Source organism: Nonomuraea montanisoli (genome assembly GCF_013363975.1).
In the GTDB taxonomy this organism is placed as follows: domain Bacteria; phylum Actinomycetota; class Actinomycetes; order Streptosporangiales; family Streptosporangiaceae; genus Nonomuraea; species Nonomuraea montanisoli.
Genome location: NZ_JABWGN010000023.1, coordinates 1 through 56,173 on the forward strand (window position 1 = coordinate 1; position 56,173 = coordinate 56,173).

At 73.5% G+C, this 56,173-nt stretch carries 45 protein-coding genes, 4 tRNA genes, 1 pseudogene and 1 riboswitch (1 of these 51 cut by a window edge); of the genes and pseudogenes, 22 read left to right on the forward strand and 28 right to left on the reverse strand.

Annotation, left to right across the window (positions count from 1 at the left end; translation table 11 throughout):
- Together HTZ77_RS41045 and HTZ77_RS48570 are read right to left on the reverse strand one after the other, a co-directional pair.
- Positions 1-2,043: M4 family metallopeptidase (locus tag HTZ77_RS41045; RefSeq protein WP_328809065.1), on the reverse strand; the 2,043-nt coding region annotated here is incomplete at its 3' end.
- 259 nt (positions 2,044-2,302) lie between these two features.
- Complete coding sequence (locus tag HTZ77_RS48570; protein WP_175595203.1) at positions 2,303-2,833, reverse strand: CGNR zinc finger domain-containing protein; 531 nt, start codon at positions 2,831-2,833, stop codon at positions 2,303-2,305.
- 87 nt (positions 2,834-2,920) lie between these two features.
- On the opposite strand from HTZ77_RS48570, the gene HTZ77_RS41055 reads away from it, so the two are divergent.
- On the forward strand, positions 2,921-3,799 hold the full coding sequence (locus HTZ77_RS41055) for a DMT family transporter (RefSeq protein WP_235995937.1): 879 nt from the start codon (positions 2,921-2,923) through the stop codon (positions 3,797-3,799).
- 21 nt (positions 3,800-3,820) lie between these two features.
- Here the strand turns inward: HTZ77_RS41055 and HTZ77_RS41060 are convergent, their stop codons facing one another.
- The 7 genes from HTZ77_RS41060 to HTZ77_RS41090 form a co-directional block, all read right to left on the reverse strand.
- Positions 3,821-4,969 carry a mechanosensitive ion channel family protein gene (locus HTZ77_RS41060; RefSeq protein ID WP_175595204.1) on the reverse strand — a complete coding sequence of 383 codons (1,149 nt, stop codon included), beginning with the start codon at positions 4,967-4,969 and terminating at the stop codon, positions 3,821-3,823.
- A 31-nt stretch (positions 4,970-5,000) separates the two neighbouring features.
- The gene (locus tag HTZ77_RS41065; RefSeq protein ID WP_175595205.1) at positions 5,001-5,996 is read right to left on the reverse strand and encodes a ribonucleotide-diphosphate reductase subunit beta; all 996 of its coding nucleotides are present in this window, start codon (positions 5,994-5,996) and stop codon (positions 5,001-5,003) included.
- 51 nt (positions 5,997-6,047) lie between these two features.
- A complete protein-coding gene (locus tag HTZ77_RS41070) occupies positions 6,048-8,276 on the reverse strand; it encodes a ribonucleoside-diphosphate reductase subunit alpha (RefSeq protein WP_328809066.1) in 2,229 nt (742 codons plus the stop codon).
- 117 nt (positions 8,277-8,393) lie between these two features.
- Positions 8,394-8,605, reverse strand: a riboswitch (cobalamin riboswitch).
- Positions 8,606-8,609: 4 nt separating this feature from the next.
- Positions 8,610-9,569 carry a Bug family tripartite tricarboxylate transporter substrate binding protein gene (locus tag HTZ77_RS41075; protein ID WP_175595206.1) on the reverse strand — a complete coding sequence of 320 codons (960 nt, stop codon included), beginning with the start codon at positions 9,567-9,569 and terminating at the stop codon, positions 8,610-8,612.
- A 79-nt stretch (positions 9,570-9,648) separates the two neighbouring features.
- Complete coding sequence (locus tag HTZ77_RS41080) at positions 9,649-10,443, reverse strand: SAM-dependent methyltransferase (protein WP_175595207.1); 795 nt, start codon at positions 10,441-10,443, stop codon at positions 9,649-9,651.
- A 72-nt stretch (positions 10,444-10,515) separates the two neighbouring features.
- Positions 10,516-12,336: a glutamine--fructose-6-phosphate transaminase (isomerizing) gene (gene glmS, locus HTZ77_RS41085; RefSeq protein ID WP_175595208.1), complete on the reverse strand. Its 1,821-nt coding sequence runs from the start codon at positions 12,334-12,336 to the stop codon at positions 10,516-10,518.
- A 123-nt stretch (positions 12,337-12,459) separates the two neighbouring features.
- Positions 12,460-12,729: a hypothetical protein gene (locus tag HTZ77_RS41090; RefSeq protein WP_175595209.1), complete on the reverse strand. Its 270-nt coding sequence runs from the start codon at positions 12,727-12,729 to the stop codon at positions 12,460-12,462.
- 162 nt (positions 12,730-12,891) lie between these two features.
- Between HTZ77_RS41090 and HTZ77_RS47070 the strand changes: the two genes are divergently transcribed.
- The 5 genes from HTZ77_RS47070 (at position 12,892) to HTZ77_RS41115 (ending at position 15,546) form a co-directional block, all read left to right on the forward strand.
- The gene (locus HTZ77_RS47070; protein ID WP_235995939.1) at positions 12,892-15,054 is read left to right on the forward strand and encodes an N-acetylmuramoyl-L-alanine amidase; all 2,163 of its coding nucleotides are present in this window, start codon (positions 12,892-12,894) and stop codon (positions 15,052-15,054) included.
- 118 nt (positions 15,055-15,172) lie between these two features.
- Positions 15,173-15,244 (forward strand) — tRNA-Gly (locus HTZ77_RS41100).
- A gap of 16 nt (positions 15,245-15,260) precedes the next feature.
- Positions 15,261-15,331: transfer RNA gene (locus HTZ77_RS41105), tRNA-Cys, on the forward strand.
- Positions 15,332-15,383: 52 nt separating this feature from the next.
- Positions 15,384-15,455, forward strand: a tRNA-Gly gene (locus HTZ77_RS41110).
- Positions 15,456-15,474: 19 nt separating this feature from the next.
- Positions 15,475-15,546 (forward strand) — tRNA-Val (locus tag HTZ77_RS41115).
- A gap of 79 nt (positions 15,547-15,625) precedes the next feature.
- Here HTZ77_RS41115 and HTZ77_RS41120 read toward each other — a convergent pair.
- A complete protein-coding gene (locus HTZ77_RS41120) occupies positions 15,626-16,249 on the reverse strand; it encodes a Pr6Pr family membrane protein (RefSeq protein WP_175595210.1) in 624 nt (207 codons plus the stop codon).
- 18 nt (positions 16,250-16,267) lie between these two features.
- On the opposite strand from HTZ77_RS41120, the gene HTZ77_RS47900 reads away from it, so the two are divergent.
- From HTZ77_RS47900 to HTZ77_RS41135, 4 genes are all read left to right on the forward strand, one after another.
- Positions 16,268-16,393, forward strand: coding sequence for a hypothetical protein (locus HTZ77_RS47900; protein ID WP_268960261.1), 126 nt, complete (start codon positions 16,268-16,270; stop codon positions 16,391-16,393).
- Positions 16,390-17,682: a hydroxyacid-oxoacid transhydrogenase gene (locus tag HTZ77_RS41125; RefSeq protein ID WP_175595211.1), complete on the forward strand. Its 1,293-nt coding sequence runs from the start codon at positions 16,390-16,392 to the stop codon at positions 17,680-17,682. The genes HTZ77_RS47900 and HTZ77_RS41125 overlap by 4 nt, the downstream gene beginning before the upstream one ends.
- A gap of 370 nt (positions 17,683-18,052) precedes the next feature.
- Positions 18,053-18,922 (forward strand): MEDS domain-containing protein, encoded by an 870-nt coding sequence (locus HTZ77_RS41130; RefSeq protein ID WP_175595212.1) that lies wholly within the window; start codon positions 18,053-18,055, stop codon positions 18,920-18,922.
- On the forward strand, positions 18,912-19,736 hold the full coding sequence (locus HTZ77_RS41135; protein WP_175595213.1) for an ATP-binding protein: 825 nt from the start codon (positions 18,912-18,914) through the stop codon (positions 19,734-19,736). The genes HTZ77_RS41130 and HTZ77_RS41135 overlap by 11 nt, the downstream gene beginning before the upstream one ends.
- 64 nt (positions 19,737-19,800) lie before the next feature.
- Here the strand turns inward: HTZ77_RS41135 and HTZ77_RS41140 are convergent, their stop codons facing one another.
- From HTZ77_RS41140 to HTZ77_RS41165, 6 genes are all read right to left on the reverse strand, one after another.
- On the reverse strand, positions 19,801-21,486 hold the full coding sequence (locus HTZ77_RS41140; RefSeq protein ID WP_175595214.1) for a glycosyl hydrolase family 18 protein: 1,686 nt from the start codon (positions 21,484-21,486) through the stop codon (positions 19,801-19,803).
- A 136-nt stretch (positions 21,487-21,622) separates the two neighbouring features.
- Positions 21,623-22,006: a hypothetical protein gene (locus tag HTZ77_RS41145; protein ID WP_175595215.1), complete on the reverse strand. Its 384-nt coding sequence runs from the start codon at positions 22,004-22,006 to the stop codon at positions 21,623-21,625.
- Complete coding sequence (locus tag HTZ77_RS41150) at positions 22,003-25,452, reverse strand: WXG100-like domain-containing protein (RefSeq protein ID WP_175595216.1); 3,450 nt, start codon at positions 25,450-25,452, stop codon at positions 22,003-22,005. The genes HTZ77_RS41145 and HTZ77_RS41150 overlap by 4 nt, the downstream gene beginning before the upstream one ends.
- A 3-nt stretch (positions 25,453-25,455) precedes the next feature.
- Positions 25,456-25,758: a type VII secretion target gene (locus tag HTZ77_RS41155; protein ID WP_175595217.1), complete on the reverse strand. Its 303-nt coding sequence runs from the start codon at positions 25,756-25,758 to the stop codon at positions 25,456-25,458.
- Entirely contained in the window at positions 25,755-26,162 is a 408-nt protein-coding gene (locus HTZ77_RS41160) for a YbaB/EbfC family nucleoid-associated protein (RefSeq protein ID WP_175595218.1), read from the reverse strand. The genes HTZ77_RS41155 and HTZ77_RS41160 overlap by 4 nt, the downstream gene beginning before the upstream one ends.
- Positions 26,163-26,249: 87 nt before the next feature.
- A complete protein-coding gene (locus HTZ77_RS41165; RefSeq protein ID WP_175595219.1) occupies positions 26,250-28,016 on the reverse strand; it encodes a thiamine pyrophosphate-dependent enzyme in 1,767 nt (588 codons plus the stop codon).
- A gap of 166 nt (positions 28,017-28,182) precedes the next feature.
- Between HTZ77_RS41165 and HTZ77_RS41170 the strand changes: the two genes are divergently transcribed.
- Positions 28,183-28,761, forward strand: coding sequence for a helix-turn-helix domain-containing protein (locus HTZ77_RS41170; protein WP_175595220.1), 579 nt, complete (start codon positions 28,183-28,185; stop codon positions 28,759-28,761).
- A gap of 254 nt (positions 28,762-29,015) precedes the next feature.
- Positions 29,016-30,437 (forward strand): NAD(P)/FAD-dependent oxidoreductase, encoded by a 1,422-nt coding sequence (locus tag HTZ77_RS41175; RefSeq protein ID WP_175595221.1) that lies wholly within the window; start codon positions 29,016-29,018, stop codon positions 30,435-30,437.
- Here the strand turns inward: HTZ77_RS41175 and HTZ77_RS41180 are convergent.
- Positions 30,401-31,675 carry an MFS transporter gene (locus HTZ77_RS41180; protein WP_175595222.1) on the reverse strand — a complete coding sequence of 425 codons (1,275 nt, stop codon included), beginning with the start codon at positions 31,673-31,675 and terminating at the stop codon, positions 30,401-30,403. The genes HTZ77_RS41175 and HTZ77_RS41180 overlap by 37 nt on opposite strands.
- Before the next feature lie 170 nt (positions 31,676-31,845).
- Here HTZ77_RS41180 and HTZ77_RS41185 point away from each other — a divergent pair, with 170 nt between their 5' ends.
- Positions 31,846-32,958, forward strand: a complete 1,113-nt coding sequence (locus HTZ77_RS41185; protein ID WP_328809067.1) for an ROK family transcriptional regulator — start codon at positions 31,846-31,848, stop codon at positions 32,956-32,958.
- Between the two features lie 54 nt (positions 32,959-33,012).
- Here the strand turns inward: HTZ77_RS41185 and HTZ77_RS41190 are convergent, their stop codons facing one another.
- Together HTZ77_RS41190 and HTZ77_RS41195 are read right to left on the reverse strand one after the other, a co-directional pair.
- A complete protein-coding gene (locus HTZ77_RS41190; protein WP_328809068.1) occupies positions 33,013-34,323 on the reverse strand; it encodes an acyltransferase family protein in 1,311 nt (436 codons plus the stop codon).
- Positions 34,316-35,314 carry an alpha/beta hydrolase gene (locus tag HTZ77_RS41195; protein WP_175595224.1) on the reverse strand — a complete coding sequence of 333 codons (999 nt, stop codon included), beginning with the start codon at positions 35,312-35,314 and terminating at the stop codon, positions 34,316-34,318. Before HTZ77_RS41195 ends, HTZ77_RS41190 begins: the two co-directional genes overlap by 8 nt.
- A 508-nt stretch (positions 35,315-35,822) precedes the next feature.
- Between HTZ77_RS41195 and HTZ77_RS45620 the strand changes: the two genes are divergently transcribed.
- The 4 genes and pseudogenes from HTZ77_RS45620 to HTZ77_RS41220 all read left to right on the forward strand — a co-directional run bounded on the left by HTZ77_RS45620 (position 35,823) and on the right by HTZ77_RS41220 (position 40,749).
- On the forward strand, positions 35,823-37,625 hold the full coding sequence (locus tag HTZ77_RS45620) for an ATP-binding protein (protein WP_205304599.1): 1,803 nt from the start codon (positions 35,823-35,825) through the stop codon (positions 37,623-37,625).
- A 92-nt stretch (positions 37,626-37,717) separates the two neighbouring features.
- Complete coding sequence (locus HTZ77_RS41210) at positions 37,718-38,416, forward strand: response regulator transcription factor (protein WP_328809076.1); 699 nt, start codon at positions 37,718-37,720, stop codon at positions 38,414-38,416.
- A gap of 453 nt (positions 38,417-38,869) precedes the next feature.
- Positions 38,870-39,343, forward strand: a pseudogene (locus HTZ77_RS41215) (ABC transporter ATP-binding protein); the annotation flags it as partial.
- Positions 39,340-40,749 (forward strand): FtsX-like permease family protein, encoded by a 1,410-nt coding sequence (locus HTZ77_RS41220; RefSeq protein WP_175595226.1) that lies wholly within the window; start codon positions 39,340-39,342, stop codon positions 40,747-40,749. The pseudogene HTZ77_RS41215 and the gene HTZ77_RS41220, both read left to right, overlap by 4 nt.
- Before the next feature lie 48 nt (positions 40,750-40,797).
- Here the strand turns inward: HTZ77_RS41220 and HTZ77_RS41225 are convergent, their stop codons facing one another.
- From HTZ77_RS41225 to HTZ77_RS41235, 3 genes are all read right to left on the reverse strand, one after another.
- Entirely contained in the window at positions 40,798-41,583 is a 786-nt protein-coding gene (locus tag HTZ77_RS41225) for a glycerophosphodiester phosphodiesterase family protein (protein WP_235995943.1), read from the reverse strand.
- A 79-nt stretch (positions 41,584-41,662) separates the two neighbouring features.
- On the reverse strand, positions 41,663-42,844 hold the full coding sequence (gene ligD, locus HTZ77_RS41230) for a non-homologous end-joining DNA ligase (protein ID WP_175595227.1): 1,182 nt from the start codon (positions 42,842-42,844) through the stop codon (positions 41,663-41,665).
- Positions 42,845-42,918: 74 nt separating this feature from the next.
- Positions 42,919-43,659, reverse strand: a complete 741-nt coding sequence (locus HTZ77_RS41235; RefSeq protein ID WP_175595228.1) for a crotonase/enoyl-CoA hydratase family protein — start codon at positions 43,657-43,659, stop codon at positions 42,919-42,921.
- A 188-nt stretch (positions 43,660-43,847) separates the two neighbouring features.
- On the opposite strand from HTZ77_RS41235, the gene HTZ77_RS41240 reads away from it, so the two are divergent.
- Positions 43,848-44,552 carry an SIR2 family NAD-dependent protein deacylase gene (locus HTZ77_RS41240; protein WP_175595229.1) on the forward strand — a complete coding sequence of 235 codons (705 nt, stop codon included), beginning with the start codon at positions 43,848-43,850 and terminating at the stop codon, positions 44,550-44,552.
- Positions 44,553-45,064: 512 nt separating this feature from the next.
- Here HTZ77_RS41240 and HTZ77_RS41245 read toward each other — a convergent pair.
- Positions 45,065-46,825: an acyl-CoA dehydrogenase family protein gene (locus HTZ77_RS41245; RefSeq protein ID WP_175595230.1), complete on the reverse strand. Its 1,761-nt coding sequence runs from the start codon at positions 46,823-46,825 to the stop codon at positions 45,065-45,067.
- Positions 46,826-46,873: 48 nt separating this feature from the next.
- Here HTZ77_RS41245 and HTZ77_RS41250 point away from each other — a divergent pair, with 48 nt between their 5' ends.
- Entirely contained in the window at positions 46,874-47,614 is a 741-nt protein-coding gene (locus tag HTZ77_RS41250; protein WP_175595231.1) for a PaaX family transcriptional regulator C-terminal domain-containing protein, read from the forward strand.
- Positions 47,615-47,697: 83 nt separating this feature from the next.
- Here HTZ77_RS41250 and HTZ77_RS41255 read toward each other — a convergent pair whose 3' ends face one another.
- The 3 genes from HTZ77_RS41255 to HTZ77_RS41265 form a co-directional block, all read right to left on the reverse strand.
- A complete protein-coding gene (locus HTZ77_RS41255) occupies positions 47,698-48,735 on the reverse strand; it encodes a hypothetical protein (protein WP_175595232.1) in 1,038 nt (345 codons plus the stop codon).
- 65 nt (positions 48,736-48,800) lie between these two features.
- Entirely contained in the window at positions 48,801-50,210 is a 1,410-nt protein-coding gene (locus tag HTZ77_RS41260; RefSeq protein WP_175595233.1) for a glutamate--cysteine ligase family protein, read from the reverse strand.
- A 35-nt stretch (positions 50,211-50,245) separates the two neighbouring features.
- Entirely contained in the window at positions 50,246-50,959 is a 714-nt protein-coding gene (locus tag HTZ77_RS41265) for an SDR family oxidoreductase (protein WP_175595234.1), read from the reverse strand.
- 102 nt (positions 50,960-51,061) lie between these two features.
- On the opposite strand from HTZ77_RS41265, the gene HTZ77_RS41270 reads away from it, so the two are divergent.
- Positions 51,062-51,928 (forward strand): helix-turn-helix transcriptional regulator, encoded by an 867-nt coding sequence (locus HTZ77_RS41270; RefSeq protein ID WP_175595235.1) that lies wholly within the window; start codon positions 51,062-51,064, stop codon positions 51,926-51,928.
- 42 nt (positions 51,929-51,970) lie between these two features.
- Positions 51,971-53,002 carry a zinc-dependent alcohol dehydrogenase family protein gene (locus HTZ77_RS41275; protein WP_175595236.1) on the forward strand — a complete coding sequence of 344 codons (1,032 nt, stop codon included), beginning with the start codon at positions 51,971-51,973 and terminating at the stop codon, positions 53,000-53,002.
- On the opposite strand, the gene HTZ77_RS41280 is transcribed toward HTZ77_RS41275, so the two are convergent.
- Positions 52,999-53,490: a carboxymuconolactone decarboxylase family protein gene (locus HTZ77_RS41280; RefSeq protein ID WP_175595237.1), complete on the reverse strand. Its 492-nt coding sequence runs from the start codon at positions 53,488-53,490 to the stop codon at positions 52,999-53,001. The two genes, HTZ77_RS41275 and HTZ77_RS41280, sit on opposite strands and share 4 nt — an antisense overlap.
- Positions 53,491-53,795: 305 nt before the next feature.
- Here HTZ77_RS41280 and HTZ77_RS41285 point away from each other — a divergent pair, with 305 nt between their 5' ends.
- Positions 53,796-54,401: a response regulator transcription factor gene (locus HTZ77_RS41285; RefSeq protein ID WP_175595238.1), complete on the forward strand. Its 606-nt coding sequence runs from the start codon at positions 53,796-53,798 to the stop codon at positions 54,399-54,401.
- Positions 54,402-54,433: 32 nt separating this feature from the next.
- On the opposite strand, the gene HTZ77_RS41290 is transcribed toward HTZ77_RS41285, so the two are convergent.
- A protein-coding gene (locus tag HTZ77_RS41290; protein ID WP_175595239.1) for a prolyl oligopeptidase family serine peptidase crosses the window boundary here: on the reverse strand, positions 54,434-56,173 show its 3' portion. 246 nt of this gene lie beyond the right edge of the window; 1,740 of the gene's 1,986 nt are visible here — the last part of the coding sequence; its start codon lies beyond the right edge, outside the window — the gene reads right to left on this strand; it ends in the stop codon at positions 54,434-54,436.

Here is a 56,173-nt window from a genome sequence, read left to right on the forward strand (position 1 = left end):
GCCGCTGGCCGACAGGTTGACGGCCTGGGCGTTGCCGGCGGTGGTCTGGGTGGCGATGGTGGTGGTGGCCGAGGAGCCCGCCTGGACCGTGCCCGACGCCGGGTTGGCCGAGATCGAGAAGTCACGGGTCTGCGTGCTGCCGACCTGGAGGGTGTAGACGGCGCTGTGCGTGGTGGTGCCGGCGCCGTTCACGGTGATCCGGTAGCTGCCCTGGGCCGCCGAGGAGGAGACGGACAGGGTGAGCGTCGAGGAGTTGCCGGAGGTCACCGACGACGGGTTGAAGCTCGCGGTGACGCCGCTCGGCAGGCCGGTGGCGCTCAGGTTGACGGTCTGCGCGCTGCCCGAGGTGGTCTGCGTGCTGACCGTGGTGGTCACCTGCTGGCCCGGCTGCGCGCTGCCCGAGGCCGGGTTGACCGACAGCGAGAAGTCGTTGCCCGGGGTGCCGCAGGCGGGCTCGCCGGACGCGGCGGCCACGGCGATCGCGCTGAAGGACGCCTTGGTGGTGTTGCACTCGACGCTGTTGGCGCCGTAGAGCTCGATCGCCGCCGCGACGGCCGCGGCGCGCACGTTGGTGTAGCGCCAGGACGACGTCTTGCGGTTCAGGGCGCCCATGTAGATCTTGCCGGCCTTCTCGATGCCGAGGCCGGTCACCGAGGCGGGTCCGCCGGAGCAGATGGGGCTGGACGGCTTGCCGCCGCCGGGGTTGCTGCCCTCGGCCAGCAGGTAGAACCAGTGGTTGATGGGGCCGGCCGCGGAGTGCACCTCGGTGTTCGGGATCGAGGTGGACCAGCAGTTGGGGTCGCCGAGCGCCGACGGGTTGTACATGTTGCGGATCGGGCCGTCGCCGACGAGGTCGACCTCCTCGCCGACCAGGTAGTCCGGCGGATCGTTGGGGTTGTTGGCGTAGTGCTCGGTCAGGGCGCCGAAGATGTCGCCGGTGCCCTCGTTGATGCCGCCGTTCTCGTTGCCGGAGCCGGCGCCGCCGGGCGTGGTCTGGAAGATGGCGTGGCCGAACTCGTGCGCCACGACGTCGATGGGCGTGGCCTGGCGGGTGTTGGCCTGGTTGTGGCCGAAGTTGGTGTAGCTGCCGTTCCAGTACGCGTTGACGTCGCTGAGGCCGACGCGGGCGGGGAAGCCGCTGCCGCTGCCGTTGATGCCGTTGCGGCCGAGCCAGTCGCGCAGCATGTCCCACTCGCGCTGGACGGAGTACAGCGCGTCGACGCAGGCGGTCTCCAGGTCGGTGCCCGAGCCGTTGCCCCAGTTGTCGTCGGTGCCGGTGTAGGCGGAGCCGTTCTGGCCGCCGCACTTGATGCCCGGCCGGGTGGTGTCGGTCATGGAGTACGAGCTGCCGGAGCCGCTCGTGTTGATGGTGACCTGGCCGTAGTAGTAGCCGTTGCCGGTGCCCTCGCGCACCTGGTCGTAGGAGTCGGCGATCTCGCCGGTGCGGGCGTCCACGAAGACGTGCTGGATGCTCGGCTTGCCGTCGGCCAGGCCGCCGACGACCGCCTCCCAGGTGAGCCGCGCCTTGCCGCCCCAGGTGAGCACCACCAGGCGCGGGTCGGCGGTGTCGTCCACCCGGGAGAGCTTGGTCTTGGCCACCCGCAGGGCGCGCGCGGCGCCGATGTCGGGCGTGGTGGCCAGGTCGGCCGGGGCGGGCCCGGACTCGGCGACGGTGTCGCGGACGTGGCCGGCGGAGTCGGTGACGACCACGGCGTCGCCGCCGACCATCGGCAGGCCCTTGTAGGTGCGCTCGTAGGAGACGAAGAACATGTCGCCCGCGCCCTTGACGACCTTCAGGCGGCGGTACGCCTCGTCGGTCCCCTTGGCGAGGTTGTCCATGCCGCTGGAGATCGCCTGGTCGGCGACGGCCGCGGCGCGGGACTCGGGGTCGGCGGCGATGCGCGCCTGCCCGCCGGAGCCCTGCTGGGCGGGGGTGGCCCCGGGCGGGGCCGCGTGGGCGGGGAGTGCGGGTAAGGCGGACAGCACCATGGCCGCGGCCGCGGTGAGTCCCGCGGTCGCGGCGGCCAGGCCCTTGCGTTTCACGCTTGTGCTCCTTTCGGCTGTCCCCGGCCGGCCGCCCGGGTGGGCGCGCGCGGGCCCGCGTCGCAGGGGTCACCTGTGAGCACGAGCCGGCCGGGAATCGGGGGGTGTGACGCACGTGCGAAGGATCACTGCGAGCCAGACGGTAGGCGCTCGTAACAAAGCTGGGAATCCGTATGCATATCGGTAGGCATACTGATAATTCCGACTTTGACGCGGTACGAGCGGGGAACGCGCGGACGCCGGGGGCGTCCGCCGGAGCTCAGGACGTGGCGTGGCGGGCGCGGAAGTGGGCCGCCTTGGCGCGGTTGCCGCACTCGCGCATGTCGCACCAGCGCCGGCCGCCGCCGCGCGAGGTGTCCACGTACAGCCGGGTGCACGCCTCGGCGCCGCACTCCTTGATCCGCTCGGCGCTCGGCCCGCCGAGCAGCTCCACGGCCCGCCGGGCGACCGTCGCCAGGACGGCCGTCAGGTCGCCGGCTCGCTCGACCCCGCCTCCGGCGCCGAACAGGACACCGGCGGGCGGCTCGGCGGCGGCCCGGTTGACCAGCTCCCGATCGCCCGGGGCGCCCGCCCCTGTGGCCAGCCGGTAGACGGCCTCACGCAGCTCCTTGGCGGCGGCCAGGCCGGCCGGGGTGACCGCGCACGGCCGGTCCAGGACGCCCGCCTCCACCGCCCAGCGGCCCAGGTCGTCCGGCTCCTCCAGCACGTCGAGCCGGTCGGTCCGGCGGTGCTGGACGGTGCCGGCCAGGTCGAGCGCGAGGTCGCCGCTGACGAAGGTGAAGCGTGTCACACCCACATGATAACCGTCTTGACAGGTTACGGACCCGGCTCCCACAGTGGGATAACCGGTTTGAGGGGTTATTGAGGAGGCGTGGCGATGGCCGTCCCGACGATGGAGACACCGGCCCGCACGAGGACGCCGGTCGTCGTGCCGTCGCTGTTCGTGGCGGCGTGGAGCAGCGCGTTCGTGGCGGGCCTGATCGGTGTGAGCGCCGCGCCGCCGCTGCTGCTGACCTTCGCCCGCTTCGCGCTGGCCGGGCTGCTGCTGGGCGGGTACGCGCTGGCGGTCCGCGCCCCGTGGCCGCGCGGGCGGCGCCTGGCGCACGTGGTGGTGGCCGGCCTGCTGGTCCAGGCGGTGCAGTTCGGGGCCTTCTACTCGGCGCTGGGCCGCGGGATGCCCGCCGCGGTGATCGCGCTCGTGCAGGGGCTGAGCCCCATGGTGGTCGCGCTGCTCGCCGGCCGGGCGCTGGGCGAGCGGATGAGCCCGGTGCGGTGGGCCGGGTTCGGGCTCGGCGCCGCCGGAGTTGGCCTCGCGGTGGCCGACCGGGTGAGCTTCTCCCCCTCCGCGGTGGCACTGTGCGCGATCGGGCTGGTCGGCCTGAGCGTCGGCACCGTGTACCAGAAGCGCTTCGCCTCGGACATGGACGTGCGCACGGGCACGGCGGTGCAGTTCCTGGCCGGGGCGCCCGTGATGGGGCTGGCCGCGCTGCTGCTGGAGACGCCGCGGGTCACCGGCTGGGGCGCGTTCGGCGGCGCGGTGGCCTGGCTCGTGCTGGTCAACTCGATCGGCGCGTTCCTGCTGCTCAACACCATGCTGAGGGACGCGCCGGCGAGCCGGGTGAGCACGATGTTCTTCCTCACGCCCGCCGTGACGGCCGTCATGGCCTGGCTCCTCGCCGGGCAGGCGCTGCATCCCCTCGCGGTGGCGGGCCTGGTCGTGGGCGGCGCCGGCGTGTTCCTCGCCGCCCGGCGCTGACCCGGGAGTCCCGTACCGGCCTCAGAGCTGCTGGGTGGGCGGCTTGGGGTCGGGGAACCCGGACTGGGAGACCGCCTGGCCGGGGTCGAGCTCGGCGCCGAGCTGGGCGGTCCACGGCACGCCGGCGCGGGTCTCCGGCGCCTCGACGCGGAAGCGCGGCAGCGCCTCGGGGAAGTTCTCGCGGACGTAGCGGACGAGGTGCTCGCGGACGTCGCACTTGAGGTCCCAGGCGGAGGGCGAGTCGGCGGCGCTCATCAGGGCGCGCAGCTCGACCAGGCCGTTCGGCAGGATGTCGGTGACCTGGAGGGTCCAGTCCTTCTGGTCCCACAGCGGGTTGGTCTGGATGAAGGTGTACAGCTCCTCGCGCAGCTTCTCCACCGGGACCGACCAGTCCACCCGCAGGAACACCACGGCCACGACCCGGCTGCCGTGCCGGGTCCAGTTCTCGAACGGGTTCTGCGTGAAGTACGAGACGGGCAGCACGAGCCGCCGCTCGTCCCACAGCCGGACCACCACGTACGTGAGCGTCAGCTCCTCGATGCGGCCCCACTCGTTGTCGACCACGACCACGTCGTCGAGGCGCAGGGCGTCGCTGAAGGCGAGCTGGAGGCCCGCCAGCGCGTTGCCGATGGTCGGCTGGGCGGCGATGCCTACCACGGCGCCGGCGATGCCCGCGGACGCGAGCAGCCCGGCGCCCAGCGCCCGCACCTGCGGGAACGAGAACAGCATCGCGCCGACCGCCACCACGATGATGGTCGCGGCGGCGATCCGGCGGACCAGCGCGATCTGCGTCATGATCCGCCGGGCCCGCCGGTTGCGCTCGCCCTCGACCCGTACGAGCCGTTCGAGCACCACGTCGGTCAGCGCGTAGCTGGCCTGGACGATGAGCCAGGTGACGGAGGCGATCGTGACCAGGCCGAGCCCCCGCTCGACGGCCGAGGACAGGTCGCGCTCCTGGGGGGTCATGCCGAACATGCCCGGCCCGAACACGAAGTTGGCCGCCACCACCGCGGCCACGGCGAACGCGGGCCACGTGCAGTGCTCCACCAGGTGCCCGGCGAGCGCCGAGCGGCGCCTGGCGCGGATCAGGAGCCTGCGGACGATCTCCACGACGAGGATCGCCCCCACGACGGAGACGGCCAGAACGGGCCAGTCAGCCGGCGACTGCACGTGTCATGCCCCCAATGTCACTAATGGTCGTCTAAAAACTCTCGTCAAAACTCACATTGCCCTCAACGGCCACCTGATACGCAGAAACCCGGCGTTCAAAGAAGTTCGCCAGCTCCTGCACGTCCTGGAGCTCCATGAAGGCGAAGGGATTGGCGGTGCCGTACCGCGTGGGCAGGCCGAGCCGGGCCAGCCGCTGGTCGGCGACGTACTCAAGGTACTCGCGCATCTGCTCCGCGGTCATCCCCGGCATGCCGTCGCCGCACAGGTCGCGGGCGAAGGCCAGCTCGGCCGCCACGGCCTCCTCCAGCATCGCGGTGACCTGCTTGGCCAGCTCGTCGTCGAACAGCTCGGGCTCCTCGGCGCGCACGGTGTCGACCACGCTGAACGCGAACTCCATGTGCATGGACTCGTCGCGGAACACCCAGTTCGTCCCCGTGGCCAGGCCGCTGAGCAGCCCCCGCGAGCGGAACCAGTAGACGTAGGCGAAGGCTCCGTAGAAGAACAGGCCCTCGATGCAGGCGGCGAAGCAGATCAGGTTGAGCAGGAACTGCCGCCGCTCGGCGGCCGTCTCCAGCCGCTGGAGCCCGTTGATCGAGTCGATCCACCGGAAGCAGAACTCCGCCTTGTCGCGGATCGACGGGATGTGCTCGATCGCCGCGAACGCCTTGACCCGCTCGTCCAGGTCGGGCAGGTACGTGTCGAGCAGCGTCAGGTAGAACTGCACGTGCACCGCCTCCTCGAAGAGCTGCCTGCTCAGGTACAGGCGCGCCTCGGGGGCGTTGACGTGCTGGTAGAGGTTGAGCACGAGGTTGTTGGCGACGATCGAGTCGCCGGTGGCGAAGAAGGCGACCAGCCGGTTGATCAGGTGGCGCTCCTGGGGCGTCATCCTCGCCAGGTCGGCCAGGTCGGTGTGCAGGTCCACCTCCTCGACCGTCCAGGTGTTGCGGATGGCGGCCCGGTAGCGCTCGTAGAAGTCGGGGTAGCGCATGGGGCGCAGCGTCAGGTCCATTCCCGGGTCAAGCAGCATGTCTGGAAATCTCCGTACGTGGGGTGTTCTTCGGGGTGACGGTCGCGCGGCCTACTGGCAGGCTTCGCAGACCTCCGGGTTCTCCAGCGAGCAGGCGATCGCCGCGGCGGCCTCCTCGGCGACCGGGAGCGCGGGGGCGGCGGTTCCGGCGGCCGGCGCGGCAGTGAACGCCGCGGAGCCCGCCACGGTGGTCTGGGCGATACGGGTGGCCGGCCGCGAGCGCAGGTAGTACGTGGTCTTCAGGCCCTTCTTCCAGGCGTAGGCGTACATCGACGAGAGCTTGCCGATGGTCGGGCTGGCCATGAAGAGGTTGAGCGACTGCGACTGGTCGATGTACGGCTGGCGGGCCGCCGCGAGGTCGATCAGGGCCTTCTGCGGCAGCTCCCAGGCGGTCCGGTAGAGGCTCCGGAGGTCGTCCGGGATGCCGGGGACGTCCTGGATCGAGCCGTCGGCCCGCTTGATCGCGTCGCGCATCGCCTGCGTCCACAGGCCGCGGGCCTGGAGGTCGGCCACCAGGTAGCGGTTGACCTGGAGGAACTCGCCGGACAGCGTCTCGCGCTTGAAGACGTTCGACACCTGCGGCTCGATGCACTCGTAGCAGCCGGCGATCGAGGCGATCGTCGCGGTCGGGGCGATGGCGATCATCAGCGAGTTGCGCAGGCCGGTCCTGGCGACCTTCTCGCGCAGCGCGTCCCAGCGCGGCGAGGCCGCGGCGCCGGCGTAGTGGTCGGGGTGCAGCACTCCCCCGGCCGCGCGGGTGTCGGCGTACGAGGGGTGCCGGCCGCGCTCGGCCGCGAGGTCGGCGGAGGTGTCGTAGGCGGCCAGCGCGATCTCCTCCGCGATGCGGGTGGACAGCTCCAGCGCCTGCGGCGAGTCGAACGGCAGGCGCAGCGTGAAGAACACGTCGGCCAGCCCCATCACGCCGAGCCCGATCGGCCGCCAGCGCCGGTTGGCCGCCTCCGCCTCGGGCGTCGGGTAGAAGCCGAGGTCGATGGTGCGGTCGAGGAAGCGCACGGCGGTCCGCACGGTGGCGCGCAGCCGCTCCCAGTCCAGCTCCGCGCCGTCGCGCAGGTGCGCGGCCAGGTTGACCGAGCCGAGGTTGCACACCGCCGTCTCGGCGTCGCTGGTGACCTCCAGGATCTCGGTGCACAGGTTGGACAGGTGGATGACGTTCTCCGGCCGGGCGGTCTGGTTGGAGGCGCGGTTGGCCGCGTCCTTGAACGTCATCCAGCCGTTGCCGGTCTGGGCGAGCGTGCGCATCATCCGCCCGTACAGGGTGCGGGCCGGGATGCGCCGCACCTGGCGGCCCTGCTCCTCGTAGGCCCGGTAGGCCCGCTCGAACGCCTCGCCGTACAGGTCGGTCAGGTCCGGCACGTCCTTCGGGTCGAACAGCGACCACATCTCGTCGGCCTCGACCCGCCGCATGAACTCGTCCGGCACCCAGTTGGCGAGGTTCAGGTTGTGCGTACGGCGGGCGTCCTCGCCGGTGTTGTCGCGCAGTTCCAGGAACTCCTCGATGTCGGCGTGCCACGTCTCCAGGTAGACGCAGGCGGCGCCCTTGCGGCGGCCGCCCTGGTTGACCGCGGCGACGGACGAGTCGAGGGTGCGCAGCCACGGGACGATGCCGTTGGAGTGCCCGTTGGTGCCGCGGATGAGCGAGCCGCGGGAGCGGACCCGGGTCCACGCGATGCCGATGCCCCCGGCGTACTTCGACAGGCGGGCGACCTGGCCGTACCGGTCGTAGATGGCCTCCAGCTCGTCGCGGGGCGAGTCGAGCAGGAAGCACGACGAGAGCTGCGGGCGGCGCGCGCCCGAGTTGAACAGCGTCGGCGAGCTCGGCAGGTACGACAGGGTGCTCATGAGGGCGTACAGCTCGGCCGCCTCGGCGACGGTGGCGGACAGGCCGCAGGCGACGCGCAGCAGGAAGTGCTGCGGGCGCTCCAGCACCGCGCGGGTCTCGGGGTGGCGCAGCAGGTAGCGGTCGTAGACGGTGCGCAGGCCGAAGTACTCGAAGCGGTCGTCGGCGTCGGCCGGCACCAGCGCGTCCAGCTCGGCGGCGTGCGCGGCGACGAACGCCGCCAGCTCGTCCTGCACCAGCCCCGCCGCGTGGGTGGCGGCCACGGACTCGGAGAACGACCTCACCCCGCACGACGCGGTCTCGGCGGCGATCTCCTCGGCCAGCAGCCGGGCGGCGACCCGGGAGTTGGCGGGATCGGTGATCACCCGGGCGGCGGCCTCCTCGATGGCCAGCCGGCGGTCACCCTCAACGATGGTCGTCACGTGCTCTCTCCTCGCGAGCTCACCCCGGTGATGGCGCGCGAGAGCACGGCGGCGCGGGTGGTCCCCGGCCGCGACGGCCCCCGGGCCCTCCCTCGAGGCCCTGGACAGGTCAGCCGGTGGTGCTCCGGCACGCTGGCAGGTCTTCGGGCTCGCGGGCAGGCGCGCGTGACAGCTCACACGCGTGGTTCTACTGGCCGTCGCTTCCCGGATGCGCTCCAGTGCTCTGTGACGGCGGTCGTTCCCGCTCACCGCTGCGGGGCAGCCCCGGAATCGCACCGGGTTCCCTTTTGCTCCGCCCTGACGGGCGAACCAGCGACGAGCAGGATCCTACATCTAGTGCCCGCTGACGCAACTAGGCCCGCATGTTGTGCTGTCCGTGTCGACAAGCCCGAGGTCGCGGAGCACCCCGCGGGTGCGGCCGATCTCGGTGGCGAGCCAGGCGGCGAAGTCGTCCCCGAACAGCGGGAGGGCGCTCCAGCCGCGCCTGCGGCACACCTCGCGCCAGGGCGCCGAGTCGGAGACGGCCTCGCACATCTCCAGGGCGGCGTCGCGCGTGTCGCCGGCCATGCCGTGCGGGCCGACGGCCGCGCTCCAGGCGGCGAAGTCCACCCGTACCCCGCTCTCCAGCAGGCTCGGGGCGTCGATCCCGTCGACGCGGTGGGCGCACGAGACGGCCAGCGCCCGGAAGCGTCCCTTGCGGATGTCGTGGCGCCAGTCGGCCAGGGTCCCGGCGGCGGCCGCCACCTTGCCGCCGAGCAGGGCGGCGGCCACCTCGACGCTGCTCGGGTAGCCGGTGTAGACGACCTCACGGGTGTCGGCGCCGAGCCCCCGCACGACCAGGCCGAACAGCAGGTGGTCGGGCTCGCCCCGCGGGCCGCCGGCGAGCACGGTCTCGCCCGGCCGGGCCAGCAGGTGGGCGCCGAAGTCCTCGAAGTCGCGGAACTTCGAGGCGGCGGGCACGAGCACGACCTCGATCTCCCCGGCGAGCCGGGCCAGCGGGGTGGCGGTGTCGAGGAGCGTGGGCCCGTCGTTGAGCTCGGCCGCGGCCAGCGCGGGCAGGCCGGTGACCGTGATGGGGGTCGCCTGGTCATGCCGCGACACGGCGAACCCGGCGTCCCAGGCGGCGGTGGCCAGCGCGCCGGCCACGCGCGCCCAGCGGTCGCCCTGCGGCACGATGGCGAACCGGCCGCGCACACCGCGGCCGGTGGCGCCTTGCGCCCCGCAGCCGGCGGCGCCCGCGAGCCCGGAGGCCGCCAGGGCGAGCCCGAGTGCGATCACCTGCCGTCGGCGCATGGCGTGCCTCCCCCGGTTCGCGAGGCACGGCCCCGCTACATCAGGTTAGCGAACCATCACGAGGCGTCACACTCTGGGGCTACTCCCCCCGGATGGGGTGCTTCCACCCCACACCCGCCATCAGGTACGAACCCGCACCGGGCTCACCCGCCAGGCGGGGCCGGTCGGGACGCCAGTCCGCCGCGTGCACCAGCCCGGGCTCGACCAGGGCGAAGTCGCCGAAGAACCGCCGGATCGCGGCGGGCGGCCGGTCGGCGCCGCCGCCCCGCGCGATCGGGGCAACCCGGCCCGGCCCGGCCGGGCGGCCGGGCGTCACGGAGTGGGTGATCACCAGGTGGCTGCCCGGCGCGACCGCCTCGCGCAGCCGGGCCACCATCGCGTACGGGCCGTCCGCGTCCGGGATGAAGTGCAGGATCCCCACCAGCAGGACCCCGACCGGACGGCCGAGGTCGAGCACGGCCGAGGCGCGGCGCAGCACCTCGTCCGCGTCGAGCAGGTCGGCCTGGAGGAAGGCCCGGCGGCCCGGGCCGGGCCCTTCTCCGTCGTGCTCGCCCAGGAGCGCCCGCGCGTGCGCCGCCACGACGGGGTCGCGGTCGACGTACACGACCCGGGCGTCCGGGACGATCTCGTGGACGCTGCCCTGGGTGGGCAGCCCGCTGCCGAGGTCGAGGAACTGGCGCACGCCGGCGTCGGCCAGGTGGCGCACGGCCCGCCGCAGGAAGCCGCGGTTGGCCCGAGCCAGCGGCACGGCCTGCGGGACCAGCGCGACCAGCCGCTCGGTCGCCTCGCGGTCGACGGCGTAGTTGTCGTGGCCGCCGAGCAGGTAGTCGTACATGCGGGCGACGTTCGGCGTGTGAGGATCGAACTCGGCCACATCCGGATCTTAGGTCGAGATTGCTCCGCTAACACGACCTTTGTGCGATTGTAGCCATAGTGCCGCACGAATTTATTCGACTGTGACACTCTTCGCCAGGTTGCGCGGCTTGTCCACATCGCGGCCGAGCGCCACCGCGGCGTGGTAGGCGAGGAGCTGGAGCGGGATCGTCAGCAGGATCGGGTCCAGCTCGATCTCGTTCCTGGGCACCACGATCACGTCGTCGGCCAGGTTGGCGTCGGGCTCGCGGTGGCCCACCATGAGCACCTGGCCGCCGCGGGCGCGGATCTCGCCGAGCGTGGTGAGGTTCTTGTCGAGCAGCTCGTCGTCCGGGACGATCGCCACCGTCGGCATCTCCGGGCCGATCAGCGCGAGGGGGCCGTGCTTGAGCTCGCTCGCCGGGTACGCCTCGGCGTGGACGTACGAGATCTCCTTGAGCTTCTGGGCGCCCTCGCGGGCGACCGGGTAGCCGCGCACACGCCCGACGAACATCATGCTCGGGTACGGGGCGTACTTCCGCGCCAGCTCGGCGATCTTGTCGTTCTGGGTGAGGATCTCCTCGATCTGCGCGGGCAGCCGGCGCAGCCCCTCGACGATGCGGCGACCGTCGGCGGGCGACAGGTCGTGCACGCGGCCGAAGTGCAGGGCCAGCAGCGCGAAGGCCAGCGCGGTCGAGGTGAACGCCTTGGTCGAGGCGACCGAGACCTCCGGGCCGGCGTGCAGGTAGACGCCGCCGTCCACCTCGCGGGCGATGGCGCTGCCGACCGCGTTGACGATGCCGATGACCCGGCCGCCCTTGCGCTTGAGCTCCTGCACGGCGGCCAGCGTGTCGTAGGTCTCGCCCGACTGGCTGATCGCGACGTAGAGGGTGTCGGGGTCGACGACCGGGTTGCGGTAGCGGAACTCACTGGCCGGCTCGGCGTCGGCCGGGATGCGGGCCAGCTCCTCGATGAGCTGGGCGCCGATCTGGCCGGAGTAGTACGCGGAGCCACAGCCGATGATCTTGACGCGGCGGAAGGACCGGGTCTCGCGGGCGTCCATGTTGAGGCCGCCGAGGTGGGCGATGTGGAAGCGCTCGTCGAGGCGGCCGCTCATGGTGCGGGCCACGGTCTCGGGCTGCTCGGAGATCTCCTTGAGCAGGTAGTGCTCGTAGCCGCCGGTGTCGTAGTGACCGGCGTCCCAGTCGACGGTCAGCGGCTCCTTGGCGGTCTCGCGGGCGTCGCTGGCGAAGGTGTGGAAGCCGTCGGCCTTGAGCACGGCCAGCTCGCCGTCCTCCAGGTGGACGACCTGGCGGGTGTAGCGGACCAGCGCGGCCACGTCGGAGGCGGCGAACATCTCCTTCTCGCCGATGCCGAGCACGATCGGGCTGCCGTTGCGCGCCACGACCACCTCGCCCGGCCGCTCGGCGTCCACGACGGCGATGCCGTACGTGCCGACGACGCTCTTCAGCGCCTTGCGGACGGCCTCCTCCAGCGAGTCGGTCTCCTCGACGGTGCGGGCCATCAGGTGGGCCAGCACCTCCGTGTCGGTCTCGGAGACGAACACCGCGCCGTCGGCGGCCAGCTTGGCGCGCAGCTCGCCGGCGTTCTCGATGATGCCGTTGTGGACGACGGCGATGCGCTCGTCGGACGACAGGTGCGGATGCGCGTTGACGTCACTCGGGACGCCGTGCGTGGCCCACCGGGTGTGGCCGATGCCGAGCCCGCCCTTGAACCTGGCCGGCACCACCTTGGCCAGGTCGGCGACCCGGCCCTTGACCTTGCGGACCTTGAGCCCCTTGTTGGACACCACGACACCGGCCGAGTCGTACCCGCGGTACTCCAGCCGCTGCAGCCCCTCCAGCAGGATGGGGGCGGCGTCCTTGGGACCGACGTACGCGACGATTCCGCACATCCGACATCTCCTATCCGTCGTCATCCGCCTTCACCGGAAAGACGGAGATCCGTTGTTCGTTCGCAGGGGGTTTCTCGGGACGGTTTCTTCCGCAGGGTGGCCCCGGGAGGGCCGTCTGCCCCGTCAGCCGTAGACGATGCGGCGCAGTTGCCGCAGCGACAGCTCGGGCGCCGCGACGCGGCGCCCCCGCAGTTCCGCGGCCACCCTGGGGAAGATCTCGTCGTTGGTGAGACCTCGGGACTTCAGCTCGCCATGACGCCGCCGCACGAACTCCTCCACGGGCTCGGAGAAGTACGACAGCACGTCGGCGACCACGCGCGCCGCCTCACCGGGGCCGAGCCCGCTCGTCCGGGTGAGGTGGGCGATCAGCTCCTCGTAAGGGTGCAGCGTCATGGACACAGACGAGGACACTACGCACAGGGAACGCGACACGCCAACATCCTGCCCGAAATCGGGCAGGATTAGCCCGCTGAACACGATCTCGCGGCGCCCCCGGGCTTCTCGCATGGTTGATTACTCCGCGTAGTGTATCCGTGTCGATCCGTGGAGGTTGTCATGCCGCACTGGGCTGTCGCCGGTCTGGTCACCGGTCTCGCCGCCGGTCTGCTCACCGTCCCCGGTCCGCTGCCGGGCCGCCAGGCGGACTTCGCGCGGGCCGCCGCGGAGTCGGGGGTGCCGGTGGGCGTGCTGCTGGGGGTGTCGTACCTGGAGTCGCGGTGGGACTCCAACGGGGGGCGGCCGAGCACGGCGGGCGGGTACGGGCCGATGCACCTGCTGGGCGGGCGGGCCGGCGTCGATGACGGCGGATCCGGCGGGTCGGGGGCGGGCGGCGGGTCCGGCGGGGCCGGAGGTGGGGCGGCCGGCGAGCCGGCGGGAGGCGGTGCGGCGACGCTGGCGCGGGCCGCGCGGCTCACCGGGCTGTCCGTCGCGCGGCTGCGCACCGACCCGGCCGCGAACATCAGGGGCGGCGCCGCCGTCCTCGCCTCCCTCCACGAGGGTCCCGGCTCCGACCCGGCCGACTGGTACGACGCCGTCGCCCGCTACGCCGCGACGGGCCGGCCGTTCGCCGCCGGCGGGTCCCGGAACTTCGCGGACGAGGTGTTCGCGGTGATGCGCGAGGGAGAGGCCCGCCGTACCGACGACGGCTTCGTCGTCCGCCTGCTCCCGGCGCCCGGCCTGCGCCCGCCCGGCGGCCCCCCGCTGCGTCTCGCGCGGCGGGCCGAGTGCCCCGAGACGCTCGACTGCGAGTGGATGCCCGCCGTGCACGAGCGCACGAGCGGGGGCGGCTACGGCAACCACGACCGGCTCCCGGCCACCACGACGCGGCGGATCGACTACATCGTGATCCACGACACGGAGGGCCGCTACAGCGGCATCCGCTCGATGGTGACCGACCCCGACTACGTGAGCTGGCACTACACCGTGCGCTCGGCCGACGGGCACGTCGCCCAGCACGTGCGGACCCGCGACGTCGCCTGGCACGCCGGCAACTGGGACATCAACGCCCGCTCGATCGGCATCGAGCACGAGGGCTACCTGGCCAAGGGGGCGACCTGGTACACGGAGGCGATGTACCGCTCCTCGGCCCGGCTGCTGCGCTACCTGGCGGACCTGTACGAGCTGCCGCTCGACCGGGCGCACGTCCTCGGCCACGACAACGTCCCGGGCACGACGGCCGAGAGCCATCCGGGCATGCACGAGGACCCGGGGCCGTACTGGGACTGGGCCCACTACCTGGAGCTGGCGGGCAGCCCGATCGGCGGCGTACCGGTTCGCGACCCGGCCCTGGAGGCGGTGAGCGCCCCGGCGGACGGGGGGCCGGCGTACGGCATGCCTCTGGACGACGCCACGGCCGGCCCATCCGTCCCCGCCCTCGCATCCGGCGCCGACGCCTCCGCCCCGACCGGCGACCCGGCAGCCATGGAGGTCGTGGCGGACACGGCGGATACGTCGGACGCGGCGGCTACCCCGGCTGGCCCGGGCACGGCGGACATGGCGGACGCGGTGGACACGGCGGATACCGCGGCCGCCCCCGGCACGAGCGGCGGCACCGGCGTCGTGCCCGCCTCGGGCAGCGCCCCGCGCGGCAAGTCGGTGATCATCCTGCCCTACTACGGCACCAACCAGCCCCGCTTCACCGGCTGCGTCAAGGACAAGCCGGCGCGGGCCTGCGAGCCGCACGGCGCCTCGTCCGTGTGGCTGCGCACCGAGCCGCGTGACGACGCGCCCCTGGTCGACGACATCGGCAAGCGGGTGGGCAAGCCCAGCACGTACGGCGTGTACGACCACAGCGCCCGCGCCTCCACCGGCCAGCGCTACGCCGTGGCCGACCGGCGGGGCGACTGGACGGCGATCTGGTACCTGGGCCTGAAGGCGTGGTTCTACAACCCGGCCGCGGCGCCGACCGCGATCCCCGCCTCCGGGCCGCTGGTCACGCCGCACCGGGACGAGGTCAGGGTGTACGGCCGCGCGTACCCCGGCCATCCGGCCTACCAGGGGACGGGCGTCGCCTACCAGGAGCGCACGCCGCTGGCGTACGTGATCCGGCCCGGCCAGACGTACACGCTGGGGCAGACCGTGACGGCCTCGTACCTCAAGGGCGGCTCCTTCGACCGCGACGCGCACGTCCTGGTGGCGGGAACCCGGCGGTTCCACCAGATCCAGCTCGGCCACCGGGTGGCGTTCGTGCGGGCGCGGGACGTGCGCGTGATCCGCTGAGCGACCGGCCCGCGCGCTGGATTCGGTGCACGAATTCGGCCCGGAGGCCGCCGGACGCGCGCGGGCACTCCCGGGAGGCGATATGGTTTTCCCGTGGCCGGCACTTCGCCGGAGACACGCGGAAGTGGCTCAGTGGTAGAGCATCACCTTGCCAAGGTGAGGGTCGCGGGTTCGAATCCCGTCTTCCGCTCGGAGTTCGATCTCCTGGTGGAGTGGCCGAGAGGCGAGGCAGCGGCCTGCAAAGCCGTCTACACGGGTTCAAATCCCGTCTCCACCTCGGCAAGGCGCGGGTCCTCCCGGGATCCGCTAAAGTAAAAAAGCAGCGCCATGCGGAAGTGGCTCAGTGGTAGAGCATCACCTTGCCAAGGTGAGGGTCGCGGGTTCGAATCCCGTCTTCCGCTCTGAGTTTCAACTCAATACGGACGATTAGCTCAGCGGGAGAGCGCTTCCCTGACACGGAAGAGGTCACTGGTTCAATCCCAGTATCGTCCACCCATCGCGACGAGCCCCAGGCCCACAGAGCCTGGGGCTTTCGCTTGTCCGGGCCTCGACTGTCCGGGCCTCCAGGCGGCTACCCGGGCTCGCCCTCGGCGAGGGCCTGGGGCTCCACGCGGCGTCCCGCCAGCCGGTGGAGCAGGAGCAGCGCGTACCCGGTCACCACGAAACACCCGGCCAGCACGGCCGCCGCCCCCGCGAACCCGTCCCAGCCGAGCCGCCCCACGTCCAGGAACGGGTACACGTACCTGCGCCGCGTGCCCGGCGGCAGCGACGGCGCCCGGACCAGCACGAACGCCGCGTACGCCAGAGGGAAGGCCAGCCAGGTGAGCGGCGCCGCCCACGAGGGCCGGCGGTCGCGGTCCCACACCAGCCAGTCGGTGACCGCCATGAGGGGCGTCACGTAGTGCAGCAGGAGGTTGCCCGTCCCGCGCGGCCCGCGGTCGAGCAGGAGGAGCGGGTCGCCGCCGCCGGTCAGGTAGAAGTGCGCGACCAGACCGGTGATCGTGAGGTAGAGCGTGACGGCGCCCTTGAGCCCGGCCGGGCCCTGCCTGCCGAGCAGCCGCCAGCCGTAGTACAGCACGAGCAGGACGTTGCTCTGCGCGGTGAAGTACACCCACGGCGTGCGGATGGCCGTCGCCAGGCAGACGATCCCGACAAGAGCGGCGGACACCATCGCGACCCGCCAGATCACCCGCATCCCGACACTCTACTCATCTTGATCATCGCCGACCCCCGGATCGCCGCCGATGCCCCGATCGCCGCCGATGCCCCGATCGCCGCCGATGCCGCGTTCGACGACATGCACCGGCGGCGGCCGCCACGGGTAGGGAACCGGACATGACGACCACGCCTCCGGTCACCCCCGAGACCGTCTTCACCTACGGCGCGCCCCGGCTCAAGTTCGGCGACGGCGCCTCCGACGAGATCGGCTTCGACCTGAGCCGGTACGGCGACGTCCGGCGCGTCCTGATCGTCACCGACCCCGGCGTGGCCGCCACCGGCGCGCCGCACCGCGTCGCGGAGGGGATCCGCGCCCACGGCCTCGACGCCCACGTGTACGACCAGGTCCACGTCGAGCCGACGGACGCCTCCCTGGAAGCCGCCGTCGCGCACGCCCGCGCCACCGGCCCCTGGGACGCGCTCGTCGCCGTCGGCGGCGGCTCCAGCATCGACACCGCCAAGGCGGTCGATCTGATGCTGACCAACCCCGGGGAGCTGATGGACTACGTCAACGCCCCGGTCGGGCTCGGCCGGGCCCCCGCCGAGCCGCTCAAGCCGCTCGTCGCCGTGCCGACGACCACCGGCACCGGCGCGGAGAGCACCACCATCTGCGTGCTCGACGTGCTCGCGCTCAAGGTCAAGACCGGCATCAGCCACGCCGCGCTGCGCCCGTCGCTCGCCGTCGTGGACCCCCGCCTCACGCTCAGCCAGCCGGCGGGGGTGACCGCCTCGGCCGGGATGGACATCCTCTGCCACGCGGTCGAGAGCTACACCGCCCGCTGGTACGCCGCGGGCGAGCGCAGGCGTCCCGAGGAGCGCGTGCCGTACTGCGGTGCGAACCCGATCTCCGACATGTGGGCCGAGCAGGCCATGCGGCTGCTGGCCGGGGCGTTCCGGCGCGCCGTGCGCCACGGCGACGACGCGGCGGCCCGCGGCGAGATGGCGCTGGCCGCGACGTTCGCCGGGATGGGGTTCGGCAACGCCGGCGTGCACATCCCGCACGCCAACGCCTATCCGATCGCGGGCCGGGTGCGCGACTTCCACCCCAAGGACTATCCGGGTGACGAGCCGATGGTGCCGCACGGCATGTCGGTGGCGCTCACGGCGCCGGAGGCGTTCCGGTTCACGTTCGCGGCGGCGCCGGACCGGCACCTGCGGGCGGCGCGGCTGCTCGCGCCGGACCGCGAGGAGCCGGCCGATCCGGCCGAGTTCCTGCCGGGCGTCCTCATCGACCTGATGCGCGACGTCGGCGTGCCCAACGGGATCGGCGCCGTCGGCTACGGCACCGGCGACGTCGAGGCGCTGGTCGAGGGCACGATGCGGCAGCAGCGCCTGCTCGCGACCGCTCCCCTGCCGGTCACCGAGGACGACGTGGCGGGCATCTTCACCCGCTCGATCGAGCTGTGGTGACGTCGCGGCGGGGACGGGGTCCAACCGTCTCCACACGGCCGACAGCACCTGGGTGGGGCAAGGACGTCGCCCTGGCCGACGAGGGCGCCCGTGCGGTGGAGGGGACACTGGCCCGCGAGGTGGGCCATGCGGCCGGACCCGTCCCGGGCCACCGGTTCACGGCCACAGGTGTGGGCCGCCGCCGCTGGGGCACGGGTACGGGCCGGGGGGCCCGCGAGCCTGGCGGATCGTCGCGGCGCGCCCCGCGGGCACAGGGCCGGACGGCCGTGGCGCGAGGGTTCCGGCCAGGAGGTGCGTACGAATTGCTGCGGGTCACTACCCTGGTCTCAGGACGGGGCGCGGCGGTCGCCGCGAGGGGATGGGTGACGCTGTGACGGTCGACGCCGAAGTGCAGATCACGGACCTCAGGGTCAATGATCACGCGTGCCTGACCTTCGGCGAGCCGGAGGAGCTGCTCGACCTGACCGCGGCGTTCGTGCGCGACGGCCTGTCGGGCGGGCTGCGGGTGGTGTGGCTGTCGGAGGAGCCGCAGGAGGCGCTGACCGAGCTGGGCCGCCGCGGGGTCTCCGTGCGCTCCGCCACCACCGCCGGGCGGATGGAGGTGCTGGCCTGCCAGGACGGCCTGCTGTCGGGGCAGGCGTTCGCGGTGGAGCACGCGATGGGCTGGCTGCGCGACCAGATCGAGCAGACCGCGAGCGAGGGCTACGCCGGGCTGCGGGTGGCGCTCGACATGGGGTGGGCGCTGCGGCCGATCAGCGGGATCGACCAGTTGCCGGCGTTCGAGCAGGAGATCGCCACCGCGCTGGCCGACACGAGGGTCTCGGTGCTGTGCCAGTACGACCGCGACCGCTTCGACCCGGTCACGCTGGCGTCGGTGTCGCCGTTCCACACCCGCTCGGTGGCCGCCGCGACGTACCACAGCTCCCCGCTGCTCCGCATATGCCGCCAGTACGCGCCCCCCGGCATCCGGCTGGCCGGGCAGATGGACCGCACCGCCGAGGACGCGCTGAGGATGGCGCTGACCGAGGCGATCCGGGGAGAGGGCGACATCACGGTCAACATGGCGGAGCTGGCGTTCATCGACCTGTCCAGCGCCCGCATGATCCTGGACGCGGCCCGCAGCATCGCCCCCGACCGGAAGGTGGACCTGCGGTGCAACAGGCTCACGGCGTCGAGATTCGTGCTCCTGGGGGCCGGTGGCGTTCCGGGGATCAGTCTGGTGACCGGTCATGGTCGATGACGAGTTCGTGAACACCCCGCCGACCGCCCAGGACGAGCGGCGCCTCATCCTCGACCAGCCGTTCGACGCCGACCTGCTGTACGCGCTGCGCGCCACGCTGGAGGCGCACGCCACGCACGCCGGCATGCCCGACGGCCGGGCCATGGACCTGGTGATCACCGTGCACGAGCTGGCGACCAACGCGGTGGTCCACGGCGCGGGGACGGGCCGGGTGCGGATCTGGCGGGCGGGCGACACGCTGCGGTGCGAGGTCAGCGACGCGGGCCCGGCCACGCGCCCCGCCGCCACCCCGGACGCCGACGCCGCCCCCGACGCCGTCCCCGACGCCGCGCGCTGGCCGGTCGAGCACGGGCACGGGCTGTGGATCGCCCGCTTCCTGCCCGACCGCTTCACGATCGGCTCGGGTCCGGAGGGCACCGTCGCGGTCGCCGACTTCGCCCTGCCGCCGGACGGGCACGACGAGCCGTTCGGCCTCGACCGCCACGACCGGGGCTCGCACACCGTGCTGGAGCTGTCCGGGGCGCTCGGCGACGTGGCCGCGCAGGAGCTCGCCGTCGTCGTCCGCGAGATCGTCTCCGCCGGCCCCGAGCCGCGGCTGCTGCTCGATCTGGGCAAGGTGACGTTCTGGGACGCGATGGGCGTGGCCGCGCTGATCACCGCGCAGCAGCAGGTGAACGGCGCCAAGGCCGGCGCCATGGTGCTGACGGGCCTGACCGCGGACTTCCGGCGCCGCCTGGACGCGCTCAGCCCCGCGCCCCTGACCGTCGGCGACACCCGGGACGAGGCCGTGCGCCGGCTCCTGCCGCGTTCCTGACCTCCTGCGACGAGAAGGGCCGGTCCCCCGGAAGGCGGACCGGCCCTTCGTGGTCGTACGGGCGTCAGCCGAGGCCGTTGCGCATGGCCGTGATCAGCTCGCCGCCGGTGGTGTCGCCGCTGAGCTCCCAGAAGAACGAGCCGCCGAGGCCCTGGTCCTTCGAGTAGCTCATCTTGCCGCCGATCGTGGCCGGCGTGTCGTAGCTCCACCACTGCCCGCCGCAGTAGGCGTAGGCGGTGCCGGCGACGGTGCCGGTGGCCGGGCAGCGCGTCTTGAGGACCTTGTAGTCCTCGATGCCCTGCTCGTACGTGCCGGGCGCGGGGCCGGAGGCGGTGCCGCCGGGCGCGGCCTGGGTGACGCCGGTCCAGCCGCGGCCGTAGAAGCCGACGCCGAGCAGCAGCTTGCCCGCGGGGACGCCCTTGGACTTGAGTTTCTGGATGGCGTTGTCGGAGTAGAAACCGGGGGTGGGGATGCCGCTGTAGGAGGTCAGCGGCGAGTGCGGGGCGGTGGGTCCCTGCGCCGCCCAGGCGCCGAAGAAGTCGTAGGTCATGACGTTGTACCAGTCGACGTACTGGGCGGCGCCCCCGTAGTCGGCCGCGTCGATCTTGCCACCGGACGTGCCGTCGGCGGTGATGGCGGCGGTGACCAGGTTGCCCGAGCCGAAGCGGGAGCGCAGCGCCGACATCAGGTTCCTGAACGCGGCGGGGCCGCTGCTGTCGCAGGTGAGGCCGCAGGCGTTCGGGTACTCCCAGTCGATGTCGATGCCGTCGAACACGTCGGCCCAGCGCGGGTCCTCGACGAGCCGGTAGCAGGAGTCGGCGAACGCGGCGGGGTTGGCGGCGGCCTGGGTGAAGCCGCCCGACCAGGTCCAGCCGCCGAAGGAGAACAGCACCTTGAGGTTCGGGTACTTCTTCTTGAGCTTGCGGAGCTGGTTGAAGCTGCCGCGCAGCGCGCCGGCGTCCCAGGTGTCGGCCACGCCGTCGACGCTCTCGGCGGCGCTGTAGAACCGGTCGTAGTCGGCGTAGCTGTCGCCGATGGTGCACTGGCCGTTCTGCACGTTGCCGAACGCGTAGTTGACGTGGGTGAGCTTGGCGGCCGACCCGCTGGTGTCGATGTTCTTGACGTGGTAGCCGCGCTGGTAGACGCCCCACTGGACGAAGTAGCCGAGCAGCTTGTTGCCGCCGCCGCCCCCGCCGCCGCCGGTGGTGGCGGTCACGGCCGCGCTCGCCGCCGACACGTTCCCCGCCGCGTCACGCGCCCGCACCGTGTACGTGTACGACGTGCTCGCACTCAACCCCGAGTCCGTGTACGACGTCCCCGTCACCGTCGAGACCAGGGCGCTCCCCCGATACACGTCATAACCCGTCACCCCGACGTTGTCCGTCGAGGCGTTCCACGCCAGCGACACACTGCTCGACGTCACCCCCGTCGAACGCAGACCGCCCGGCACGCTGGGCGCCTGCGTGTCGCCGCCTCCGGTGACCGGCTTCCAGAGGGCGGGCACGTTGGGCGGCTCCCAGCCGGTCTGGGAGGTGTGGCCCTGGATGCACTCGTAGGTGACGCCGTTGTAGGTGACGCGGGCGCCGGTGGCGTACGCGACGTTCGGCGCCCATTCGGCGAGGAGGGCGGCGGCCCGGACGCTGGTCGCGGGGACGGCCTGGGCGGCGGGCGGGACGGCGACGGCGGCGGTCAGCGGCAGCAGGAACGCCGCCACCCCCGCCAGGACCTTGCTGAGGGATCTGTGTCTCATGATGCTCCGACATCCGGTGTCTGGGGGGTGGGATGGGAGTGGATCCTCAGGAAACTATTAGGAAAGTTTCCTTTAGATTTAGAGACGACGGTAACCCCTGCCTGCGGCGGCGTCAACAACGGCTGTAAGGCGGAGGTCAGCCTTCCCGGGAGAAGCGCTGGAACTCGGCGAGGACGCGGGCCGCCTCCTCCGCGCCGACCGGCGGGCAGGCGTACCCGGCGGCGGCGATGTGCGCGCACAGCTCGGGGTCCGGCCTCAGGTGATGGGCGCGCAGGTAGTAGGTGACCGTGTCGGTCCAGACGTGGACGCCGTCGGTGCGGAAGCTCACGGGCACCACCCGGCCGCGCCCGGGATCGACGCGGTCCACGTCGAGACCGGTGGTCGCCAGGAGGGGCGCGCCGGCCTCCAGGTAGCGGGCCAGCCGCTCGCGCTCCTCCGCCTCCGGCACGCGGGGATGTCCGGGCTCGAAGTACGGCACCCCGTCCCTGACCCCGTCGAACACCCGGGCGACCTTGATCATCCTTGTCCCCTGAACTTGTGGCGGTCGAGCATGGACGGCTGCCAGTGCGTGATGGCGTACAGGCTGATCAGCTGCTCCCTGTCGATCTCGCGCAGCGGCAGCTCGTCCAGCAGGCGGCGGAACGACTCGGAGTCGTCGCCGCGCTCACGGTGGTGGCCGACCGGCTCGGGCGGTCCCGCGTCGACCTGACCGGCCAGCGTGCCGTCGGCCAGGGCCAGGACGAGCCGTACCTGCGCCTGGATGACGCCGGGCTCCAGCGTCCCGTCGAACAGCCGGAACTGGACGTGGTCGCCGACCTGCCCGCGCACCTCGGTCATGCTGACGGCCGACGTGGCGCCGTTGGCCTCGGCCAGCGCCCCGAAGTAGTAGGGCCGCAGGCCGGGTTTGGGGATGTTGGGCACGCACTGCTCGAACCCCCGGTGCAGCCCTCCCTCGGCGAGCGGGTTCTGCGCCAGCCGGAACAGGATGTCCTGGTTGCCCCGGACGTTGTCGAGGAGCTTGAGGTAGTTGACCACGGTGCGGTAGTCGGGCGTGCCGACGTGGATGTGCCCGCCCACGCTCATCCTGACCTCGCCCCCGTGAGCCCGGATGATCTCCACGACCCGGGCGAGGTTGCGCCAGGTCGCGGGAGTGTCGCGCAGGATCGGCGAGACGACCTCGCCGGCGACGCCCACGCTGGTCTCGTCCTCGACCCACCAGCCGGAGGCGTCCTCGTCGTAGCCTCGCTCGTGGCCGACATGGTGGTCGAGGACCCGCCGGTCGCGGCTGAGGCCGGCCTCGTGCAGGGCGCGGGCGATCGCCTCGTTGACGGCCGGGTGCCGCTCCGGCGCCACCCCGGGCAGGCTGTACTCCAGCTCCAGGCCGAACGCCCGGCGGCTCCCCCCGGAGTCGAACAGCAGCGGCACGACGTCCGCCACCCGCCACCGCGTCTGGAAGATCGCCTGCGCCTGGTCGCGGATCCGGTCGAAGACCGTGGGGGCGTCGGCGTAGCCGAAGTGGTGGACGGGGGCGGCCTGGCCCGCCGCGTCGCCCATGGCGTTCCAGCTCACGTGGTAGAGGTTGTCCAGCATGCTCTCGTACCAGTGGAGGCGGCGCGTCTCCTCGAAGGCGGGCCGCAGGGCCGTGATCTCCTCGACGATGGACTCCATCTCGGCGCGGGTGAGCGGGTTGTCGATCCACTCGCCGTCGATGTCCATGTAGTGGCGGGAGAAGTCGTTCTGGGCGAATTCGGCCTTGTCCTCCGCGAACGAGAAGGACCGGCTCAGGTCGAGCCCCGTCAGCTTGTCCCCGCCGTGGCCGAACCAGTTCCGGTGCCGGCCGTCGGTGTTGGACACCAGCATGTCGAGCAGGCCGAGGCGCTTGCCTCCCTCGCCGTGGAAGTAGCGGTGCAGCTCCATCGGGGGGATCTTCTCGGCGGGGGTGCCGTCCACGAACTGCATGTAGACGGCCTCGCGGTTGAACGGGTCGCGCACGATGTGCGGCACGGGAGCGCCGACGGCGCGGCCGACGAGGGAGGCCAGCAGGTCCTTGATCAGCGTCACCTGACCGTAGGTGTGGAGCTTGCGGATCAGCACCAGACCGTCGTGGAAGCGGACGAGCTGGACGACGCCGTGCTGGCCGTCGGCGCGGAAGCTCACCCTGTGCCGCCCCAGCTCCAGCCGGGCCTTGAGCTCGGCCTCGTCGATCGGTCCCCTGGGGAGCTCACGCGCCTGCCGGGGCAGGTCCATCGGGACGGCCGGCTGCTCGTGCGGCCGTTCCGGCTGGACGTGGTGCCAGGACCCGTCCTCGCGGAAGACGGGGCGGCCGTCGGGCCGGTACTCCGGGACGCCGCCCGTGTGGGGCAGCCGGTCGGCGCCGATGTAGACGTACTTGTCGGCGGCGATGACCTGACGGCCGGTGATGTCGGCGATCTCCTGGAGCACGGCGCGGTTCTGGCCGACGTCGCACGCGATGAGGCGGATCTTGGCGTCCGGGTCGGCCATCACCTTCGGGTCGTGGGCGAGCATCGTGCCGACGTCGCGGGCCGACAGCCGCCGGTCGCCGACGACGAAGCCGTCCCGGTCGGCCTGGATGCCCACGTCCACGACGCCCTCGGTGGGGCGCAGCAGCCGCATGTCGGCGGTCGGCAGGACGTGCCGGCCGGGTTCGCGGTACCAGAGGCCCGCGTCGACCTCGACCCGGGACTGGCGGACGATCTCCCGGTGCGCTTCGGCGAGCTCGGGCGCCCCGCGCCCGCCCTCGTGGCCGGTCGTGCGGTCGTGGGGGACGCCGGCGGGCGGCTCGGCGTGACCGGGGTGGTCGGCGCCGCCGAAGTGGTGGGCCACGCCGGCGCCGGCGAGCGCGCGTTCCCCGCCCGGCGCGGGCGCCTCCGGCCGCGCGACGGCGACGGCGTGGGCGTCCGCCTTCGGCGTGTGCCCCAGCCCGGCCAGCGCCGTCCCGTCCGGCCCCTCTCCCGCCAGGCTCTTGCCGGTGAACGCGGCCTCTCCCAGGCGGGGCGCCTCCCCCACGTGCGGCAGGTCGAGACCGGCGCCGCTCTTGAGCGGGACGTGCTCGGCGCGCCCCGCCCGCCCGTCGACGCCCCCGACGAACCCCGACACCAGCGCCTTGGCCAGGTTCTCCGGGGTGAGCTGCCCCGACTCCATGAGCATGGGCAGCGAGCCGATGACCGAGGCGACGGCGCTCTGCGTCGCGACCCCGCCCATGGTGTGGGTGAGCCAGGCGGCGACCCGCTCGCGGCCGGTCATGTCGGCCTTGAGCACCTCGCCGCCGAGCATCCTGGGCCCGCCCAGCCGGACGACGCCCGCGCCCAGCGCCACGAAGGCCAGGCCGGTGAGCAGCCCGCCCTCCAGGGCCGCCACCGTCTTGTCCCCGTCCCAGGAGTGCCGCTTGCCCTCGGCGATCTGCCAGACCTGCACCCCGGCGTCCAGCCCGGTCATGAAAGCGATGCTGAGCAGCAGCATCTTGGCCACGATCCGGACGTTCAAGCGGGCCAGGCGGCAGGCGGGTCCCTGGAACATCAGGGACCTGCCGCCCGTCAGCGGCGCGAGCGCCCGGGTGCGCAGCAGCACGAAGGCGAGCAGGACGAGGCACAGCGCGATGTACTTCTGCGTGTAGTCGCTGTCGAGGCCGTAGCGCTCCAGCCGGTCGGCGGCGTCCTCGCTGGAAGCCGCCAGCGTCTCCAGGAAGACGGGGTCCTCGGTGGTGTACCGCTTCCAGTACGCGCTGAGCGTGTCGGCGGCGGGCCCGCTGGCGTACTGGAGCACGAGCCGCAGGGCCTCGTCGCCCTCGGGGCCCGCCGTACGGCACTGCTCGGCCGCCGCGCGCAGGACGCGGGCCTGGGCCTGGCACTGATCGGCGTCGGTCTCCGGGTAGTCCATGCCGACGACCCAGCCGAGGAACGGCTCGACGATCGGGAAGACCGGGCCGAGCAGCGAACGCAGGTCCACGCGTCAGGCCCGCGGGTGCGGCTGGTCGACCTGCTGGTAGAGACGGGCGGCCGTCCCGACCTGCTCCTCCAGGTGGTCCATGCGCCGGGCGCCCTGCTCGCAGCCGCCGGCCAGGCCGTCCAGCCGGGCGGCGAAGTCGGCGGCGAACTGCCGCCCGTACTGGTCCTGGCCCCACGGGGCGGCGGCGAGCACGCCGTCCACCAGCCCGCGCGCCTCGCGCAGCCGTTCCGCGGGATTGCTCCAGGAGGTGCCGGCCCGGCGCATGTGCGCCCAGGCGACGTCGAAGCCCTCGGCCCACGCGCTCACCGGCGGCCCTTCCTGTCGTGGCGGCGGGAGGCGGGCGGGACCGGCGGGTCCGGCAACAGCGCGCCCAGGTCGAACGCGCCGGCCGCCGGGTCCCCGGCGTCCATGCCCTCGGGCATGAGCGGGGCCATGATCTCGTGCGACCGCTCGGCCACCTCGGCCTGGGCCCTGGCGATCTGCTGCTGGACGGCCCGGGCCAGCTCCGTGGGCGACAGCCGGCCGTACACGCGGGGATGGAAGACGATCTCGTCGATCCTGCCCTGCGGGCCCGCGGTGACGGTCACGTCGCCGTCGGAGACCGTCGCGGTGACCTCGCTGAGGCGGGCGTGGGCCTCGTGGACCTCGCGGACCTGCCGGTCGTATTCCTCGACCAGGCTCTCGATGGCGGCCTGCAGGTCATCGTGCATCCGTCGCCCCTTCGTTCGCCATGGTGCAAGTATCGCGGAAGTGACGCGAGAGGCGGGGGTTACGCGCTGTTTTGTAATCCTTTGTGATCAATCGCCGAACTTCTCGATCCGGTCCTTGAACAGGGTGGTGGCGATGGCCGCCCGGTGCGGCTGGCCCTTGAGGAACGCCTGGGCGAACTTTTTGGCCTGCTCGTAGGTGACCTTGCCGGGCATGGGCGGCTCGTTCGGGTTCACCGCCACGTCCACCAGCGCGGGCCCGTCGTGCGCGAGGGCCGCGCCGATCGCGCCCGCGACGTCGCCGGGCTTGGTCACCTTCGCCCCGAACCCGCCGCACGAGACGGCCCACGCGGAGTAGTCCGGCTCGGGGTCGGGGAAGCGCACCCCGTGCTCGGGGTAGCCGAGCACCATCTGCTCCCACAGGATCTGGCCGAGGGAGTTGTTGTTGTTGATCACGACCTTGACCGGCAGCCCGTGCCGGGCGGCCGTCAGGAACTCGGCCATGAGCATGGCGAAGCCGCCGTCGCCGACGTACGCGATCACCTGCCGGCCGGGGTACGCGTGCTGCATGGCGATCGCGTACGGCAGGCCGGGCGCCATCGAGGCGAGGTTGCCCGACAGGTAGAACTCGCGCCCGTCGCGGATCGTCCAGTGGCGGGCGGCCCAGGTGGCGACGGTGCCGCTGTCGCAGGTCATGACGGCGTCGCCGGCGGCCAGGTCGTCGAGCACGGACACCACGTACTGCGGCGCGATCGGGTCGCGCTCCGGGTTCTCCAGCGCCTCCATGTCAGAGCGCCAGGCGGCCGTCTTCTTCTGGTACGCGCGCAGGTGGGAGACGTCCTCCCGCGGGTCGAGCAGGGGCAGCAGCGCCCGCAGGGCGTCGCGGGCGTCGCCGACCATGGGCACGTCGGTGGGCATGCGCGCGCCGGCGCGGGCCGGGTCGGCCTCGATCTGCACCACCCGCACCTTCTCCGGCCGGGGCAGGTACTTGGTGTACGGGTAGTTGGTGCCGACCATGAGCAGCGCGTCGGCGTCGTCCATGAGCTCCTCGCTCGGGCGGGTGCCGAGCAGGCCGATGCCGCCGGTCGTGTACGGCGAGTCGTCCGGGATGACGGCCTTGCCGGGCAGCGTCTTGACCACGGGCGCGCCGAGCGCGGCGGCGACGGCCAGCACCTCCTCGCGGGCGTGCAGGGCGCCCGCGCCGACCAGCAGGGCGGGTCGTTCGGCGGCGTTGAGCACCTCGGCCGCCGCGTCGAGGTGCTCCTGCCGCGGCACGCCCGGCGGGCGCAGGTACGCCGCGGTGGACTGCGGTGCGCGCACCGGCCCGACGTGCGCGAACGGCGCCTCCCCGGCCTCGGCCACCTGGACGTCGTTGGGGATCGTGAGGTGGGCGACGCCGCGCCGGGCGTAGGCGGCGCGGACCGCGAGGTCCACCACGGCCGGGAGCTGCTCCGGGTTGGTGACCATCATGTTGTACTCGGCGACGTCCTCGAAGACCCGGTCGAGGTGGACCTCCTGCTGGTAGCCGGTGCCGAGCACGGCGGTCTCCTGCATGCCGGTGATCGCGAGCACGGGCGCGTGGTCGAGCTTGGCGTCGTACAGGCCGTTGAGCAGGTGGATGCCGCCGGGCCCCGACGTGGCCAGGCACACGCCGATCCTCCCGGTGGCCTTGGCGTAGCCGGTGGCCATGAACGCCGCGGCCTCCTCGTGGTGGACGAGGACGAAGCGGACCTTGTCGCGGTGGCGGCGCAGCCCCTCCATGATGCCGTTGATGCCGTCGCCGGGCATGCCGAAGACGGTGTCGACGCCCCACTCGGCGAGCCGTTCGATCAGGGATTCCGATGCGATGCGAGCCATGGCGGCGCCCCTACCCGGATCCGGGCGGGGCAGACGCCTCGCCCCGGGTCCCCGTCGCGATTTGGACTCGTTATGCCGGGGCCTCTTGCTGGGCTTTCTCCGGATTCTGTACGGTCCTTTCGTTGCTGCTTAACAAGTTGTTCAGTCCAGCCGGTCGAGGGGTTCGATGAGCGAGTCGGAGACGGCGCGCCTGGGCGCCCGGGTCCGCGCCTACCGCACCATGCGCCGGATGACCGTGCGCGGGCTCGCCGGCGAGGCGGGCGCCAGCGCCAGCTTCATCAGCCAGCTCGAACGCGGCCAGGCCGGCGCGAGCGTCGGCATGCTGCGCCGGATCGCGCTGGCCCTCGGCGTCACCGTGGCCGACCTGTTCAGCGAGGACGACGAGGTGGGGCACCGGGTCGTGCCCCGTTCCGGGCGTCCCGAGCTGCCCGCGGGCCCGGGCGCGCGCAAGTACCTCATCTCCCAGCGGCCGCTGCGCAACCTGGAGATGTACGCCGGGGAGTTCGACCCGGGCGCCTCCACCGGGGCCGAGCCGTACACGCACGGCGACTCGCAGGAGATCCTGCTCGTGATCCGCGGCGAGGTCGCGCTCTGGCTCGGCCCGCCCGGCGAGGCCGCCCGGCACGTCCTCGGCCCCGGCGACAGCGTGGAGTACCGCACCTCGGTCCCCCACCGCGTGGCCAACGAGGGCGAGCGCACCGCCGAGGTCCTGTGGGTGGTGAGCCCGCCCACACCGGCCACCTGACCCCCGTTCCGCCACCGTGCCTGTCAAGGGGTCACGATGAGGAACATGAACCTGCACCACCGGAGCACGGGCGCCGATCGGCGCCGCCGCTCCGGGCCGCCGGCCCGGCGCCCCGCCGGGAGCGGCCGACGAGGAAAGCGGGACACCGTCCGAACCCCCCGACACGACCGAAAGAACCAGGAGACCAGAGTGACCCGCTGTTCCACCCTTCCGTCCCGGGCCGAGGGGCGGCGCGCCGGCGCCGTGAGCGCGCCGTGAAGGCCGGCGTGCCGCTGACCGCCGACTTCGCCAACGGCGGCGTGTCCTTCTGGTTCCGCCAGGCCGGCCTGCCCGCCCGGCGCGCGGCCCTGCCGGGCGACCGCGACTACGACGTGGCGATCGTCGGCGGCGGCTACACCGGCCTGTGGACCGCGTACTACCTGAAGAAGGCCGACCCCGGGCTGCGCGTTGCGGTCCTGGAGAAGGAGTTCGCCGGGTTCGGCGCGTCGGGGCGCAACGGCGGCTGGCTGTCGGCCGAGTTCGCCGGGTCGCGCAAGCGGCACGCCAAGGCGCGCGGCCGGCAGGCCATGATCGATCTGCAGCGCGAGATGTTCCGCACGGTGGACGAGGTCATCGAGGTGACCCGCGCCGAGGGCATCGACGCCGACATCCACAAGGGCGGCGTCATGCACGTCGCCACCAACCCGGCGCAGCGCCGGCGGCTGCGCGCCGAGACGGCCGAGCTGCGCGCCTGGGGGTACGGGGAGGACGACGTCCGGCCGCTCGACCGCGACGAGCAGCGGGAACGGCTCCAGGTCGCCGGCACGCTGGAGGCCACCTGGTCGCCGCACTGTGCCCGCATCCAGCCGGCCAAGCTCGCGCTCGGCCTGGCCCGGGCCGTGGCGGAGCTCGGCGTGGACGTCTTCGAGGGCACGACCGTCACCGCGATCCTGCCCCGCCGCGGCGCCGGGCGGGCCGCGGCGGTCACCACCCGGGGCACGGTCCAGGCCGACTACGTCATCCGCGCCACGGAGGGCTTCACCGCCAGCATCGCCGGCCAGCACCGGCAGTGGCTGCCGATGAACAGCTCCATGATCGTGACCGAGCCGCTGCCGGCCGAGGTGTGGAAGCACATCGGCTGGTCGGGCAGCGAACTGCTGGGCGACCAGGCCCACGCCTACATCTACGCCCAGCGCACGGCCGACGACCGGATCGCCATCGGCGGGCGCGGCGTGCCCTACCGGTACGGCTCGCGCACCGACCAGCGCGGCGCCACCCAGGCGTCCACGGTGGCGCTGCTGTGGCGGATGCTGGTCAAGCTGTTCCCGGCCGCGGCCGACGCCCGGGTGCAGCACGCGTGGTGCGGGGTGCTGGGGGTGCCGCGCGACTGGTGCTCGACCGTCCACCTCGACCACGCGACGGGGCTCGGCTGGGCCGGCGGTTACGTGGGCAGCGGCGTGACCACGACGAACCTGGCCGGCCGTACGCTGCGGGACCTGGTGCTGCGGCGCGACACGGAGCTGACGGCGCTGCCGTGGGTCGGGCGTCAGGTGCGGCAGTGGGAGCCGGAGCCGCTGCGGTGGACGGGGGTGCAGCTCATCTACGCGCTGTACCGGGCGGCCGACCGCAACGAGAACGACAGGGGCACCACGACCTCGCCCTACGCCCGCCTCGCGGATCTGATCTCGGGCCGCTGACCGCCGGGGCCCGGCTCCGGCGCGCGCGTTTCCCCGCCCGGGGCCGGGACCGGAGCCTGCTCGCGGACGGCCGGGGCCTGCTCGCGGAGGTTCGGGCTCGGCTCGCGGAGGGCCGGGGCGAGGAGGATCACCGGCACCACCACGGCGGTGATCACCGTGAAGGCCACCGGATAGGAGACGGCGCCCGCGATCCACCCGGTGACGGCCGGCGCCGTCAGCCCCGACAGGTACGTGATCGACGCGACCCCCGCGATCCCCGCTCCGGGCGTCGTCCCCGTCCTGCCGGCCGCCGCGATGACCAGCGGCATGACGACCGCGACCCCCACCCCCATGACGGCGAACCCCGCCACGCCCGCCAGCGGCGCGCGGGAGGCGACGACGACGGCGCCGCCTGCGACGGCCAGGACGCCGCCCGCCCGCACGGCCGTCACCGGCCCGACCCTCCGGACGACCCGGTCGCCGATCAGCCGGGTCCCCGCCATGCAGAGCATGAACGTCGTGTAGCCGGCGGCGGCCGGTCCGGGGCCCGCGCCGGTGACCTCGGTGAGGTAGACGGCCGCCCAGTTCGCGCTGGCCCCCTCGGCGAACGTGGCGCAGAAGCCGATGATCCCCATGACCACGAGGACCCCCGAGGGCAGGGCGAACCGCGGCCCCGAGGACGCCCGGTCGCCGCCGGGCGCCGCGGCCCGTGGCCGGTCGCCGGGCAGGAGGTCGCGTCCGGTGGCCACCCCTACGACGAGCAGCACCAGGGCCGCGCCTCCGAGGTGGAGGCGGGCGTCGACGCCGGCCTGCGCGGCCAGGGTGCCGGCGCCGCCTCCCGCCAGGCTCCCCACGCCCCACATGCCGTGGAGCCCGGACATGATCGAGCGTCCCAGGTGCCGTTCCAGGACGACGGCCTGTGCGTTCATGGTCACGTCGCACGTCCCGGCGGCCATGCCGTACGCGAGGAAGGCCGCGAACAGCCAGGCGGGGGCGGGCGACAGCGCGGGAAGGGCGAGCCCGGCGCACCAGAGGGCGAGCAGGAGCCGGGTGGCGGCGCGCCCGCCGATGCGGTGCGCCAGCCGTCCGGCCAGGGGCATGCCGAGGACGGCGCCGATCGGCGGGCAGAGCAGGGCGAGCCCGAGCATGCGGGGGTCGAGGGCGAGGTGGTCCTGGATCCAGGGGATGCGGGTGGCGAGGCTGCCGGCGACGGCGCCGTGCACGGCGAACACGCCGGCGATGGCGCGGTGATGGCTCATGCCCGGAAATTATCAGGAAGGCTCCCTGATGGAAACAGCGCATGCATCGGCGGGGCCGACCTGGCCGGCCGGCGCAGGAGCGGCTCGCCGTGGCACCCCCCTCCCTGGAACTGCCGCACGCCGGGCGGCGGGAACGTTTTATGGAAGGGACCCTGACTAATATCGGAGGCGTGAAGACCGCCACCGGAGACGTGAAGACGGCCACCCCGTCGCTGGCCCGGGCCATCAATGACCGGCTGGCCCTCGACCTGCTGCTCCAGCACGGACCGCTGACCGCTCCCCAGTTGCGCGCGCTCACGGGGCTGTCCCGGCCGACGGTGTCCGACCTCGTCGAGCGCCTCACGGGTCGTGGCCTCATCGAGGTGACGGGCGAGTGCGGCGAGGACCGGCGCGGCCCCAATGCCCGGCTGTACGGGATCGTGGCGGGACGCGCCCACGTGGCGGGGGTGGACGTGCGCCGCTCGGCGGTCCACGTGACGGTGGCGGACCTCGCGGGGAACGCGGTGCGGACGTCCCGCCGCAAGATCGCCCCCGCCCTCACCGAGGATTCGGCCGCCCTCACCGCCGATCCGCCCGCTCTCACTGCCGATCCGCCCGGCCTCGCCGCCGATCTGCCCGGCCTCGTCGCGGAGGCGGTCGCGGAGGCCGCGTCGGGACGGGAGCTGGAGGCCGTCGTCATCGGAGCGCCCGGCCTCGTGGACCCGCGCAGCGGTGACCTCGGGTCGCCGAACGACGTGCCCGGCTGGCGCCCCGGCCTCCCGCCCGAGGTGGGCAGGCGCCTCGGAGCACCGGTGACCCTGGAGAACGAGGTGAACCTCGCCGCCGTCGCCGAGCTGCGTACCGGCTCGGCCGCGGGGAGCGAGGACTTCGTCCTGCTGTGGCTGCACGACGGGGTGGGCGCCGCGGTCGTCCTGGGCGGCCGGCTGCGCCGGGGCGTCTCGGGCGGCGCGGGCGAGATCGGCTTCCTGGAGGTGGACGGGATGTCGTACTGCGATCAGGTGGGAGCCGAGGCCGCCCGCGACCTGTCCCCGGAGGCGCTGGCCGGCCGGATCGCCAAGGGCGCGGCCGCGCTGGTCACCATCCTGGACCCGGGTCTGGTGGTGCTGGGCGGCGCGACCGGCCGCGCCGGCGGCGACACGCTCGCCGACCTCGTGTCCGATCGGCTGAGAGCGCTCTCACCCGCCCCCACGGAGGTACGGCCGAGCACGGTGGCGGGCAACGCCGTACTCCAGGGCGCGGTCCTGACGGCCCTGGACCTGGCCCGGGACGCCGTCTTCGGCTGACCCCCGCTTGAGCGGCCGGCACTCGCGACACGGGCTTCGACCACGGATGCTCTCTCAGGCGCTCCCCTGGGCGGCCCGACCCGCAGCACGACCTTCGGCGGACCTGGCCGCAGCACGACCTCCGACGGACCGGCCTGCAGCACGACCTTCAGCGGATCGGCCCTCTGCACGACCTCCGACGGACCGGCCCTCTGCACGGCCTTCGGCAGACCGGAACACCGCCACGTACACCACCAGGACACCGCCGAACACCGGCAACCAGGCCAGCCGGGCCGCCACCCAGGCCGCCGAGCCCGGCACCGTGTGCAGCCCGGGCAACGGAGTGCCCGCGAGCATGCCCAGCCCCGTGACGGCGATCATGGCCGTCTGGTGCCAGAGGTAGATCGTCATCGCCGACAGGTTCGCGAGCGCCACGACCGCCCAGGCGACGGGGCGGCTGCTCAACGCCCTCCGCAGAGGCCCGAGCAGCAGCAGGGCGGCCCCGCTCTGGGCGAGCCCGAAGGTCACGGCCGCGAGGGTCGGCGGGGACTGGTTGGAGACACGGGCGCCCGGCACCCCGACCATGGAGGCCGGGTATCCGGCCCGCAGCACGAGCAGGGCGGTGACGGCCGCGCCGCCGATCAGCAGCGCCCACCCGGCCCACCGTCCCGGCATCCGGCCGCCGGCCCAGGAGGCGCCCAGGCAGTACGGCACCAGCCACCCGGCGGCCACGTTCACCCAGCCCACCCATGCCGGCCCATCCAGCCCGAACCTGACCAGATCGGTCCCGGCGACGACCGCGAGCGGCCACACGGGAGACAGCCGGACCGCCACCGGCGTCGCCGCCGTCAGCACCGCGAACACCAGCAGGAACCACAGCGGCGACCACACCAGCTTGGCCAGGGCCCGTACCGTCCCGACGTCGGCCCCGGAGGCGAGCATCACGACCACCGCCACGCCCCACACGGCCGCGAGGGGGATGAGCGGCCTGCACAGCCGCGCCATCCGGCGGCGCAGCCAGCGCCCGTACGAGTCTCCGCGGGCGCGGGCGGACGCGTGACCCGCGGCGGCCGTCCAGCCGCCGACGAGGAAGAAGAGGGCCATGGTCTGGAAGATCCACGAGACGGGCGCCAGCCACGGCAGGTGCCGCAGCGGGCTGGCGACGCGCAGGGTCCCGCTGTCGGCGACCAGCGCGGTGACCAGCCAGTGTCCGAGCACCACGCCGAGGATGGCCAGAGCCCGCAGGCCGTCGGCCCCGCGGTCCCGATCCGCGGGAGTCGCCGCGTCAACCCGTCGCACCCACCCGGGGAGCCGGCCCGCGGGGGTGAGCCCGCTCGCGCGCGGGGAAGGGCTCGCGGCGGCGACGCGCCGCACCAGGTCACGCACCGCCCACCGCCCGAAGGGGAGCCCGGCCGGAGAGGATGCGGGCGATGGTGCGCAGCGACAGGGAGCCGGCTCTCAGGTAGTCGCTGTGGCCGCCGTCGCCTGCCGCGAAGATCCGGGCGCCGAACGCCGGGGACACCGGATCGGCCCCGAGCCCGAAGGTGGCGAAAGGCATACGGATCAGGGCGTGCGGGAGGTGGGCGATCCAGTCGCGGGTGCCGCGTCCGGCCCAGACCTCTGCCCGGGTACGCAGCCCGGCGGCGTCGTCCACGGCCGCGCCGGGAGCGCCGGCGAACACGATGGCGGAGACGTCCAGCCCTGAGCCGTCCAGCCCAGGGGCGGCCCGGCCGCAGACGGCCGCGCCGTACGAGTGGCACAGCAGGGAGATCCGCGCGCCGGGCCTGGCCGCGCGCAGCTCCCGCACGAACGCTCGCAGGGCACGGGCCCCGGCCTCGGCGAGGTCGGGCGTCAGCACCGCCAGGGTGGCGGTGGCGGGCGTCCGGTAGCCGAGCCACGCGATGACGGCGGACCGTCCGCCCAGTTCGTCGCGCAGTCTCAGGGAGCCGCCGTGCAGGTGGCCGTACTTGTCGAGGTTGGTGTCGGAGCCGGGGACGACGATCGCGATCCGCGTGGCCGTGGCCAGGTCGCCGAAGACCTCGGCGGCACGGCCTCCGTCGCGCCCGTCGAAGAACAGGAACCGGCGGCCGGGGACCGCCATGTCACGCAGCCGCGCGGCCCGCCACAGGTCACCGCGCCGCGCAGCCACGCGCTCGGCGGCCAGGATGCCCTCGCGGGCGGCGGCGTACCGTACGTCCAGATCATGCGGGAGGGCCCGTAACGGGGTGACGGGGGCAGGGACAGGCGCCGGAACGGCCTGAGGCCGCGCCGCGACCGAGACCGGCCCTGCCACCGAGGCGGCGACGATCAGGTTGAGCACGGTTCCGCGCAGCCGAGCCGCCCTGGCCCTGACCCGGCGAAGGCGGTGGGCGGACATCGGGCCGCGGGGAGGGATCTCCCCGCCGGCCGGAGCAGACAGCGAGGGGGATGGCCGCGCAGAGGCCGACGGCGGATCACCATGCGGCGCGTCGGCAAGCGGCAGGTCGGCAATCGGTGGACCGACAAGCGCCGGACCGGCAGGTGGCCCGTCGGCAAGCGGCGGCTCGTCCAACCGCGGACCGGCAAACAGCGGATCGCCGACTGGCTGGGCACATCCCAGGTGCGGCTCGTAGGTGTGGATCACCTCACCGACGGTGACCGAGTCGGCATATGCACCACATCGGACCACCGACGGCATTCGTCCCGGCCCCTATAGACCCAGGTCGTACAACCCTGGTCCGATGCCCGCCCCTGGCCCCCGCCGTTACGATCTGCGCATGCAGGTCACACCTCCCCCACTGCTCAAGCGCGTGCCACCCGGCGCATGGGCGGCCGTGGCGTGGTGCGCGGGCTTGGTGTTCACGTTCCTCATGCGGATCAGGCTGCCCGGCGAGTGGGAACCCGCCATGCTCCCCGGCGTCGTGCTGTACCAGCCCGACGGGCTGATGTTCCTCGCGGTGGCCACCGGTTCGACCTTGGCGGCCTGCCGGCTGCTGACCCGCCGCCCGCTGGTCGCGTTGGGGCTGATGCTGGCCGCCTCCGTGATCGCGTGCGTCCCGCTGGGGGTGGGCGAGATCCCGTTCGCCCAGTATCTGGCGGTCGACGTCGCGCTGTACGTCATCGCGGCCACCCGGTCACGGCGGACGGCGCTGGCGGCCCTGTTCTGGGCGCTCGCCCTGCTCAGCGGCTACCTGACCACGCGGATGCTGTTCGGCTGGCCCATCGGCACCTCGGCGGAGCTGGCCGTGGCCATGGGGGCGGTCATCACCTGGCTGATCGGCCGCTCGTCGCACCAGGCCCGCGAGCACGCCGAAGCCCTGACCGCCCGGGCGGCGGCCCAGGCGGTCACGGACGAACGGCTGCGCATCTCCCGGGACCTGCACGACACGGTCGCGCACAGCATGGGCGTCATCGCCCTGCAGGCGGGCGCGGCGCGGCGGGTCATCGACACCCAGCCGGTGCGCGCCCGTGAGGCGCTGGCGGAGATCGAGGCCGTCGGCCGGGAGACGTTGTCGGGGCTGCGCCGCATGGTCGGCACGCTCAGACAGCCCGCGCCGTACGACTCCACACAGGCTGCCGCAGGCGTCCCGAACGGCCATGCGCCGCAGCCACCGCACGACGCAGAGGCGACGACGCCGCACGACGCAGAGGTGACACCACACGACGCAGAAGTGACGCTGCACCACGCGGAGGCGACGCCGCACGACGCGGAGGCGACGTTGCGGACCCGATCCCCTGAGGGCATCGCGAGGACATTGGCTGACCGTCTCGCGATGACGGCGGCACGCGACCAAGCCGCAGCTCGCGAGCCACGGCGCGACTTCGGCGGCTCGCCGGCGCACCCGCTCAGCCGGCTGGATCAGCCAGGGGAAGCCGTACGCACCCCAGAGCCCGGATCGACCCCGAGGACGACATCCGGCGCGGCCGCCTCATGCCTCGGCCTCGACTCGGCCGGCTCGATTCCCATGTCCGGCACGGCCGGCTCGCACCTCGACCCCAACTCGGCGGGCCCGACTCCCATGTCCAGCGCGACCAGCTCGCACCTCAACCCCAACTCAGCAGGTCCGGTTCCCGTGTCTGGCGGCGCGGGCATCGCCTGTCCTGTGCCTGATCCGCCTCCAAGAAGCCAAACGCGAAGGCCCGGCTCTCCGTACCCCCGCCTGTTGGCGGCCGAGGCGGAAGAGGGCGGACGCCTCCGGCCCGGGCTGGCGGATCTCGGCCGACTGACGGCGACAACCACGCACGCCGGGGTCCGCGTCGACGTACGCCAGCTGGGGGAACCACGACCGCTACCAGCCGACCTCGACGTCTCCGCCTACCGCGTCATCCAGGAGGCGGTGACGAACGTGGTCCGCCACGCGGCCGTCGACTCGTGCCAGGTATCGATCGCGTACCACCAGGACGCGCTGTCGATCGAAATCCTGAACGACGGACCGGCGGCCCGCAGCCTCGCGGAAGGGGACAGCCATGCGGGTGCCACGAGCGGCGCCCACGCGGGCGGGGGCGCTGACCCCGCAGACGAAGGTGCCCACGTGAGCAGCAGTGCTTGGGAGGATGAGAATGAGACCGGTCGCTCAGAGGGTGGTGGGTACGGATTGACGGGGATGCGGGAGCGGGTCTGCCTGCTGAACGGAGAGCTCCACGCCGGGCCACGTCCAGAGGGCGGGTTCCGGGTGGCGGTACGCCTGCCTCTCCCGGTAGGAGCGTGATGACGGACGGCGTCGTCGTTCCGCCCGCACCTCCCGAAGGGAACGTGACGGCAGACGAAATCGTCCTTCCGCCCGCACCTCCCGGCACGAGCGTGACGGACGGCGTCGTCGTTCCGCCCGCCGGTCGGCCGCCCGTTCGCGTCGTCCTGGCTGACGATCAGCCCCTGATCCGCGCCGCCCTCCGCATGGTCATCACCGATGCCCCCGACCTGGAGCTCGTCGGCGAGGCGGGCACCGGTTCGGACGCGGTGAGGCTGGCCGAGGGCCTGCGGCCGGACGTCGTGGTGATGGACATCCGCATGCCGGGCATGGACGGCATCGAAGCCACGCGGCTGATCACCGCCGGGCCCAGCGGGGCGCAGGTCGTCGTGCTGACCACGTTCGACGACGACGACTACGTGTACGGCGCCCTGCGCGCGGGCGCGTCCGGCTTCCTCGTCAAGGACATGGCCCTGGACGACATCCTGGGGGCGATCCGGGTGGTCGCCGCCGGCGACGCGCTCATCGCGCCGAGCGTCACCCGGCGGCTCATCGAGGAGTTCGCCGTCCGCCCCGAACCCGCTCCGGCTCCTGCCCCGCGCAAGCTGGAGGGCATCACCGGCCGTGAGCAGGAGGTGCTGACCCTCGTCGCCCGCGGTCTGTCCAACACCGAGATCGCCGCCGAGCTGGTCATCAGCGTGGCCACCGTGAAGGCGTACGTCACCCGCCTGCTGACCAAGCTCGACGCCCGCGACCGCGTCCAGCTCGTCATCATCGCCTACGACGCCGGGCTCGCGTCCGGATCGAGATAGGTCAACTTCCGGGCGGCCCAGCTCCTCCGGTCAGCTGCTCGACCAGTATCAGCCGCTCATCGCCGTAGACCGGTCTGGCGAGGCGTGCGCGAACCCGGCCAGGCGGGCCCGAACTCGGGCAAGGCCAGCGCGAGCCTGGCCAGCTCGGCGCGAACCCGGCCAGGCGGACGTGAACCCGCAAGGCCAGCGCGAACCCGGCCAGACGGACGTGAACCCGGCCAGGCCGATGCGAACGCAGCCAGCTCGGCGCGAACCCAGCCGGGCGGACGTGACCCCCGCAAGGCCGACGCGACCCCAGCCAGACGGGCGCCAACCCGGCCGGCCAGGCAGGCCCGAACCCCTCAAGGCCGGCGCGAGCCCGGCCAGGCGGGCGCGAACCCGGTCAGCGGGCGCGAGCGTGCGGACCGCCTCGATTCGCGACGGCCGGCGAAGCGCTCCTCCGGCACAGCGGCGGCGGCGCCAATGGCGGCCTTACGGCGTCGCAGCGTCGGCTACGTCTTCCAGGACCTCAACCTGATCCCGTCACTCACAGCGGTGGAGAACGTGATGCTGCCGGGCGAGCTCGACGGCGTCCGCCCCCGCCGCGCCCGCGAGGAGGCCACGGGGGTACTGGCGGAGATCGGCGTGGAAGACCTGGCCGACCGCTTCCCCGAGAAGCTGTCCGGCGGCCAGCGGCAGCGGGTCGCGATCGCCCGCGCTCTGGTCGGCGAGCGACGCCTGCTGCTGGCCGACGAGCCGACCGGCGCGCTGGACACCCGCACCGGCGACGAGATCCTCCAGGTCCTACGCGCCCGCTGTGACGCGGGCGCGGCGGTCCTGCTCGTCACCCACGAGCCGCGCTACGCCGCCTGGGCCGATCGGGTGGTGTTCCTCCGTGACGGCATGGTCGCCGACTCCACGGACGGGTCGCTGGTGAGCGCCCGATGAGCGCGGTTCTCGCCGCGCTGCGCATCGCCCGCCGCAACGCGTGGCGCTCCCGAGGGCGGAGCGCGCTCATCATGGTGATGATCGGCCTGCCCGTCCTGGTGATCACCACGGTTCTCACCCTCGTCGAGACCATGAGCGTCAGCCCGCGGGAGGGGCTGATGGCCGCACTCGGCGCGGCCGACGCCCGCCTCATGCAGGCGCCCGGCGGCACGGTGCTCCACCAGCAGCCGGACGGGACGAGCTGGGACACGAGCGGCGGCGGAGCCAACACGGCCGGGCGGAGCGCCGCCGACGTGGCGGCGCTGCTCGGGCCGGGCACCCGGTTGATCCCCCTTCGACACCGGCGTGCTCCGATTGGGCTCGCGGCGTTGACGGCCACGGTCGTGGCGGTGGGCATCGGCACGTACAGCGCGTACATGGACGAGCGCAACGCCTACACCTCGGCGCGCCCGACCGGCATGCTGGCGATCTGGGCCGGCACCATCGGCGACCCGGCCTGGAGCAGGCTTCGCTCCGAGGCCGTCCGCCGGCTGCCGGGTGTGCCGCTGGCCGCCGGTTATCAGGTCAAGGACGCCCAGGGCCACCGTTACGCGCTGCGGTACACGGTGCGTTGGAACGGCATTCGCACGCGTCGCACGGCGGCCGTCGGAGACCGGACACTGCTCAGGCTCCTGCAGGGGCGCGACGATCCGCGGGCGGCCGCGGCGCTGGCCGGCGGCAAGGCCGTGGTGTTCGACGCGGCCGCGCTGCGGGACGGCAAGCTGGCGTTGCGGGCGAGCTCCACGTCCGGCCCCGCGCGCAGGCTGGAGGTGCCCGCGGTGCCGGCCACGCCCGCCGACGAGCACCAGAGCGGCGCCCTGCTGCCCCGTGGCCTGGTGGAACAGGCCGGATTCTCGACGGCGGAGCGCCAGCTCTACGCGATGTACCGGCCGTCACCGCAGTCGACGCTGGCACGCGATCTGGCCAAGGTGACTCCCCGCGTCACGGTCGCCTCCGAGGAGGGCTATCGCAACGTGCCCGACCCCAGCCTGTGGGGCTGGCTCGGCGGCGCCCTGGTCCTGGTCGTCGGCGGCACGCTGGCCGCCACGCGCCTGGCGGCCGCCGACATGCGGCCCGAGCAGGCGACGATGCTGGCCATCGGCGCCCCACCCACGATGTTGCGTACGGTCGTCGCCGGCCAGGCCCTCTACATCTCCGGGCTCGGCGCGCTGGTGGGGCTGCTCGCGGGAACGGTGACCGGCCTGGCGCTGACCCGGCCGATGACGACGCACGGCGCCGGGGATCCCGTCACGATCGCCGTGCCCTGGCCGTTTCTCGTCGCCGTCGTGGTGGGGCTGCCCGTTCTGGCGAGCGCGGCGGCGCTGGTCATCCGGACCGGGCCGCCCCTCGCCCGCCGGCTCCTGTGACGCGCCGGGCCCAGGAGAGGCCCGGCCCCGACAGCGGCAGGGGCGCGGTCACTGGCACTTTCCCTGCAGCCAGGTCTTGAGCTGGGGCGTGTAGTCGGTGGCCACCCGCTTGGCGCCGCTCTGGAGAGCCGTCTGCCACGCGTTCTCGTTGAGCCGCCACGAGGGAGGCGGCTCCTCCCAGTCGGTGACCTCCGGCCAGACGGGCCCGCCGCTCAGCACCTGGGACAGGCCCGCCGCGCTCACCTGCCTCCGGAGCTCGGCGGTGATGGCGCCGTCGTGGGAGTACAGGATGATCTCCTGCGATCGGTAGGACTCCTTGACCGGGCCGAGCACCTCGGCCCAGGCCCGCGACTTGATCGTGGCGTCGGAGCTGAGCAGCGACTGCCGGGCCTCCGGCTTGATCTCGACCAGCCCGACCATGCCCGCGCTCTTCATCGCGGTCAGCCATGCGCGGAAGGTGTAGACGGTCTCGCCGGGGAACAGGCCCCGGTTGATGGTCCGGCCCTGGAGCGCGGTGTCGCCGGCCGCCCACCAGATGTCGGTGATGTTCTTCTTCGTGCCCGTCAGGCCCCACGTGGAGGTGTTGTGCCACATGACGGCCTTGGTGCCGTCCTTGGTGAGCTGCAGGTCGGCCTCGACGCCCGACGCGCCCCACGCCTTGTAGCGGCGGATGGCCGTGGGGTTGTTGGGCTGACGCACCTGGTCCCGCTCCCACGCGTTGGGCCCGGTGGGGTAGCCGCCGTGCCCGAAGATCTGCGGGCACGCGGGGAGGGCCGAGAGTGACGGGGAGGTAAGTAACGAGGCCAGCATCAGGGCGGCGAGGGGGACTGCCAAGACTCACACCTTTCGATCTTGTCGTGCCCTCGCACTCTCCCACATCACCGGACCGTCGGGCGTCACCTCTGGCGCAGGATCAGTGCCAGGGGTCGTAGTCGACCTCCAGCGGCTCCTGCGGCGGGCGTTCGGGCTCCGGGACGTGCTGGAGGTTGACGCGCACCCGGTACCACACGCTGCTGCGCCCCCGCATGCCGTCGACCAGCACGTCGGCGGGCTCCAGCCGGGCGGCCGCCCCGGGATGGCGGGCCTTCCACCGCTCGAAGCCCGCCAGGGCCTCGTCCTTGTGCTGGGCCTTGGCGATCTCGATGACCGGAACGACCTGGCGCCTGCGGCCGGTGCCCTTGGGCGGCTTGGGGGCGGGCCCCAGCGACTCGGCCAGCTCCAGCAGCCCGTCGAGCGTGCCCGGGTGGTCGTCGATGCCGGCCCACGGGTCGCCCCGCTCGGCCAGCCGGCGCGGGACGGTGTCGATCGTGAACAGCTCGGGCCGGCAGCCCGGCACCTCGTCCCAGGTCAGCGGCGTGGAGACGCGGGCATCGGGGACGGCGCGGACCGAGTAGGCCGAGGCGACGGTGCGGTCGTAGGCGTTCTGGTTGAAGTCGACGAAGACGCCGTGCCGCTCCTCCTTCCACCAGCGGCTCGTGGCCACCTCGGGGGCCCGCCGCTCGACCTCGCGCGCCACCGCCTCGGCGGCCTTGCGCACCTCGGCGAACGTCCACCGAGGCTCGATGCGGGTGTAGACATGGAATCCGCGCGAACCGGACGTCTTGGGCCAGGCGGTCAGCCCGTGGTCGGCCAGCACCTCCCGCGCCACCGTCGCGGTCGCCAGCACGTCGTCCCAGGCCACCCCGGGCACCGGGTCGAGGTCGATGCGCAGCTCGTCGGGGTGGGCGAGGTCGCCGGCGCGGACGGGGTGCGGGTTGAGGTCGACGCAGCCCAGGTTGACGACCCAGAGGAGCTGGGCCAGGTCGTTGACCACGACCTCCTCGGCGCTGAGCCCGGACCGGTAGCGCAGCTCGGCCACCTCGATCCACGGCGGCCGCTTGGCCGGGACCCGCTTCTGGAAGAACGCCTCCTCCTCGATGCCGCGCACGTACCGCTTGAGGATCATGGGCCTCCCGGCCACCCCGCGCAGCGCCCCCTCGGACACGGCCTCGTAGTAGCGCACCAGGTCGAGCTTGGTGTGGCCGGTCCGCGGGAAGATCACCTTGTCCGGGCTCGTGATGGACACCCGCCGCCCGGCGACCTCGATGTCAGGCATGGGCCCAACCCTACGCAACGCCTCCGACAATCCCCCGGACCAGCGCCGAGGACACCGGGTCCCGGACGCAGGGGTCAGAACCGGCCGTGGCGGCCCTCGCCGGAGGCGAAGCGGGCCGCCCCGGCCGCCGCGTCCGGCAGTGAGAGCAGCCCGTGGCGCAGCTCGTTCGTGATCGCCTCGGGTTCCGTCATGCCCTCCTGCTCCAGCAGCGACATCCGGTCGCCCCGCAGGCACGCCTGCGGGAACCGGGCCAGCTCGCGGGCCAGCGCCTCGGCGTGCGGCCGCGCGCCTCCGGTGGGCACGACGCGGTTGGCCAGCCCCATCCCGTACGCCTCCCGGGCCCCGACCGGCCGTCCCGTGAGGATCATGTCCATGGCGCGGGAGGCACCGATGAGGCGCGGCAGGCGTACGGTGCCGCCGTCGATCAGCGGCACGCCCCAGCGGCGGCAGAACACACCGAACACCGCGTCCTCCTCGGCCACCCGCAGGTCGCACCAGAGCGCGAGCTCCAGCCCGCCCGCCACGGCATGCCCGGCGACGGCGGCGACGACCGGTTTGGACAGGCGCATCCGGGTCGGGCCCATCGGCCCGTCGCCCTCCTCGCCGATGTGGTTGTCGAGCGCCTTCAGGTCGGCGCCGGCGCAGAACGTGCCGCCCTCGCCCCACAACACGGCGACGGACGCGTCCGAGGCGTCGAACTCCCGGAACGCGTCGGCGAGCGCCCCGGCGGTCTTGCGGTCCACCGCGTTGCGCGCCTCGGGACGGCTGAGCACGACGGTCGTGACGGGCCCGTCGCGTTCGATCCGTACGGTCATGTCCACCTCCGCGACCTCGGCCGGTCCTGGCCAGGGCCAGGAGCACCAGCATCCCCGTGGCCCGCCGCCCGCACAAGCCCGCCGGGTCCGGCGCCCACGACCGGGTACCCGTGTACGGGACGTAAAAGGACGCGCGCCGGAAGATCGCTTGCTGGAAGACTGGGCCGGTGGCGGAAGAGGAGGCGAAGATGACGATCACGGCGCTGACCGGCGCGGGGATCTCCACGGCGTCCGGCATCCCCGACTACCGGGGACCCAACGGCCTGTGGAAGACCGAACCCGACCATCTGCGGCTCGTCAGCATCGGCCCCTACCTGGACGATCCCGACGTACGACGCCGTTCGTGGGAATTCCGGCGCGCGAGCCCCGCCTGGACGGCCGAGCCCAACGCCGCCCATCGGGCGCTGGCCGAGCTGGAGCGGGCGGGGCGGCTCGACCGGCTGATCACGCAGAACGTCGACGGCCTGCACCAGAAGGCCGGTTCCCGGGCGGTGCTGGAGCTGCACGGCAACATGTTCGGCGTGACGTGCCTCGGCTGCGGCGCCCGCTCCACCCTGCGCGAGGCGCTCGACCGGATCGACGCGGGCGAGCCCGACCCCGCGTGCTCCACGTGCGGGGGCGTCCTCAAGACCACGACGGTCATGTTCGGCGAGGTGCTGCCCGAGGAGACGCTCGCGGAGGCGGTCCGGGCGGCGCAGCGGTGCTCGGTCTTCCTCGTCGTCGGCACCTCGTTGCAGGTGCAGCCCGCCGCGACGCTGGCCGGGCTGGCGGCGGAGGCCGGCGCCCGGCTCGTGATCGTCAACGGCGAGCCGACCCCGTACGACGACCAGGCCGACGAGGTGATCCGCGACCCGATCAGCGAGGCGGTCCCCCGCCTGCTGGCCACCCTGTGACCGCCCGGCCCGCCGAGCGGGTGGGGCTCGGTCGTGCCCGCGCTTCGGCCGGCGGGACGGCGGCGGCGAGCTGAGGGTCGTCCCCCGGCGGACGCGGGCGTCGGCCGGGGGCGTGTTCGCGGGGGTGGCGTGCGCCTTCTTCCGGGACGAGCCGGGCGACCTGTGGGTGCGGGCGCGGGGGCGCTTCGTGCTCCGGCGCGACAACCGGGGCACGGTACGGGCAGAGCCTCGGAAGTCCGGCAAGCCGGTCGCCATCCGGCTCGGCGACCGCCGACGATCTCAGCCTCGACGCCGGCGTGCCCGAGGGGCCGCGCCGTGGCCCGGTCGTCTACGCGCTGCGCCCTGCCAGGGTGCGCGAAGCGGCGCGGCACGCGCGGCGCATCCCCTGGCCCGGGCTCGACGCGGCCCTCTCACCAGGGGATGCCGAGGCGCCGGAGCACGAGGATTTCAAACGCGATCGGGGCTTCGTCGCCGCACCGGCCCTCGGGTCAGGTCGTCGCACCGGCCCCGTGTCAGAGGGTGACGGCCCCCTCCAGGAGATCGTCGAAGCGGTCCAGGTCCGAGGCCGGGCGGTCGAGGCCGCGCAGCGGGCCGTGGTCGGCGAGGTGGGCCTCGGCGTAGAGCCGGGCCACCAGCGCCTTGCGGTCCGTGCCCAGCTCGCGCTGCTCCCAGCCCGCCTGCTCCAGCAGCAGCGCCGCCGCGTAGACGTCGGCCATGAGCTGGGCCAGCGGGTACAGCCGGGCCTCGGCCACCTCCGGGTCCAGGCCGGACCAGACGGTGATCGCCTTGCGGAGGTCGCCGATCCGGGCCCGGACCAGGTCGCCGGAGCCCTCGGGGGCCTGGGCGACGGCCGCCTCCAGCCGGTCCAGGAACGGCTCGTGGGCGCTCTCGCGGACCATGGCGCGGCGGACGTCGAGGCAGAGGATGTTGTCACCGCCCTCCCAGATCGGGTTGACCTGGGCGTCGCGCAGGAGGCGGGCGACCGGCCACTGCTCGATGTAGCCGTTGCCGCCGTGGATCTCGACGGCGTCGCTGGCGGCGGTCAGGCCGAGGCGGGTGGCGCGCAGCTTGACCAGGGCGGGCGCGAGGCGGAGCCGGGGACCGGCGTGGCCGTCGAAGACGAGCGCCTGGACGGCCTCGACCTCGACGATCAGCTCCGCCAGCTTGCGGCGCATGAGCGGCTGGTCGATGAGCCTGCGGCCGAACGCCTCCCGGGCGCGGGCGTAGCAGATCGACTCGACGAGCGCGCGGCGCGCCACGCCGAGTCCCATCATGGCCACGCCGAGCCGCGAGGCGTTGGTCAGCTTCATCATCGTGGCGAGCCCGGACGAGCCCGCGCCGGCCGCTCCGGGTCCCGAGCCTGCGCCGGCCGCTCCGGCTCCCGGTCCGGCGCCGGGGGCCCCGGCCAGCAGGAACGCCTCGGCTCCGTCGAACTCGACCTCCGCCGAGGCCACCGACCGCGTGCCCAGCTTGTCCTTGAGCCGCCTGATCCGCACCCCGTTGCGGGAGCCGTCCCGCCGCTCCCAGAGCACGAGGAACGGCGCGACGGCGACCCCGTCGCCGGTCGCGGCCCGGGCGAGCACGACGAACGCCGAGCCGTTGGCGTTGGAGGCGAACCACTTGAGCCCGGTCAGCCGCCACGCCTCGCCGTCGGGCACGGCCGTGGCCTCCAGCGCGGCCAGGTCGGAGCCGCCGGTCCGCTCCGTCAGCATCTGGGCGGCCTCGCCGGAGTAGAAGCCGTTGGCGAAGATGGCCCGGACCCGGTCCCGCACGTCGGCGGGCGCGTGCCGCTCGGCCAGCGAGACGACCATGTCGCCGCCGGTGCCGAGGGCGCAGCCCATGCCGATGTCGGCCTGGTCGAGCAGGTACGTCCAGGCGGCGGCGAGCGCCGCCGGGTCGGCGCCGTGGGCGCGGGCCTCCTCGGCGAAGGCCGGTGAGGTGAAGTTGTCGGCCATGAGGGCGTCGCGGGCGGCGTGGAAGGAGGGCGGCATGACGACCTGGCTGACGTCCCTGCCCCACTTGTCGTACTTCTCCAGCCGGGGCGGGTTGCGGTCGGTCTCCTCCGCCCACCCCGCGACGGGGCCGCCCATGAGCGCGCCGAGCCGGTCCAGGTGCGGCTCGGCCCAGGCCAGGCCGTCGCCGAGGTGCCGCCGCATGAGCAGCCGCAGGGTCGGGTCGCAGGTCCACCAGTTGCGGCCCGCGGCGCCCTGGTAGCGCTCGGTCGCGTAGCGGTCGCTGCCGTCGAACGGTTCGATGAGATAGCGCTGCCCCATGCCCGGAGTGTTACATATACTCGACACGCGATGGAAGACCGTAATGGCATGAGTGTGAGTGGCATGGGCGCGCAGGGGCTGAGCGCGCGCTCCGCCGTGCTGAGCGCGCTGCTCGGCAGCCACCCGCCGAGCCTGCCCGCCCGTCATCTGGTGCGGGTCGGCGGGCTGTTCGGCATCGCCGAGGGCACCGTACGGGTGGCGCTGTCCCGCATGGTGGCCGCCGGGGACCTCTTCCAGGAGGACGGCCGCTACCGGCTGTCGGAGCGGCTGGTCGAGCGGCAGGCGCGCCAGGACGAGAGCCGCGACCCGCACCTCAAGGCGTGGGACGGCTCGTGGGAGATCGCCGTCGTCACCGCCGAGCGGCGCGCGCCCGCCGACCGGGCCGCGCTGCGCCACGCGATGACGGCGCTGCGGATGGCCGAGCTGCGCGAGGGCACCTGGATGCGCCCGGCCAACCTGCTGCGTCCCTGGCCCGCGACCGTCACCGCGCAGTGCACGCTCATCGACGGCAGGCCGCGCACCGATCCCACTCCCCTGCTGTGGGACCTCGACGGGTGGGCCGCCGAGGCGCGCGAGCTGGAGCGGCGGCTGGAGCGGGCCGAGGGGCTGGCGGAGGGGTTCCTCGTGTCGGCGGCCGTGCTGCGGCACCTGCTGGCCGATCCGCTGCTGCCCGAGGAGCTGCTGCCGGACGGCTGGCCGGGACGCGAGCTGCGCGCCCGCTACGACGCCTTCGACCGCCGCTACCGCGAGGTGCTCCAGCGCCACCTCACCAGCCCGGCCGGCCCCTGAGCGTCAGAGCGTCAGAGCGTCAGAGCGTCAGAGCGTCAGAGCGTCAGAGCGTCAGAGCGTCAGAGCGTCAGAGCGTCAGAGCGTCAGAGCGGGACGCCGAAGACGATCCGCTTGTTCCTGAACTCGGTGACGGACCACACCTGCCCGCCCCGCACGCTCAGGTCCTCGGGCCCGATCGGCATCGACCGGGTGGTGAGCTTGCCGTCGCGGTACACGAGCAGCTTGCCGTTGGTGCGCGCGTCGGCCGCCTGGCTCAGGTACCACGCCCCGCCGCTCGACACCGCCCCCTGGATCTTCGGGTGGCCGAGGACGAACGCGTCGCGCGGCGTGCCGCCCAGGTCGGGGCCGAGGTCCCAGCGGACCACGCGGCCGCCCGGCCCGTTCTCGTCGTACTCGCCGCTGATCAGCGTGTGCGGGGTGGTGCTGCGGTCGATCGAGACGAACGAGAACAGCGGCCCGGGCTGCGCGACGCGCCAGAAGTCGCTCTGCGGGATGACGTACCGGTAGCCGAACGCGTGGAAGCGCCCGTCGCGCCGCCCCACCTGGGCGGGGTCGCCGAGGTCGCTCTGCACGCTGCGCAGGTCGAGCACGTGACGCATGTCGAAGACGCGCAGGCCCCGGGTCGTGTCGGCCACGTACAGCAGGTCGCCGTGCCAGGCCACCCCGCCCGCGTGGATGTTGATCGGGGCGTACGAGCCGTCGGTACGGGGCTCGACCAGCAGCGCGTGCTGGTACTTCAGCGTCTGCGGGCTGAGGAGGGTGAGCCTGACGCCGCGCTCCGGCACGGGCGGCGCGGGCTTGAAGTACCAGGTCACGGCCAGCACCGAGGCCCCGGCCGAGCCGGAGTCCTCGCCGCAGGTCAGGCCCTGCGGGTACCAGTCGGGCGTGTCCTGGTCCTTGACGTCGAAGGCGTACCAGTCGGCCGGGCGGGGCTGCATCGCGCCGAGCGCCGCCGCCACTCCCCTGCGGATCCCCGTGCGGTTGGCGCGGGCGAGCACCGTCGCCGTCGTGACCGCGCCGATCTCCCCCGCGAGCTTTCCGGCCGCCTCCGCCAGCGTGCCGGTCGCCCGCCGTAACGTGTACGGCGTCGCGTCCGCCGGAACCATCCCCGTGCCCGCCATGTGATCCTCTCCTCGTTCCGTCCGATGTGATCAGTTTGACGGGCGGAGCGCCGGGATTGTTGCGACTATCGCCACATATGCACGGGAAGGCCCGACAGCGCGTTCTCGTGGTACTCCCGCACGAGCCGCTCACGGTCGCCGCCGAGCCGCGCCAGCGCCTCGCGCTGCCAGGTCGAGCCGGTGCGGCGCAGCCGGGCCCGCTGCTCGATGACGCCGAGTGCCCCGTCCACGTCGTCCGGCACCACCCCGGCGGCCAGCAGCGCCGCGCGCGCCTCCGGCAGCAGGCTCAGCACGAGGTCGGCCGCGTCCATCTCGCCGTCCCTGCCCGGCCAGGACAGCTTCGCGTCCAGGCCGTTCATGGCCGCCCGGTAGAAGTTCTGGTACGTCTCGGCGAAGCGGTAGCCGGTCAGGTCGCGCTCGGCCTCGGCCAGCGTGAGCCCGACGAGGAACGCCGCGTTGGCCGTCATGTCGGCGCACGAGGGCCCGGCGGGCAGGGCGCGCATCTCGACCCGCAGGTGACCGCCGCCGGCCGGGTCGTAGACGGGCCGGTTCCACTGCCAGACCGTGCCCTGGTGCAGCCGCAGCTCGGGCACGTCCAGCGGGTCGTCGTTGTCGCGCAGCTCGGGCATGATCGGGGCGTAGTCGCGGACGTACCTCTCGAACAGCTCGTACGCCCCCTCACGCACCCAGTCCGACCCGAACGTGACACGGCCGTCGCGGCGCTCGCGGCGCTCGATGTCGCGGTCGTCGACCGCCTCCTCCATGAGCGGGATCCGCGTCTCCTCCCACAACCGCCTGCCGAGGAACGACGGCGAGTTGCCGCACACCGCGAGCACCGGCCCGATCGCGAGCTGGGCGGCGTTGAACACCCTGGCGAACCGCTGGGGCGGGGTGCGCAGGTGCACCTGCCAGGAGGTGTTGGCCGCCTCCAGGAGCACGTCCGACACCGCCAGCTCCAGATCCTCGATCTTGACGAGAAACGGTTCCAGCCGCAGCCGGCGAAAGCCCCGGCTCATGGCCCGGTACCTGTTCTGGTCGCTCATCGCCTCCCGGGTGAAGTCCTCGGTGCCGAGCGTGGGCAGGATGCCGATCGGCACCGCTCCCCCGCCCGGCCCCGCGGCCCCGGCCGCCGCGTCCACCTTGGCCAGCGCCTCCTGAACCTCGCCGCCGAGGTCCTCGAACGGCCGGCCCGCCAGCGGCAGCGGCGTGAGGTTGACCTCCAGGTTGTAGCGGCCCAGCTCCAGCACCACGCGCGGGTCGCCGAGCACGCGCAGGGTCTCCTCGTTGCGCGGCAGCGGCCGGCCGCTCCCGTCGATCAGGACCAGCTCCAGCTCCGCGCCGATGGTCGTGGGCCCCTCGCCGAATCCCGGCCGGTCCAGCAGCCCCCGCAGCGTGCCGAGCTGTTCCCGGAGCCGCTCGCCGAACGCGGTGTACTCGGCCTCGGTGAAGCGCTCCTTGTCCAGATCCTGTCCCATGCCCCCCTTACTGTCCGGACAGAGGGCGGCCACACCTACCAGGTCAGAGGGCCGTCCTCCGACAGGAAGGCGCCGGTCGGGCCGTCGGCGCCGAGCGTGGCCAGGCGTACCGCGATCACCGCTCCCTGCTCGGCCGTGCGGTAGCCGGTGTGGCCGTTGAGGTCGGTGGCGCAGTAGCCGGGGGTGCACGCGTTCACCTTGATCGGGGTGTCGCGCAGCTCCTTGGCGTACGAGGCGGTCACCATGTTGAGCGCGCTCTTGGAGGAGTTGTAGGCCAGGAGATTGTTCTCCCAGAAGGGGGTCTCCGGGTCGAGGGCCAGGCTGATCGAGCCCAGCTCGCTCGACACGTTCACGATCCGGCCCGCCTCCGACCGGCGCAGCAGCGGCAGCATGGCGTTGGTCACCGTGACCACGCCGAAGACGTTCGTCTCGTACACCTCGCGCAGCGTCGACGCCGGCGTGGCGCTGGGGTTCGGCTCCGGCGGCCAGCCACCGGCGACCCCGGCGTTGTTCACGAGCACGTCCAGCCTGCCGTACTCCCGTTCGATCCACTTGGCCGCGGCCTGGACGCTCTCCTCGTCGGTCACGTCGAGCAGCACGTACGGCTGGCCGAGCCGCTCGGCGGCGGCCCGCCCGCGCTCGTCGTCGCGCGCCCCGACGACCGCGGTGACGCCGCGCTCGGCGAGCTGGCGCGCGATCTCGAAGCCGATTCCCTTGTTGGCACCCGTAATCAGGGCTGTCGTCGTCATGCCCTCCACCGTCGCGGCACTCCGGACGTGACGGGAGAGACCTCCCGAAGCTGGGATCGGCGGTACCACCCACGCGAACCGCCCAACAGGGATGATGGAGGCATGGACCGTGACCAGCTCGCCGAGTTCCTCCGCACCCGCCGCGCCCGCCTCACCCCGCGCGAGGCCGGCCTGCCCGCCGGGGAGCGGCGGCGCACGCCGGGGCTGCGGCGGCAGGAGGTCGCCCAGCTCGCCGGCATGTCGGTCGACTACTACATCCGGCTGGAGCAGGGCCGCGGGCCGCACCCGTCGCGCCAGGTGCTGAACGCGCTGGCCCGCGCGCTCATGCTGAGCCAGGACGAGCGGGCGCACCTGTTCCACCTGACCGGGCAGGCGCTGGAGCAGCCGGGCGCCGCCGGCCGGCGCAGGGGCGACGTGCCGGCGAACATCCTGCACCTGATCCACTTCCTGGAGGAGGTGCCGGCGTTCGTGCTCGACGCCAAGTACGACTTCCTCGCCTGGAACCCGCTGGCGAGGGCCGTCATGCAGGGCCTCGACAGCGCGGGCCCGGAGCAGCCCAACGCCATCCGCTGGGTCTTCGGCGCGCCCGATCTCGCCGACCACCTCGCCGACGAGGAGAAGAGCCGTTTCGCCCGCGCCGCCGTCGCCGACCTGCGCGCCGCCTCGGGCCGCTACCCCGGCGACGCCGGGATCCGGGCGCTGGTCGCGGAGATGCTCGCGCTCAGCCCGGAGTTCGCCGCGCTGTGGGACCGGCACGAGGTGGAGGTGCGCCGCGAGCAGCGCAAGGTGATCCACCATCCGCTCGTGGGCGCCATCGAGGCGACCTGCCAGGTGCTGCCCGTGCCCGACCGTGACGACCTGCGCCTGGTCATCTACACCACCGAGCCCGGCTCGCCCTCGCACCAGGCCCTGCGCGAGCTGCGCCGTCTCATCGCCGCCGCGGGGCACGCCGGGTGGAACGTGGGGTGAGAGCCTTGCGCGGGCCGCGGCGCCTGACCCTAAGCTCATGAGATGCGAGCCGTTGCGTTTGACCTGTTCGGCGGAGAGCTCGACCTCCGCGACCTGCCCGACCCCACCCCCGCAGCGCACGGCGCGGTGATCCGCGTGCACGCCACGGGCCTCTGTCGCAGCGACTGGCACGGCTGGCAGGGCCACGAGCCCGACATCCGCGCCCTGCCGCACGTGCCCGGCCACGAGCTCGCGGGCGTGGTCGAGGCGGTCGGCTCCGACGTGCGCGGGTGGCTGCCAGGGGCGCGGGTGACCGTCCCGTTCGTGTGCGCCTGCGGCACCTGTACGGCCTGCGCCGCCGGCGAGCAGCAGGTGTGCGAACGGCAGACGCAGCCCGGCTTCACCCACTGGGGCTCGTTCGCCGAGTACGTGGCGATCGACCACGCCGACGTCAACCTCATCGCCCTGCCCGAGGAGATGGCCTACACCACGGCCGCCGGGCTGGGCTGCCGCTTCGCCACCGCGTTCCGCGCCGTCGCCCGGGTGGGCGAGGTGCGGCCGGGCGAGTGGGTGGCCGTCCACGGCTGCGGCGGCGTGGGGCTGTCCGCGGTGATGATCGCCTCGGCGGCGGGCGCGCGGGTGGTGGCCGTCGACATCAGCGCCGACGCGCTGCACCTGGCCGAACGGGCGGGCGCGACGCATTTCGTGGACGGGTCCGCGGGCGACGCGGGCGCCCAGGTGCGCGAGCTGACGCGGGGCGGCGCGCATGTGTCGATCGACGCGCTGGGCAGCCCGCGCACGTGCGCCGCCTCCGTCGAGAGCCTGCGCCGCCGCGGCCGGCACGTGCAGGTGGGGCTCCTGCCCGGCGAGACGACGCCGGTGCCGATGAGCCGGGTGATCGCGCAGGAGCTGCGGCTGCTGGGCAGCCACGGGATGGCGGCGCACGCCTACCCGCCGATGCTGGAGATGATCCGGGCCGGCATCCTGCACCCGGACCAGCTCGTCACGCGGACGATCGGGCTGGCCGACGCGGGCAAGGCGCTGGCCTCGATCGGCTCGGTGCCGGGCGTGACGATGATCGTCCCCGGCGGCTAGGCGTCCTCCAGGGGCACGCGCAGCGTGGCGAGCACCGTGGCCAGCATGCCGTAGTGGGCGATGAGCATCACCAGCTCGATCCGCTCCGTCTCGTCGTAGCGTTCGCACAGGGCGGCCCAGGTGGCGTCGCTCAGGTCCCCGCCGGCGTGGAGCTCGTCGGCCGCCCGCAGCACCAGCAGGTCGCCGGGCGGCCAGTCGGCGTCGTCTCGCCGTACGGCGTCGATCTCCCGGTCGGTCAGGCCGGCCTCGCGGCCGATGCGCGTGTGGTGGGCCCACTCGTAGGCGCTTCCGTGGCGGTGCGCGGTGCGCAGGATGGCCAGTTCGCGCTCGCGCGCGGGCAGGGTGCCGTACAGCAGGACGCTGCCGAAGCCGAGCCAGGCGCGGAAGAGCCTGGGGTGGCGGCCGAGCGTGGTGAAGACGTTCTGGGGGTTGTCCCGCTGGAAGTCGTCCCACTGCTCGGGCGGGAGGGGGCGCACGCGAGGTTCCATGAACGTCAGCATCCCCCATCCAGGATGTGAAGAACTTCATCCAGTGGACCAGAGCACCCAGTGGGCCGGGGAGCCGGTCCACGGGCACGTCACAGGTGCGGCTCTCGGTCGCCGCGTACGCCTACGTCAGCGGACGACGACCCGCGTCCGCGAAGAAATGCAGGAATTTCCGGCGCTCTAGCATGCTTCCGCCGTAACTGGGCAGAGACTCGCGGTGACGGCGCCCTGACACCCCGCGCGCGCGGGTGTCAGGGCTGCCTTCAGAGAACCGGAAAGGTCTTGCTGGCCGACCGCGAGGACAAACGTTGATCCGAACGTTGCTGGCTGAGGACATGCATCTGGTACGCGGCGCGATCGTGGCCCTGCTGGCCTACGAGGAGGACATCGAGATCGTCGCCGAGGTCGACCGGGGGGACAGGATCGTCGCCGCCGCCCGCTCCTCCGGGGCGGACGTGGCCGTCCTCGACGTCTCACTGCCCGGCAAGGACGGCCTGGAGGCGGCCGGGGAGCTGCACGAGGAGCTGCCGCACTGCGGCGTCCTCATCCTGACCGGCGTCGGCACGCCCGGCCTGCTGCAGCGGGCGCTGGACGTGCACGTGCGCGGCTTCATGGCCAAGGACGCGCCGCCGCACCAGCTCGCCGACGCCATCCGCCGGGTGGCCGCCGGGGAGCGGGTCATCGACTCCGAGCTCGCCATCGCCGCGATGCGACCGCTGGAGCCGCCGCTGACGCCCCGCGAGCTCGACGTGATCGGCGCGGCGGCCGAGGGCGCGCCGGTGTCGGAGATCGCGGCCTCGCTGTTCCTGTCGGAGGGAACGGTCCGCAACTACCTGCACCGCACCACCTCCAAGCTCGGCGCCCGCAGCCGCATCGACGCGATCCGCATCGCCCGCGAGTCGGGCTGGATCTGACCCCTCCGGCTCCGGTGAGGCCCGGAGTGCCGTCAGGACGCGGTGAGGCCGGTGTGGGCGGCGGCGAAGGCGAGGACGTCGGCGGCGAGCGCGACGGAGCGGCTGACCGCGCGGGCGCCGTGGCCGACGTCGGGGTCGTGGCGCAGCAGCACCGGCCCCTGCCCCGACGTCGCCGCCTGCAGGGCCGCGCACATCTTGCGGGCGTGCATCGGGTCCACCCGCGAGTCGCCGCCCGAGACCGTGAAGAGCGTCGCCGGGTACGCGGCCCCCTGGCGTATGTGGTGATAGGGCGAGTAGCCGAGCAGCCAGGCGAGCTGCTCCGGGTCGGCGGCCGTGCCGTACTCCGTCGCCCAGGAGGCGCCGAGGCCGGAGCGCTCGTAGCGGACCATGTCGAGCAGCCCGGCCGAGCAGATCACGGCGGCGAACAGGTCGGGGCGGCGGGTCAGGGCGGCGCCGACGAGCAGGCCGCCGTTCGACTCGCCCCAGGCCGCCAGGCGGCCCGGCTCCGTCCAGCCGTCGGCGACCAGCTTCTCGGCGGCGGCCTCGAAGTCGGCGAAGACGTTCCGCTTGCGGTCGAGCATGCCGTCGCGGTGCCAGGACTCCCCCTCCTCGCCGCCGCCGCGCAACTGCGCCACGGCGAGGACGCCGCCCGCCTCCACCCAGGCGCGCGAGTCGGCGGCGTACGCGGGCGTCAGCGGCACCCCGAACCCGCCGTACCCGGTCAGGATCGCCGGCCGCGGCCCGTCACGGCTGGGCAGGGCGGAGACCACCATGCGGACGCGCGTGCCGTCGGCCGAGGTGTACTCGACGTGCCGGCTCTCCACCTCCGTGAACGGCAGGTGCCCGGGCGCGGTCGCCCAGCGGGTCGCGGCGCCGTCGCGGGCGTCGTAGCGCCAGACCTCGGCGGGGGTCACGGCGTCGGTGTAGCCGAACCACGCCTCGTGGCCGCCTCCCGGACGCGAGGTCAGGGCGGTGACGGTGCCGCTGCCCGGCAGGGGCACCTCCGCCAGCCGCTCCCCCGTGACCGCGTCGTGGACGCCGATCTCGCCGACGGCGTGGCGGGTGCGGGCGACGAGCAGCCGGTCGCCGTCCAGCACCGTGAACGCGCCCAGCACCGCCGCCCCGTCCTCCGGGACCAGCTCCTTCCAGGCCGACGGTTCCGCCGGGTCGGCGACGCAGAGCCGGCGGCGCGGGGCGTCCTGGTCGGTCAGGACGTAGAGGCGGCCGTCGGGGCCGACGGCCGCCTCGGTGCGGGCGTCACGCTCGCGTCCCGCTTCGTGGACGGGACGCGGGTCGAGCCGGGCGGGGTCGCCGGCGGACAGGCCGGCCAGCCAGGCGCCGTTGCCCGCCCGGGTGCCCGCGGTGATGACCAGCCATCGGCCGTCGCCACTGGTCTGCAGCCCGTACGCGACCGGGCCCCGGGCGAACACCTCCACGTCGGCCGGGTCGCCGAGGCGGTGCAGGTAGACGCCCTGGCGGAAGCGGACGTAGTAGAAGGCGTCGCCGCCGGGCAGCCAGGCGACGGGCGAGTAGCGGCAGCCGCCGATCGGGCCGCCCACCGGCCGGCCGGTGTCCAGGTCGAGGACGCGCAGGTCGGCGCGCTCGTCGCCGCGCCGGGACACCTGGTAGGCGAGCAGGCGGCCGTCGTGGTCCGGCTGCCAGCCGTCGAGCGTGGTCAGTCCCGACGGGTCGATCGCCGACGGGTCGAGGACCGGCCGGCCGTCGAGGTGCAGCACCGGATGCTCCTGCCCCGCGGACTGGGCCAGGTGGAA

What these genes read in the sequence shown, in the direction of transcription:
- HTZ77_RS41145 (WP_175595215.1), bottom strand. Translation starts at nt 22,006, where the DNA reads ATGATCAAGGTCGCCCGGGTGTTCGACGGGGTCAGGGACGGGGTGCCG.
- ligD (WP_175595227.1), bottom strand. Translation starts at nt 42,844, where the DNA reads ATGCCTGACATCGAGGTCGCCGGGCGGCGGGTGTCCATCACGAGCCCG.
- HTZ77_RS41165 (WP_175595219.1), bottom strand. Translation starts at nt 28,016, where the DNA reads ATGGCTCGCATCGCATCGGAATCCCTGATCGAACGGCTCGCCGAGTGG.
- HTZ77_RS41170 (WP_175595220.1), top strand. Translation starts at nt 28,183, where the DNA reads ATGAGCGAGTCGGAGACGGCGCGCCTGGGCGCCCGGGTCCGCGCCTAC.
- HTZ77_RS41055 (WP_235995937.1), top strand. Translation starts at nt 2,921, where the DNA reads ATGGCCGTCCCGACGATGGAGACACCGGCCCGCACGAGGACGCCGGTC.
- HTZ77_RS41135 (WP_175595213.1), top strand. Translation starts at nt 18,912, where the DNA reads ATGGTCGATGACGAGTTCGTGAACACCCCGCCGACCGCCCAGGACGAG.
- HTZ77_RS41195 (WP_175595224.1), bottom strand. Translation starts at nt 35,314, where the DNA reads ATGTCCGCCCACCGCCTTCGCCGGGTCAGGGCCAGGGCGGCTCGGCTG.
- HTZ77_RS45620 (WP_205304599.1), top strand. Translation starts at nt 35,823, where the DNA reads ATGCTCCCCGGCGTCGTGCTGTACCAGCCCGACGGGCTGATGTTCCTC.
- HTZ77_RS47070 (WP_235995939.1), top strand. Translation starts at nt 12,892, where the DNA reads ATGCCGCACTGGGCTGTCGCCGGTCTGGTCACCGGTCTCGCCGCCGGT.
- HTZ77_RS41220 (WP_175595226.1), top strand. Translation starts at nt 39,340, where the DNA reads ATGAGCGCGGTTCTCGCCGCGCTGCGCATCGCCCGCCGCAACGCGTGG.
- HTZ77_RS41180 (WP_175595222.1), bottom strand. Translation starts at nt 31,675, where the DNA reads ATGAGCCATCACCGCGCCATCGCCGGCGTGTTCGCCGTGCACGGCGCC.
- HTZ77_RS41245 (WP_175595230.1), bottom strand. Translation starts at nt 46,825, where the DNA reads ATGGGGCAGCGCTATCTCATCGAACCGTTCGACGGCAGCGACCGCTAC.
- HTZ77_RS41280 (WP_175595237.1), bottom strand. Translation starts at nt 53,490, where the DNA reads ATGGAACCTCGCGTGCGCCCCCTCCCGCCCGAGCAGTGGGACGACTTC.
- HTZ77_RS41260 (WP_175595233.1), bottom strand. Translation starts at nt 50,210, where the DNA reads ATGGGACAGGATCTGGACAAGGAGCGCTTCACCGAGGCCGAGTACACC.
- HTZ77_RS41270 (WP_175595235.1), top strand. Translation starts at nt 51,062, where the DNA reads ATGGACCGTGACCAGCTCGCCGAGTTCCTCCGCACCCGCCGCGCCCGC.
- HTZ77_RS41125 (WP_175595211.1), top strand. Translation starts at nt 16,390, where the DNA reads ATGACGACCACGCCTCCGGTCACCCCCGAGACCGTCTTCACCTACGGC.
- HTZ77_RS41235 (WP_175595228.1), bottom strand. Translation starts at nt 43,659, where the DNA reads ATGACCGTACGGATCGAACGCGACGGGCCCGTCACGACCGTCGTGCTC.
- HTZ77_RS41250 (WP_175595231.1), top strand. Translation starts at nt 46,874, where the DNA reads ATGAGTGTGAGTGGCATGGGCGCGCAGGGGCTGAGCGCGCGCTCCGCC.
- HTZ77_RS41140 (WP_175595214.1), bottom strand. Translation starts at nt 21,486, where the DNA reads ATGAGACACAGATCCCTCAGCAAGGTCCTGGCGGGGGTGGCGGCGTTC.
- HTZ77_RS41065 (WP_175595205.1), bottom strand. Translation starts at nt 5,996, where the DNA reads ATGCTGCTTGACCCGGGAATGGACCTGACGCTGCGCCCCATGCGCTAC.
- glmS (WP_175595208.1), bottom strand. Translation starts at nt 12,336, where the DNA reads ATGTGCGGAATCGTCGCGTACGTCGGTCCCAAGGACGCCGCCCCCATC.
- HTZ77_RS41265 (WP_175595234.1), bottom strand. Translation starts at nt 50,959, where the DNA reads ATGACGACGACAGCCCTGATTACGGGTGCCAACAAGGGAATCGGCTTC.
- HTZ77_RS41090 (WP_175595209.1), bottom strand. Translation starts at nt 12,729, where the DNA reads ATGACGCTGCACCCTTACGAGGAGCTGATCGCCCACCTCACCCGGACG.
- HTZ77_RS41120 (WP_175595210.1), bottom strand. Translation starts at nt 16,249, where the DNA reads ATGCGGGTGATCTGGCGGGTCGCGATGGTGTCCGCCGCTCTTGTCGGG.
- HTZ77_RS41075 (WP_175595206.1), bottom strand. Translation starts at nt 9,569, where the DNA reads ATGCGCCGACGGCAGGTGATCGCACTCGGGCTCGCCCTGGCGGCCTCC.
- HTZ77_RS41160 (WP_175595218.1), bottom strand. Translation starts at nt 26,162, where the DNA reads ATGCACGATGACCTGCAGGCCGCCATCGAGAGCCTGGTCGAGGAATAC.
- HTZ77_RS41275 (WP_175595236.1), top strand. Translation starts at nt 51,971, where the DNA reads ATGCGAGCCGTTGCGTTTGACCTGTTCGGCGGAGAGCTCGACCTCCGC.
- HTZ77_RS41255 (WP_175595232.1), bottom strand. Translation starts at nt 48,735, where the DNA reads ATGGCGGGCACGGGGATGGTTCCGGCGGACGCGACGCCGTACACGTTA.
- HTZ77_RS41240 (WP_175595229.1), top strand. Translation starts at nt 43,848, where the DNA reads ATGACGATCACGGCGCTGACCGGCGCGGGGATCTCCACGGCGTCCGGC.